The sequence below is a fragment of the Berryella intestinalis genome, from assembly GCF_000814825.1.
Lineage (GTDB): Bacteria > Actinomycetota > Coriobacteriia > Coriobacteriales > Eggerthellaceae > Berryella > Berryella intestinalis.
Genome location: NZ_CP009302.1, coordinates 288,358 through 345,514, shown reverse-complemented (window position 1 = coordinate 345,514; position 57,157 = coordinate 288,358). Strand labels below are relative to the sequence as shown.

The window sequence follows — 57,157 nt, the reverse complement described above, 5'->3', positions numbered from 1 at the left end:
TCGGGCCGCATTCTGGTAAACGGCAAAGACGTCAGGGAGCTTTCGATCAGGCAGCGGGCGCGCGAGATATCCTACATCCCCCAAACCCATGCGCCCGTGTACGACTACGAAGTGCTCGACGTGGTGCTCATGGCCACGGGAAGCAGCATGAAGGTGCTCTGGAACCCGGGTTGCGAGCAACGAAAGCGCGCCTACGAAGCGCTCGAGCGCGTCGGAATCGAACAGTTCGCCCACCGGCTGTACACGCGCCTCTCGGGCGGGGAACAGCAGCTCGTTCTCATCGCGCGAGCCCTGGCTCAGGATGCGAGAACCATCGTCATGGACGAACCGACCAGCGCCCTGGACTACGGCAACACGGTGCGCGTGCTTTCGCGAATCCGACAGCTCGCGCGCGAGGGACTCTCCATCGTGCAGTCCACGCACAACCCCGACCACGCGTTCCTCTACGCGGATAAGACGCTGGTCTTACGTTCGGGCGGCCTGGAAGCGTACGGAGACCCCCGCGAGGTCGTCACATCAGACCTGGTCAGCAGGATCTACGGAGTAGACGTCGAGGTGAGCTCCCTTTACGGCGACAAGGTGCGCGTATGCGTGCCTGTGCATGAGATAACCGCATGCGGCAGGGAAAACCGCGGATCGGAAAGGACGTAGGACGTATGCGCATCACAAGAAGAACGTTCATGAGAAAAGCGGTGGCGGTGCTCTGCTCTGCGACGCTCGGTCTCGGCGCGCTCGGCATGGCCGGTTGCGCGAAGGGATCGAGCGACACCCCGGCGGCGACGGAAACCCCTCAGACGGCATCCGACACACGGGTGTTCACCGACTCGCTGGGACGCGAGGTGGAGCTGCCCGCCCACATCACGAGAATCTGCCCGTCGGGCCACACCGCCCAGCAGGTTCTGCTCACCATGGCACCCGACCTCATGGTGGGCCTGTCCCAGAAGCTCAACGACGATCAGCTGAAGGTCTTCGGCGACCAATTCAAGGACTATCCGGTGTTCGGAGCCGTTCTGGGGGCAAAAGACGACTTCAACCGCGAAGCCGTTGCGGCCGCCGCACCCCAGGTCATCATCGATACAGGCGAAGTGAAGAAAGACTCCGTCGAACGCCTTGACGCCTTGCAGGAACAGCTGGGCATCCCCGTGGTGTTCGTGAAGGCCTACCTCGAAGATTACGGGGATACCTACAAGACGCTCGGCGAACTTCTGGGACGCGAGGACCGCGGCAACCAGCTGTCCGAATACTGCTCGAGCGTCTATAAAACCACTCAGGACGCCATGGCCGCGATACCCGAGTCCGAACGCGTGAGGGCTGCCTACCTTCTGGGCGAAAACGGGCTGAACGCCATTGCGAAAACATCGGGTCAGGCCCAAGTCGTCGACATGGTGTCCGACAACGTCGCGGTGGTGGACAATGCGTCGGGCAAGGGCAGCGGCAACGAGGTGAGCCTCGAGCAGATAGCCCTGTGGAACCCCGACCTGATCATCTTCCAAAAGGGCAGCGTCTACGACGCGGTTGGCAGCGATCCGGCCTGGGCCGGCATATCGGCCATCTCGAGCGGCAACTACTACGAAGTGCCGAACAGCCCTTGGTGCTGGATGAACAACCCGCCCACCGTCAACCAACTGCTGGGTATGCAGTGGTTCGCCCGTCTGCTCTACCCCAACGCGTTCGACGACAGCATCCAAGATGCTGCCAAGACGTACTACAAGACCATGTACGGATACGACCTCGGTGACGAAGAGCTCTCCGAGCTTCTGAAGAACTCGCTCCCCAAGGCAGCGAGGTAACGCGCGCAGCATCTTCGACGAGCGCCCCCGGCTTCGCCCCCGCTCGAAGTCGGGGGCACGGCGCGCTAACCTCGCGCGCCCAGACCCACCGACCTCGTGGCGATGCGGGCCGCGAGGTCGGGGCTGTGGGAGACGAACACGAGCCCCATGTCCTCCCGCGCAATCGCCTCGAGCAGGTAGCGCCATATCTCGGCCTGGGTGATAGCATCGAGCATGGTCGATATCTCGTCTGCGATCAGGTAGCGCGGATGCACGGCCACGGCGCGCGCGATGCAGAACCGCTGCAGCTCGCCGCCCGACAGCTCGTGGGGAAACCTGCGGAGCCATTCGCCCTTGATGCCCAGCGCGTCGAGCGCATCGGCAGGGACCTCGCCCGCTTCGCGCAGAGACCGCTCCATCCTCATGCGCGGATCAAGCGCGTGCTCGGGATGCTGCCCTATCAGCTGAACGGGGCAGGCGCCGCGCTTGGAAAACAGCTCCCCGTCCACCGCGACATACCCCGACGAAGGCCTCTCGTAACCTGCCAGCAGACGGCAGAGCGTCGTTTTCCCAGCGCCCGAGGGCGCATCCAGGGCCACGCGCTCCGAAGGCTCGACAGACAGGGAGAAATCCCGGTAGAGGACCGGCCCGCCCTCCGGATAGCCGAACGTGACGTTGCAAGCTTCGAGTGCCATCCCTACCGCCTCCCTTCCGCATCGCCCGTTGCAGCGGGCGCCGTCCACAGCGACCCCGCCGCCCGCGCTTCCCCCAAAACCGCGAAGTCATGCGAGGGAAGCGCATGCCACAGCGCGCGGGAAAACGGGTGGGCAAGGCATTCGGGGTCGTCGAAGCAGCCCACCGGCGCCTCTTCGACCACGGTCCCGTCTTTGAACACCGCCACGCGGTCGGCCGCCTTGAGAGCCAGCTCGATATCGTGGGTGATCAGAACGACGCCGCCGCCCGTATCGGCAAACGAGCGGAAATCCCCCAGCGCCTTCAGGGCCAGGGGCAGGTCAAGTCCGGGCGTGGGCTCGTCGGCGATGATCAGGCGCGGCTCGTCGATCAGCGCGCAGCACAGCAGCACGCGCCGCGCCATCCCCCCGGACAGCTCGAAGGGGTACAGATCGGCCACGCGCTCGTCCAGCCGATAGCGGGAGAACAGCTCTTTTCTGCGGGCGCGGCGCATGTCCGCATCGCCCGACGCGACCAACCCCTCGACCTGCCGACCCACCTTCATGAGCGGGTCGAGGAACGCCACGCTCTGCGGAACGAGCGATATCCCGTTTCCCCGAACGGCCGCAAGGGCGCGGGCGTCCATGCGACGCCCTTCGAACCATATGTCGCCCGACACGACGGCGTTCGGCTCGAACGACCCCAGAACGGCGTTTGCCAGCAGGGTCTTTCCCGATCCCGAAGCCCCGACGACCGCCACGATCTCGCCCCGATCGACCGACAGGCAGAGGTTGTCGATCACGCGCCTCTCGCGGCGCCGCGCGTGGAAAAACGACGGGGAATCCTCGTCGTACATGCGAAACCCGATGCTCAGCCCCTCGACACGCAGCAGGTCGCCCCCGTGCGCGCAGGGATCGGAGCTGCCCGATGCGGATCTCCCGCCCACGCGGCTGGGATCGCCGAGCCCGGTTTTGCAGCCTTCGCTTCCCATCTCTTCCCCTATTCCTGCGAACTGCGCGGATCGACCAGCCTGCGCAGGCTGGAGCCGGCCAGATCGAACAACATGACCACGGCGATGAGCGCGAGGCCGGGAAACACCGCCAGCCACCACATGCCCGCCGAAAGGTACGACATCGATTCGGACAGGACCACCCCGATGGCGGGCTGCTCGGGGGGCAGGCCGAACCCCAGGAACGTGATAGCCGCCTCATGCAGGATCGCATGGGGGAACAGCAGCACGAACCCGACGATGAGCTGGGGAAGCACGTAGGGAACCATATGGTGCGCGGCGATCTGCAGGCGGCTTGCCCCCAGCTTGCCGGCAGCGGCCACGAAATGCGACCGGCGCAGCTGCAGCATCTCGGCGCGCAGCACGCGCGTGAGGCTGGGCCAGTGGGTCACCGCAACCGCCACGATGATGCCGACCGCCCCTTTCCCCAACGCGAAGGAGATGAGGATCAGCAGCACGATATGGGGAATCCCCATCATCAGATCGACCAGCCACGCGACCGCGGCATCGGCCTTCGGCCCCCCGAAGGTCGCGACAAGCGACAGCGCAAGCGCGATGAGCGCCGAGAACGCGGCGGACAGCAACCCCACGGCGATGCTGGTGGAAAGCCCGGCGGCGACGCGCACCAGCATGTCGCGGCCCATCCAGTCGGTGCCGAACAGGTGCGACAGCGACGGCACGAGCCCCTTCTGGGAGAAATCGGTCGCGCAGGCGGCATCTTGGAGCTGGAAGCCCAGCCACGCCACGACCGCCAGCAGGGCGACCGACGCCGAGAAGGCCGCCAACGTGCGCACGCGGTTGCTGGAACGCGATGTGCGCGGGACATGGAGCAGCGCGGGTGCGCCGCTCCGGGAAGCGTCGAGGCTAGGCATCGGCGGTCACCCCCTCCCCGCGCCGTATGCGCGGATCGACCACTCCGTACAAGATGTTCGCGATCAGGTTTCCCCCGAACACGAGCAGCGCCGACACGAGGGAGATCCCCACCAGCAGCGCCACGTCGCCGCCCGTGGCCGCAACGACCGCGGCCTGGCCGAGGCCCGGGTACGAGAACACCTGCTCGACCAGCACCGATCCACCGAATATCTCGGCGACCGATGCGAACTGCAGCGTGATGGCCGGAAGGACGAGGTTCCGCAAACCGTGGGAGCGCAGCGCCCGGCCCTCGCTCGCCCCGCGCAGGCGGGCGAAGCGCATGTAGTCGCTTTCGAGCACGTCGATGGCCTTCTCGCGCGTGTGGAGCGCGATGTTGGCGACCCCGGTCACCGAGAGGGTGATCGCAGGAAGCGCTAGATGATGCAGTAAGTCGGCAAACGTCACGTCAGCCGCCGACACGCCGATGGGCATCGAGAATCCCAGCGGGAACCATCCCAAGCGCACGCTGAACACCACGAGGAACACCAAGCCCAGCCAAAACGAGGGCGTGGACGCCAAAACGTAGCAGTACCCCTTCACCAGCCTGTCGACGACGCCTCCCCGGCGCATCGCGGCGAGAACGCCCAGCGCGAAGCCCACCGCGCCGCTGACCGCCCAGGCAACCGCCATCAGCAAAAGCGTGTTACCCGCCCGCTGAGCGATCACGTCGAGCACCGGGGCGTTGAACCTCAGCGAGGTGCCCCAGTCCCCTTGGACGAACGCCGACGCCCAGGCCGCATAGCGCTCCCATAGCGGAATCCCGCCGCCCCACACCCGAGCGAGCTCGGCTTTCTTCTCGGGCGACATGCTCGCATAGGCGGCCTGACCGACGTTTGCCTGGACCGGATCTATGGGAGAGACGCTCACCAGCACGAACACGAGCACGCTGACGGCAACCATCAGCAGCGCGAACCTCGCCAGATTCCCTGCGACGAAACGGCTCAGCGCAGCGCCTCTCACGCGCCCTACCAGGTCCATCGATCGACGTTGTTCGCCAACGACCAACCGTGTCCGTGCGGATGGGGTTTCTGGGGCGCTATGTTAAGGCCGTCGCGCACGAAGTACAGATGGTCGATGTTTGCCATCCACACCCAGGCGGCCTCTCCTTGCGGAGCGAAGCCCTGCGACCCGTCCCACTGCGCGCGCTTCCAATACGCGAACGACTCTTCGACGCTGGGCTGCGCAAGGGCGGCGTCAAGGTAGGCGTCGCAGTCCTGGTTGGCATAGCCTGCGTAGTTGCCCTCGCTGGACGAGCGGTACAGTGTGTAGGTTTCGAGGGGGCTGTTGGTCCCCCATCCCCACAAGACGGGGTCGGAATACCCATGGGCGAAGATCTCGTCCCAGTCGGTTCCGCGCAGGCTCACCGCAATGCCCAGCTCGCGCATCTGGCTGGAGAACTCGTGGGCGAACGATTGACGCACGCTGTCGTTGGCCGGGTAGTACAGGTCGAACTCGGCGCGCACGCCGTCTTTCTCCAAAACGCCGTCGCTTGCCGCCGTCCATCCGCCCTCGGCGAGGATCGACTTAGCGCGTTCGACATCGGTGCCGCACTTCATATCGTCGGAAGCCCAGGGCATGCCGTCGCCGACGCTGTACGCAACCGATCCGTGTCCGTTGAGGATCTCGTCGACCAGCTTCTGGCGATCGAGCCCGTAGTTGATGGCGCGCCTGATGGAAAGGTCGCACGTCACCTTGTTTCCCACGGGGTAGACCACGCCATCTGCCCCGATCCGGGTTTCGCCGGGCGCCGCCATCGGCAGCGATATGCCGCGCGAATCAACCGACGCATAACCCGCAAGGGAATAGCCGGGCACCGTCGCCGAGGATAGCACCGCCGACGTGTAGGCTACGTCGGCCTGACCCGACTGCACCGCCGCCAGCGCCGCGTCCTCCGCCATGAAAAGCGCCACAACGCGCTCTATCGTCGGAGCGGCCCCGTAGTAGTCGGGATTGGATACCAGGATGGCCTGCTGGCCCCTGTCCCACTGCTCCAGCTTGTAGCGCCCCGAGCCGATCGGATTGGAACCGTAATCGGGACCGTAAGCGTGCTCGGGAACGATACCGATGTTCGCAACCAGATAGAGCAGGGCGTTGAACGGTTTCGAAAGCGAGAACACCGCGGTTTCGTCGTCGGGGGCCGACACGCCCGTGAGGAACGACAGATCCACTTCCGATGCCGGCGCGTTCATTATGGAGTTGAACGTGAAGGCGACGTCGCGAGCTGTCAGGGGCTCCCCATCGGTGAACTTCACATCGCTGCGAATCTTGAACGTCCACGTCAGACCGTCATCCGACACCGAATACGACGTGGCGAGATCGTTCTGGAACGCAAGGTGCTCGTCGGTTGAAACGAGCGTCGACTGGATCAGCGGCTCGTGCCCGTGACCGCCGTCGCCCCATCCCATAATCGGATCGAAGCCCGCCTCGGGTTCCGATCCGGTCGACATCGCGATCACCACCTGGTTCTTAACCGACGATCCACCCGATGGGGCCGGGCGGGAGGCCCCGCAGGAAGAAAGCAGGCCGCCCATCGACACGGCAGCCGCAACCGATGCCGACATCTTCACAAACCCTCGCCTCGTAAGCATGTGCACGCCGTCCTTTCTGGAGTGTTACCTTTCTTAATTTCGTATCACTTTAGCACAGGGGGATCGACGCGGCGCGGCGTTTTCCCCATGGGGAGCAAAACACGTCGGCGTGCGGCCCGATGCGGTCCGGCGGGCCATCGCGGAGTTGACCGTCCGTTTACATGGCAGGCGCCCGATGCGCTACAATGCAGATGCACGGGCGCTCGCCTTTCTGCTTCGGACGCCCGCCTTTCTGCGACATACCTTCTGCGAAACGCGTCGTCCGAGGAGTCGGGGCTGCGTCGCCCTTCCCATGCCGATCGACCGGAAGCGCCCGTTCGAGCCGAACCCGAAGCCCGGCGCGAACGGGGTGAATATCATGGCGCACTCCCCGATGCCGCCCTCGCGCGGCCGTCCGAAGCGAAACGAGGAACCCCTTGAAGATTCTCAACGTCATAGCCCAGAAACCCGACTTTACCGGAAGCGGCATATTCCTCGCCCATACCGTCGAGCAGGAGCTTGCGCTGGGTCACGATACCGCCGTGATCTGCGGTATCGAAGACGGGGAGGCAATCGAGACCCTGCCGGGGCAAACCGCGGTCGTCCCCGTGCGGTTCGGCACCGCCGAGCTGCCGTTCAACGTGTGCGGCATGTCGGATTCCATGCCCTACCCCTCCACCCGCTACCGCGACCTCGCGCCCGATGCGGTCGCCGCGTTCGAGTCGGCGTTTTCCCGCGCGCTATCGGGCGTGCTGGACTCCTTCGATCCCGACATCGTCGTCTGCCACCACCTGTACCTGCTGACCGGCATCGTGCGCGAAACCGTGGCGGATCGGCCCGTCGTGGCGTTTTGCCACTCCACCGACCTGCGCCAGATGGAACAGCACGGCCTCGAGCGCGACCGCATCGTCCGGGCCGTGCGCTCCCTCGACCGCATCTTCGCCCTCCATGCGCAGCAGCAATCCGAGATCGAGCGGATCTACGGCGTCGATCCCGAGCGGATCATCCAGACCGGCCCGGGATTCGATCGGGAAACCTTCAACCTCGGTGGAAAGCCCGTCGAGCGCGCGAGGGGATCACTGGTGTTCGTGGGCAAGGTATCCCGCGCGAAGGGAGCGCAGGCGCTGGTCGAGGCTTTGAACCTCGTCTCGGCCGAGCAGGTGCCCGCCGGGTTCTCGCTCGACCTCGTGGGAGGCCACGGAAGCGACGCGCAGGAGTTCCAGGCCATCTGCGATCGGGCGCGGGACTGCGCATGGCCCGTGACGCTGACCGGGCGCATACCCCTCGACGAGCTGGTGGAAAAGTACCGCTCGCGCGAGGTCTTCGTGCTGCCCTCGTTCTTCGACGGGCTGCCGTTATCGGCTATCGAGGCCTTGGCCTGCGGCTGCAAGGTGGTTCTCTCCGACCTGCCCGGCCTGCGGCCCTGGTTCGAGAAAAACCTCCCCGACGCCCCCATCGTATGGGTGGCGCCCCCGCGGATGAAGGCCGTAGACGAGCCTTTCGAAGAAGACCTGCCCGCGTTCGAGCGGCGCCTGGCCGATGCGATCATCGCATGCCTCGCGATGCCCCATAGGCCCGCGCGCGTCGACTCCCTTTCCTGGGAGGGGCTGACGAGGCGGTTCGTCGAAGAGTCGGCCGCCCTCGTTGCCGGAGGCGGAAACTAGCCTCATGGCACGCATCGCCCGAACAGCGCGCGAAGGACTCGGTGCTTCCCGCCCGAAGCGCCCGCCGCTTGCCGCATCGCCCCTCGCGTTCGCGTCCCTCGTCGCGGTCCTCACATCGATCGCCCTGTTCATAGCCTATCCGCTCGCGCGGCTGACGCAGCGCGGCTTCGTCGACGACCAGGGTGCGCCGGGCCTCGCCCTCGGCGTGCTTGCCGGCAACCTCGACCTCATCGCGAACAGCGCCTTCGTCGGGGCCCTGGTGGCGGTGGCGTCGACAGCGCTGGCGCTTGCCGTCGCCCTTGCCATCGCGTACGGGAACAGGCTGTTCTCGCGGGCGCTTCTGGGCATCTCCATGCTCTCGCTGATCTCCCCGCCCTTCGTCGCGTCGCTTGCCTACCTCGAGCTATTCGGGAAAAGCGGGCTTGTCACCTACGGCCTGCTGGGGCTGCGCATCGACCCGTACGGATGGGTCGGCGTCGTGCTCATGCAGACGCTGTTCTTCACCGCCATCAACGTGCTGCTGCTGGTAAGCGTCCTGCGCCGCCTCGACCGCCGCATGTTCGAGGCGGCCCGCGACCTGGGATCGACGAGCTCGACCGTGCTGCGGCGCATCGTCTTGCCCCTCCTGCGCCCCTCGATCCTGGTCTGCATGCTGCTCACCTTCGTGAGGTCGATCTCCGACTACGGAACGCCCGTGGTGATCGGCGGCAGCTTCGAAACCGTCGCCACCGAGATATACATGCAGATCATCGGCTACTCCGACCTGCAGGCCGCCGCAGCGCTCAACATCCTTCTGGCCGCCGTGGCGATCGTGGTGTTCGCCGCCTACGGGCGCCTCTCCAAGTCCTCCGACGGGTTGGTTTCGGGCAGCATGGACCTTTCCGCCGGAGTGGGGGACCGAACACGACCCGAAAGCCCGCTTCAGCTGAAAGGCGTCATCGGATGCGCGGCGGGCATCGTCGCGGGGCTGTTCCTCGCCTTCATGATCGCGCTCTACGCGACCATCGTGCGCGCGGCCTTCACCGCCGGAATCGGATGGAACGCGTCGTTCACCCTCTCCCACATAACCCACCTCGCCGACTACGACCTGGCCCCTCTGGGACGGAGCCTCGTCTTCGCGCTCATCGCGGCGCTGGCCGGCACCGTTATCGGAGCCCTGGTCGCCTACTTCGCCGACCGGCGCGCGATAACCTTCGGGAAGGGGCTGAAGTTCCTGGTCACCATGCCCTACATGCTGCCGGGAACCTGCCTGGGGCTCGGATACATCCTCGCGTTCAACGCCCCTCCCCTGAAGCTCACCGCAACGGCCGCCATCATCGTGCTGGTGCTGACCTTCAAGCAGCTCGCCATATCGACCAACGCCTTCTCGACGACGATGGCCCAGATCAGCCCCGAACTCGATATGGCCGCGCGCGACCTGGGCGCATCCGAGGCCCGCACGTTTGTCCAGGTGCTGCTGCCGAACCTGCGCACCGCGGCCGCCGTGGGCTTCGTCGACGCGTTCTCGTCGGCCATGTGCGCCTACGGCGCCGTGATCTTCCTCGTCTCCCCCAGCCACAAGGTGGCGATCTTCGAGCTGTTCGATGCGCTTGCCGGCGGCAAGTACGGGGAAGCGGCCGCCATATCGCTGGCCATTATCGCCCTCACCGTATTCGTCAACGTCGCGTTCGCGGCGCTCATGCTTTCAAGGAGGCGCACGAACCGTGCTTGAGATCTCTTCGCTGGTGAAAACGTTCGGGTCCCGCCGCGTCATCGACGACCTCTCGCTTTTCGTGGGGGAAGGCGAGCTGGTGTGCCTGCTCGGTTCGTCCGGATGCGGCAAGACCACGACCCTGAGGGCCATCGGCGGCTACCTGCTGCCCGACTCCGGATCGATCCGCGTCGAGGGGGCCGAGATCTCGTCTTTGCCGCCCGAGAAGCGCCCCGTATCGACGGTGTTCCAATCCTACGCCCTGTTCCCCCACATGACCGTCGAGGAGAACGTGGCGTACGGCCTGAAGGTGCGAAGGGAGCCCAGAAGCGAGGTGCGCCGCCGCACGGGCGAGATGCTCGAGCGCGTGGGCCTGTCCGAATGCGCCCGCGCGCGCATCGGCGAGATATCCGGAGGCCAGCAGCAGCGCGTCGCGCTGGCGCGCTCGCTGGTTCTAAGCCCCAAGGTGCTGCTTTTGGACGAACCCCTCTCGAACCTCGACGCGAACCTGCGCGTCCGGATGCGCGAGCAGATCAAGGACATCCAGCGCGGCTTCGGCGTCACCATGCTGTTCGTCACCCACGACCAGCAAGAGGCGCTCACGCTGGGCGACCGCATCGCCATCATACGCGACGGGCGCCTGTGCCAGGTGGGGCGGCCCGAGGATGTCTACGACCATCCGGCCGACCGGTTCTGCGCGAATTTCCTCGGACGGGTGAACACCCTCCGAACCGACCGGGGCGCGGTGTGCTTCCGCCCCGAAGACGCCGCCGTGCGCGACGGGGGCCGCTTCACGGGGTCGGTGACGCGCAGCGTGTTCCTCGGCTCCCACCGGGAGCTGCATATCCAGGTTGGGGGAGACGAAGTCGTCGTCTACGGCAGCGGGGAACGCAACCCCGCTGCCGGCGATGCGGTCTCTTTCGATATAGAGAAAACGTTGGAATGGAAGAAGTGATCAACATGGGAGAAACGAACGTATCGCGCCGCAGCTTCGTCATAGGGATGGCGGCCGCCGTGCCGGCCCTCGCCCTGGCCGGCTGCAGCTCCGACAAGAAGGAGGCGACCGAAGCCGCCTCCGAGAAGTCAACCGCGCTGAAGTCGACCTCGGGCAAGTCGATGAAGGTCATCTGCACAAGCGAGGCCTACTCGAAGCTGTTCGACAAATTCTCCGCCGAAACCGGAGCTCAGGCCGTCGAATATATCTCGATGTCGTCCGGCGAAGCGCTCTCGCGCCTGCGCGCCGAAGGCGGGACCCCGGCAGCCGACCTGTGGTTCGGGGGCGGCATCGACTCGTTCATGTCCGCCGCTTCCGACGGCCTGCTCGAAAAGGTCGAGTTCGACCGCGCGAGCGAGTTCGCGGCAGGGTTCAAAAGCGAGGAGAACCTGTGGTTCTCGAAGGGCTCGACCGTCGTCGGGTTCCTGGTGAACGAGGCCATGCTCTCCCAGATGGGCGCGAAGAAACCGCTCGCCTGGGCCGATCTGGTCGATCCTTCGTACCGCGACAACATCCTCATGTCCTCGCCGGCGGTTTCGGGCACGAACTACGCTGTGGTGAACGCGATCCTGCAGACCCTCGGGGACGAGAAGGGCTGGGCGTACTTCGCGAGCCTCAACGAGAACATCCCCTACTACACCCGCCGCGGCAGCGATCCTTCGACCCGCGTCGCCGCCGGCGAAGCGGCCATCGGCATCACCTACCTCGACCGCACCCTCGACGAGATCCTGCAGAACAAGGACCTGTCGCTGGTCTACCCCACTGACGGCATCCCCTACATCCCCGACGGGGTGGCCGCGTTCAAGGGCGGCGAGGACGTGGAGGACGCCAAGCTGTTCATCGAATGGCTGTTCTCCAGCGACGATAACCTGAAGTCCCTCACCGAGATCGACAAGAAGAGCACCGTCCTCATGAGCCTGCCCACCGTCAAGGGCATCGAGCTGGACTTCGACACCTCGCTGCTGATGGACGAGGATCTGGAGCTGTTCGGCTCGCAGCGCAAGAGCGTCCTGGCCAAATGGGAAGAGGTCACCTCGGGAAAGACCGTGCTGGAGAAGTAGCGCGCCGAGAAAGCCGCGGACCCGCAGACCCCGAGCGAGCCGCCCGCGTATCGGATGCGGGCCCCTACGCGAGCCTGCTCGCGCGCACGCAGGTCAGATGGCCTTTCTCGTCCTCGAACACGCACAGGCGCCCATCACGGCTGGCGTAGAGCTGTCGGAAGCGGGCGGCCTCGACGCGTTTCTTGTCGACCCGGGGCCGCTTGCGCCGCGCCATCAGTACCTCACATCCCAGAACACCAGTCCGCGGGCGGGAGCGCATTCGCCGGCGGCCGTGCGGTCGCGGGCTTCGAGGGCCCGCGCGATCCAACCGGGATCCCGCTGGCCCTTCCCCACCATGACGAGCGACCCCACCATCGTGCGCACCATGGAGTGCAGAAACGCGTTTCCCACCACGCGCACGACGGTCACGCGCTCGCCCATCTCGACCTCTTCGAACAGCGAGACTTCGCTCACGTACCGGCAGGTCGGCTTATCGATGGCGGACACCGCCTTGCAGAAGCTCTTGTAGTCGTGCTCGCCGATGAAGCAAGCGGCCGCCTCGCGCATGGCCCCGACATCGAGCGAACCGGACACGAACCAGGAGAAATCCCGCATGAACAGGGGCGGTGCGTCGCCTGTGCAGATGCGGTAACGGTATTCGCGCTCGACGGCGTCGAAGCGGGCGGAGAAACCGGGGGATCGGCGCTGCACCGCGTGCACGACGATGTCGTCGTGGGTGAGGGCGTTGAGCGAGCGGACGGTCCGACGGCCCGCAAGCGCTTGTGCCTCGGCGGCCGTCACGTCCACCGAGACCACCTGGTTGCGCGCGTGGACGCCGGCATCGGTGCGGCCCGCGCACACCACTTCGACCGAGCGGCGCAGCATGAGCGACAGGGCGTGCTCGAGCTCGCCCTGAACCGTCGGCTGGCCGGGCTGCCGCGCGAAACCGCGAAACGCCTGCCCCCGATACCCCAGGGAGATCGAGAACGTCGCCTCGGGGACCCCGCCGCCTCCCTGCGGTTCGGGATCCCCGGCGCCGATACGCCTGTCCGTGAGCTCTTCCATACCCTGCCTACCAGACCACTTGCCCGAACAGCTGCTGAAGCTCGGATTTCAGGAACACGCTGCTCGAATCCACCGTGATGGGCAACTCGGCGCGGAACTTGCGGCCGTCTTCCTGGGCCACGAACAGCACCACGAAGTCGTTGCCCGGATACTGGCTCAAAAGGCGGTTGAGCTGCTGGATCTTGGCCTGATCGAACAGGTGGCACGGCACGCGCAGCTCGAAATGCCCCGCACGCCCGGCCCCCGGTGCAGCCGACTCGTCGCCTTCGCCCAAGTCGAGTTCGTCGATATCGTACGCGATGATCTGGTCGCCCCGATCGCCGTGCTCGAACTTGCCCTTGATCTTGACGATCTTATCCTCCATGAGGGCGTCGGCGTTGTCGTCGTACTTGAAGCAGATGCACTCGACCGAACCCGTCACGTCCTCGAGGTTGAACGTCGCCATGCGCTTGCCCGTCTTGGTGAGCTTCGTCACCACGCCGTTCACCATGCCCGCGAACACGTCGGACTTGATGTCGCCCTTATGGTCGGCCAGATCGCCCAGACGGTGCTTGGTGATCTTCGCCACGGCCCGCTCGTACGGGCGCATGGGGTGGTCGGACACGTAGATGCCCAGGATGCCCTTCTCGTACGCGAGCTTCTGGCGCTTGGGCCACTCGACGCCGTCGGGCTCGGGGGTGTCGTCCTCGAACCCGGATTCGGGGTCGTCCCCGAACATGTCGAACATGCTGACCTGGCCCGCATCGCGGTCTTTCTGGGTTTTGGCGGCGCTGTCCAGCAGGGGCGTTTCGTCCACGAAGTACATCAGCTGCTTGCGCGTGTATCCCGTCGAGTCGAACGCACCGCCCTTGATCAGCGCTTCGAGCGTCTTGCGGTTGTAGCATTTCGCATCGACGCGGCGCACGAAGTCGTGCAGGGAGGTGAACTCGCCTTGCGCCTCGCGTTCGGCGATGATGAGCTCGGCCACGTTGCGCCCCACGCCGCGCACGCCCACCAGCCCGAAGCGGATGCCGTCCTCGACCGGGGTGAACTCGGCGTTGGACGAGTTGATGTCGGGCGGCAGCACGGGCGTGCCGTTGTGGTTGCAGCTGGCGATGTAGTGGATGAGCTTGTCGGTGTTGCCCATGTAGCTGGACAGCACCGCCGCCATGTACTCGTTGGGGTAGTGCGCCTTCATGTAGGCCGTGCGCATGACCAGGATGGCGTAGGCGGCCGAGTGGGACTTGTTGAAGGCGTACTTAGCGAACTTCTCCGCGTCGTCCCAGATCTTCTCGGCGATCTCCAGCGCGTAGCCGCGCTCGATCGCGCCCTGGTTCCAGTCGGCCTGGAGCTGGCGCATGATGTCGAGCTTCTTTTTGCCCATCGCTTTGCGCAGCTTGTCGGCCTTGCCGGCCGAAAAGCCGCTCATCTCCATGGACACCTGCATGATCTGCTCTTGGTAGACCATGGTGCCGTACGTCTCTTCCAGGATGCCGCGCAGCCGGTCGTCGTAGTAGTGCGGAGACACGCGCCCGGACGCGACCTTCACGTAGTCGTCCACCATGCCCGACTCCAGCGGGCCGGGGCGGTTCAGGGCGATGGAGGCTACGACGTCGGAGAAGCGCTTGGGGGGCAGGCGGCTGAACAGGCTGACGTACAGAGCGCCCTCGACCTGGAACAGGCCGTCCATGTTCGCATCCTGCATGATCTTGAAGGCCAGCGGGTCGTCGGTGGGGATCTCCTCGGGCACGACCTCGATGCCGCGCGAGGCCTTCACGTTGCGGCACGCCCGCGACAGAACGCCCAGCGTGCGCAGACCCAGGAAGTCCATCTTCAGAAGCCCCAGGTCGGGCGTGTAATGCCCGTCGTATTGGGTGATGATGCCTCCGCCTTTGGTGTCGCGCTTCATGGGAACGTGGTCGCTCATGGGGTCGCGGCAGATGATGGTGGCGCATGCATGGACGCCCTCGTTGCGCAGGTGCCCCTCGATGCCGAGCGCCGCGTCGATCACGGTGTGCACGTCTTCCTCGGCGGCGTAGGCGGCCTTGAGGTCGGGGTTCTTCTCCAGCGCATCGGCGATGGTGATGCCCAGCTCGTCGCCGATGAGCTTGGTGATGCGGTCGCCCACGCTGTAAGGGTAGTCCAGCACGCGCGCCGCGTCGCGCACGGCGTTTTTGGCCTGGAGCTTACCGAAGGTGATGACGCCCGACACGTGGTCTTCCCCGTACACCTCTTTGATGTGCTCGATCACCTCGCCGCGCCGTTCGTCCTCGAAGTCGACGTCGATATCGGGCATCTCCACGCGCTCGGGCGACAGGAAGCGCTCGAACAGCAGGCCGTTGCTCAAAGGGTCGAGGTCGGTGATCCCCATCGCGTACGCGACGATGGCGCCTGCGGCCGAACCGCGCCCCGGCCCCACGCCGATACCCTGGTTGCGAGCCCATTCGATGTATTCCTGCACGATGAGGAAGTACGCCGGGAAGCCCTGCTGGATGACGATGCCCATCTCGTAGTCGGCGCGTTCCTGCGCCTCGGCGGGGACGGGATCGCCATAACGTTTGACCAGGCCCTCCTGGACGCGCTTGCGGAACCAGCTCTCCTCGGTCTCGCCCTCGGGAAGCGGGAAGCGCGGCAGGATGGAGTCGCGTTCGAGCTCGACGTTGCACTTCTCGGCGATCTCGACCGTGGCGTCGCAGGCCTCGGGGAACTCGGAGAGCGCCTCGCGCATCTCCTCCTCGGTCTTCATGTAGAACTGGTCGTTGGGAAAGCGCATGCGGTCGGTCTCGTTCACCTTGCGGCCCGTGCCGATGCACAGCAAGACGTCGTGGGCCTCGGCGTCCTCGCGCAGAAGGTAGTGGAAATCGTTGGCCGCCACCGTCTTGAACCCGCAGGCCTGGGCGACCCTGTTCAGCTCCCGATTCAGCTGCACCTGCGACATGCCGCTGTCGGTGCGCACCTCGGGGCCCTGGTTCTGCAGCTCGATGTAGAAGTCCCCGGGCGCAAAGCAGCTCGCAAGCTTGTTCGCCCATGCGCAGGCGTCGTCGAACAGCCCCTTGTCCAGATGGCGCGCCACGATGCCCGCGATGCAGGCCGACGTCGCGATGACGCCCTCGCCGTACTTCTGCAGCATGGAAAACGTCGTGCGGGGCTTGTAGTAGAAGTTGTCGACGTGCGACTCGCTGACCAGCTTCAGCAGGTTGTGGTAACCCGTGTTGTTCTTCGCCAGCAAGATGAGGTGGAACAGGCGGGGCTTGCCGTCGCGGCGCAGCTCGTCGTCGTCGGTGAAGTACACCTCGCACCCGTAGATGGGCTTGACCTTCTTGCCCGTCTCCTTCCCGACGGCCGCGCAGGCGTCGCACAGCTCGGGGACGCCCGACATCACGCCGTGATCGGTGATGGCGACGGCGGGCATGTCCAGCTCGGCTGCGCGCTTCACCATGTCCTTGATCTTGGTCATGCCGTCGAGCAGGGAGTACTCGGTATGGTTGTGCAGATGGACGAACGCCATGTACGTGCCTCGAATCCGTGAGCGAGATGCTGTTCAAACACTGAAAAAAGCGCGGCCGGCTTGCTGAAAAGTCGGTACCGCGCCCTGTGGTTCCAGAAACCCAATCATAGCAGGAATCCCGCGCGCGAGGCACCGAACAAACCGTGGAGAATTGCTCGCGCCGCTTTTCCTGCAGACGAAAAACGCCCTCCCTGCAGCTGACAAGCGCCCCCTTTCCACAGGCGCCGGCTCGGCCCGCGCGGCTTCCCGCCGACGTTTCGGCGCGCCCGCCCGCGTCTCGAAAGATTTTACGGATTCCCCCTTTCGCCGCGGAAGCGGTTGGAGTATAACGAGTCGTCATATTTTTTCGGGAGATCGAGACGTTTCATGAACGAGATTGAAACCGATTCGCTGATAGAGGGATCCCCTCGTACCGACAAAATCAAACCCCGCACAACCCCATCCGACACCCCGCACCGCACCGCCGGCAAGGCGCGCACGGCTAGAAGCCGCAAGCCCAGCATCGGGCTGGCCCTCGTTGCCCTGGGCGTCGTGTACGGGGACATCGGGACGAGCCCGCTGTACGTCATGAAGGCCATCGTGAACGGCAACGGCGGGATCGAATCGCTGTCCCAGCAGACCGTGATCGGCGCGCTGTCCCTGATCATCTGGACCGTCACCCTCATCACCACGGTCAAGTACGTCTTGATCGCCCTGAACGCCGACAACAAGGGCGAAGGCGGCATATTCGCCCTGTACAGCCTGGTGAGGAAGCACTACCCGCAACTCGTCGGGCTGGCGATCGTCGGCGGGGCGGCCCTGCTGGCCGACGGCATCCTCACGCCCGCGGTCACCATCACCACCGCCGTGGAGGGCCTGCGCACCGTCGAGCCCATCGCGACGTTCTTCGAAGGCGGGCAGGCGCATGTGGCCATGGTGGCGATCGGGATCATCGCGGTTCTGTTCGGCGTGCAGAAAGCCGGCACCTCCGCCATCGGCAGCGTGTTCGGGATCGTCATGAGCTGCTGGTTCGCCTTCCTGGGCATCGCCGGGGCCATCCAGCTCGCCGGGTGCCCCTCGGTGCTCGCGGCCGTCAACCCCGTCCATGCGATCGCGTTCCTCTTCTCGTCTGACAACCATGCCGGGTTCATGGTCCTGGGCAGCGTCTTTCTCGCCACGACCGGCGCCGAGGCGCTCTACTCCGACATGGGCCATGTGGGCCGGGCGAACATCTACGCATCATGGCCCCTCGTCAAGGCCTGCCTGATCCTGTGCTACCTCGGTCAGGGGGCCTGGCTGGTGTCGAACATCGGCGACCCGCAGATCGCCGCCATCCCGGACATGAACCCCTTCTTCCAGATGCTCGACCCGTCGGTGCGGCCCCTCTCGGTCGGGCTGGCGACGGCCGCCGCCATCATCGCCAGCCAGGCGCTGATCACCGGATCGTTCACCCTCGCCTCCGAAGCCACGCGCCTCGACCTCATGCCGCACCTGCACCTCAAGTACCCCTCCCAGGAAAAGGGCCAGGTGTACATCCCCCGCATCAACCTGATGCTGGCCATCGGCTGCATCGCCGTCGTGCTGTTCTTCAGGTCGTCGAGCGCCATGGAAGCCGCCTACGGGCTGGCGATCACCGTGACCATGCTCATGACCACCGCCCTTATGGGCGTCTATCTGTGGAAGCATCGCGGGCGGCGCCTTCTGTCCGCGGCCTTCGTCGCGACGTTCGCCTCGCTTGAAACGGGATTCTTCCTGTCCAGCCTCTCGAAGTTCCCCCACGGCGGCTACGTCACGGTCCTCATCGCGTCCCTGCTGGCCTACGTGATGGTGGTATGGCAGCGCGGAACGTCCATCGAGCGCAGCCAGGCCGACCTGCTTCCCCTGGCGCGTTACAAAGCCCAGATCGGCAGGCTTTCGCAGGATACCCGCCTGCCCCTGGTCGCCGACAACCTCGTCTACATCTCCAAACCCGGGCGCATGGGCAAGGTCGACCGCGACGTGCTGTACTCCATCCTCGACAACCGGCCCAAGCGGGCGCGGGCCTACTGGCTGGTCGACATCGTGGTAAGCGACGACCCGTTCGAGCGCAGCTACGCCGTGGAGAGCTTCGGAACCGACTACCTGTTCCGCGTGCGCCTCAACCTGGGGTACAAATGCGGGCAGTTCGTCGACGAGTACCTCCACCAGATCATGGGCGACCTGATGGAAACCGGAGAGCTCCCCCTCCAGCAGCGCGCCTACTCGGTGTTTCGCAGGCCCAACCCCACGGGAAGCGTCAGGTTCTGCTTCCTGAGGAAGTACGCGACCCCCAACCGGACCATCAGCAAGCTCGACCGGTTCGTCATCAGCTCGAAATACGCCATCAGGCATGTCTGCGGAACCCCGATGCGCTGGTACGACCTGCAGGGAAGCTCGGTCGACATCGAGTACGTCCCCCTCTTCGGACCCGCGCACCGAGCCGAGAGGCTCTGCCGACGGCGCATCGACCGAAACCCGAAAGCCTCCTGCGGCGCCTAGCTGAGCGCCGCCCCGATCGCGCCGGCGAAGCGCGCCCGGGGCGCGGTGTGCACCGGGGCCCCCAGATGGGCCGACAGGCGCTCGACCACGTAGTCGTTCTCGCACAGGCCTCCGGTCAGGTAGTACTCGCTGCTGCGCAGCTGGCCCACCAGCGAGCTCACGCGCCCCACCACCGACTCGATGATCCCGTTGGCGATGTTTTCCAGCGGCTCTCCCCGACCGATCAGCGACACCACTTCGGAGTCGGCGAACACCGTGCACACGTTGGTGATCGGGGTGGGCTGCCCGGAGCGCGCGAGCTCGGACAGCGTGGGCTGGGACACGCCCATGCGGTCGGCCATGAGCTCGAGGAACTTGCCCGTGCCCGACGCGCACTTGTTGTTCATCACGAACTTCTTCACCTTGCCGTCGGCTATCTGGATGATCTTGGTGTCCTGGCCTCCCACGTCGATGACCGTGCCGTCCCGCTCGAACAGGTAGACCGCACCGCGCGCATGGCAGGTGATCTCGGTGAGGGCGCGCTGGGCGTACGGAACCGAGACGCGCCCGTAACCGGTGGCCACCACGTCGCTTCCCTCCGCCGCGTATCCGCGCGCCTCGAGCTCGCGCAGCACGCGCTCGGACGCGTCGACGCTGCTGAAACCCGTCGGGGTCAGGAACGCCTCGAGCAGTTCGGTGCCGTCCATAACCGCCACCTTCGTTGCGGTCGACCCGATGTCGATGCCGATGGAAGCCGTTCTCAACTGAGGTTCGTCAAGCTTTCTAGACGAGCCCGCGCGCGATCTCTTCAAGCGCCTCTACCCCCTTGTCGATCTCTTCCTCCGTGTTGAAATGCGAGAAGCTGAAACGAACCGCTCCCCGATCGGACGTCCCCAAAGCCTCGTGCATGAGGGGGGCGCAGTGGGCGCCCGCCCGCGTGCAGATGCCGAAATCCGCGTTCAGCCGATCGGCCACGAGGGCCGAGTCGGCCCGACCCACGTTCAATGCAACGATACCGCATCGCGGCGCATCGAGGGGGCCTCCGTAGATGCGGACGCCCTCGATCTGGCGAACGGCCTCCCCGAAACGGCGGGCGAGGCTCTGCACGCGCGCCCCGATGGCGGCGAGGCCCGTCTGCTCGATGTAGGCGACGCCCGCCGCGAGGCCCGCCAGACCATGCGCATTGAGGGTTCCCGCTTCGAGGCGCTCGGGCATGAACGACGGGTGGGAGCGATCGTAGCTGTGCGTGCCCGATCCCCCCACGCGATACGGCGGGATCTCCATCTCCGACGACAGGACGATGCCCCCTGTTCCCTGGGGGCCGAACAGGCTCTTGTGCCCCGTGAACACGACGGCGTCGAAACCGTCTCCCTGCAGGTCGACGGGAAACGCGCCGGCCGTCTGGGCGGCGTCGAGCACGAACAGCGCACCGTGGTCGCGGGCGATGCGCGCCATGCGGCGAACGTCGTACACGTCGCCGGTGACGTTGGATGCATGGGTGGCAACCACCAGGGACGTTTCCGGGCGGAACAGCCGCTCGTACGCTTCGAGGTCGAGCGAGCCGTCGGGCGCGATCGAGGCGATCGACAGCTCGGCGCCCGCGCGGTCGACCTTGCGGTACAGCGGTCTGAGAACCGAGTTGTGCGAGGCGGCCGTCGTGATCGCGTGGGCCCCCGGCGCAAGCAGCCCCTCGATGGCGGCGTTCAGCGCATCGGTGGCGTTGTAGCCGAACGCCACGCGGCCGGCGCCCTGAGCCCCCAGAAGGCGGGCGAGCGCCGCGCGGGCCTCGTACACCGCCAACGACGACGCGATCGAGGCCTCGTGGACGCCGCGCGCCGGACCGCCGAACGATCCGATGCCGCGGACGACCGCCTCGGCCACCGACGGGGGCTTCATCAGCGTGGTCGCCGCGTTGTCGAAATAGATCATCGGCTCGTCCCTTCGTCTTGCGGGCGGCGCTTCATGCGCACGGGCCCTCGTCACACTCTACCGCCTTCCCGGAAAAAGCGCACGGCTAGCAGTAGCGATCGCGGTACGGATCGATCTGCCGGGGGAGCGCCGCCACGCCCTCGAGCGGTATTCCCCGCTCGCGCGCGAGAAGCTCGACCGCGGCAGCGTCGTCGCTTCCCACCAGAAGCGCCACCCCGCAGCACGCGCGGGCCTGCCGCGGCGTCGGGGAGACGCGGGCCGGCAAACCGGCCGCGCGCGCCTCCCCGAAAAGCTCCATCGCGTCGTTGTTGCTGGAAAACAGCAGGTAGCAATCGATCGCGCATCCGGGGTGGTCGGCTCGCGCGCGTTCGATCAGCTCCCCGACCTCGATCATCCTAATCGCCCAGCATCTCGACGAACGCCCCGATGCGCGTGCGCAGCTGCTCGGAGTCGCCATCGGAGTAATCGGTCTCGATGTTGAGGACGGGGAACCCCGCCTCTTCGACGGCGCGTTCGAGCGCGGGGCCTTCCAGCTTGTACGTGGTGCAGAACGTGAGGTTCGTGTTGATGATCCCGTCGACCCGGTACTCCCGCGCGAGGCGGATGACGTCATCGATGCGCCCCGTGTTCGGAGTGAAGCATGCGCAGTTGTTCTTCATGTAGCGTTCGGACAGCGCGCGGAACTGGCCTTCCAGCGTCGTCTGCCCCTCGTCCACCAGGTTCTCGAAATAGCGCGTGCCCGTGCACATCTCCTCGCAGGCCACCACGGCGCCGCAGGTTTCGATGATGTGGTGCAGCTTCCAGTTCGGAACCGCCAGCGGCGTTCCCGTGATGAGGATGCGCTTCGAGCCGGCCGGCATGGCGCTCACTCCCTCGGCGATGCGCTGCTCCAGCTCGTCGGCCAGCTTGTTGCACATCTCGGCGCAGCGCACCGGATCGTCGAAAAACGCGATCTGCATCATCAGCAGCGCGTCGGTGCCGCTGATGGGGGCGACCGTCGATTTGCGCGCCTCGTAGACGCGGGCAAGGGCGCGGCGCTTGTCGTTGATCACCTTGATGGCGCAGCCGAGGTTTTCCGGCGTCAGCTCGTTTCCGGTGACCTCTTCCACCATCGCCGCGAACTCCTCGATCTCGCCCGCCCACTTGACGATGTCCTTCTCGCGCTTCATCTGCGGGACGTCCATGATGTACATGGGGGCGTCGTTCGCGAGGATCTCGTAGGCCTTCTTCTTGCCGTCGCACGTGGTTTCCCCCACGAACACGTCGGCGATGCGGAAAAACGGGCAGGTGCGGCCAAGGCGTGCGCCGACCGACGCCTTGATGAGGGGGCACACGTCGCTGGGAAGAACCTGTTCGCCATCGGGAACCCAGAACTGCGAGCCCCCGCAGAGCCCCGTGACGATGCCGTCGCACGCCACGACCACCTCGTCGGGAACGTACACGCAAAACGTGCCGAACACCTTTCGGCCCTTCTTCTGCGCCTCGACCAGCTCGGCGGGGCGGATGCCGTGGATGTCGGCGGTCACCATATCCCAATACGCCATCCCGGCCGGCCGGTTTTCCTGCGAGAGGAACACGTCGCCGAAGGCCGTGGGAAGCACCGAGCACAGGTTGTCGTGCGCTTCGAGGTCCATGCCCAGCTCGGTCCACATTTCGGTGCGATCAGTCATTGCAGCTCCTTTTATCATGCTGCGTGCCGCGCTGACCGTGCGGAATCGCCGATCGGCGCGCACGTCGGCTCGCCTGTGAATGAGGATGCAGAAACGAGGACCCCCAAAGGCCCACGCAGAATGCCGCGCCTGCAGACGGGCGACGACCGGCCTTTTTCCCTCTTCCGCAACTTTATCACGATTGCCGCCCGATTACCGCGATCGCCTCCCGATGCAAGCCCTCCTCTTCGGGACGATCCCGGTGCGCCCCGTTTCGATGCGCTATATTTACCTTGCGGGCCGCAGCGGTGGGCGCCGAGACGGCGCACCGGACGCAAAACCCGCGCAATCGGGTAAGCGCTGCGGCGCACCGGTTCGCAGCGCCGTGCGAACCGAGCGAAGGGAAGCCCGCTGCCAGCGAAGAGGAGCTCCATGGATTTCTACAAGATGGTGTTCGCCGAATACACGGGCATGGGCGCAGCCGTGGAGGTTCCCTCCGGCGCGACCCATATCGGCAAAGGCGCGTTCCAGCGCAACCGCTATGTGAAGGAGGTCGTCATCCCCGAAGGCGTGGTCGAGATCGAGGACGAGGCGTTCGACGCCTGCGTGAACCTCGAATCCGTCCGGCTTCCCTCGACGCTGAAGCGCATAGGGCGCCGCGCGTTCAAAGGCTGCTGGCGCATCACCGGCATCGAGCTTCCGCAAGGGCTTGAAATCATCGATGAACAGGCGTTTCTACGTTGCCGCGGGCTGAAGTCGATAGAGCTTCCCCCCAGCGTGGCATCCATCGGCAAAGAAGCGTTCAGGAACTGCGTGTGCGTGAGGTCCATCGCGTTTCCCGCGCGCATAGACACCATCGAAGCCGGCGTCATGCGCGACTGCGTGACGCTTGAGGACGTGTCGTTTCCCGCCGGGCTCGAGGTCATCGAGGACGACGCGTTCAACACCTGCCCCAGCCTGGTCGACGTGAGGCTGCCCGCGAACCTGGGCTGGATCGGGCAGCGGGCGTTTCGCGCATGCGGGGCGCTGAAGAGCATCAACATCCCCGAAGGGGTGCGCTCGCTTGAAGAGCGGGTGTTCTACGGATGCCGCGTCCTGCACGGCATCGAGCTGCACGACGGCATCGAGTACGTGGACGAAACCGCCTTCGACCCGGCTGCCGACCCTTTCGCCGACGCGCACGGGACAGACGGGGAAAAGCCCTCGGCCTAGCCTTGGCGCCCGCAGCGAAGCGGCCTATTCCGATGGGTGATTCCTCCAGGAAAACGCCTCGTCAAGCGACCAGGTCGCGCCGTCGTACAGGTTCACCGCATACGACGGGAGCAACCCCGCGAGAGCTGCGAGGGCGAAGTACGGCGCGCAGCCCGAGCCGAACAGCTCGACGCCCAGGAGAAACGCCGCAACAGGGCACCGCGCGCAGGCGGACAGGGCGGCGACCACGCCCACGGCCGCCGCGAACGCGGACGCCTCCCCGGTCATGGCGGACCATGCCGCCCCCACCAGCGCCCCGATGCAGAGAACCGGCATGATCTCGCCGCCCTTGATGCCGAACCCCAGGCACACGGCGGTCAGGCCGACCTTGAACGCGGCCTCGTAAAACGCGTGCGGGTCCCCCGCCAGAGCCGAGAGGATCTGCCACGACCCCGTCCCGCTGGCAACCGCCTCCCCGCTGATCGAGAAGACGACGAGCGTGAACCCGCTCGCACAGGCGGCGCCCACCGCGACGCGCGCCAGATCGCTGGGAAAAAGCGCGCTCGACGCGGTGTGGACCAGCTTGAGCGTCACGACGAACCCCAGGCCGGCGCAGCAGCACAGCACGCTGACCACGACCGTCTCCACCAGCGCCGCAGACGGCTCGGGAACGGCCAGGCGCATCTGCCACGGATTGCCGGCCCCGATCGATCCGGCAAGGACCCACGATGCGGCCACCGCAACCGCGATGCAGGCCGACCGCACGTCGATGACCTCGCGGATACGGGGGCGCACCACCTCCGCGACGAACGCGATGGCCGCAAACGGGGCGCACAGAAGGGCCGAGAAGGCCGCCGCCATCCCTGCGGCGACGAGAAACCTCATCGAGTCGCCCTCGAGGCCGAACAGGCGGGCGATGCCGGCGGCCAAGGACCCTCCCGACTGCAAAGCGGCCGCTTCCTTTCCCACCGAAGCGCCGCCTATCAGGGAAAGGGCGGTCGAGGCGATGATGGCCGGCGCCGTTTCGACCTTGAGGTCCCCTCCGTTTCTGACCGCGTTCACCACCGTGAGCGTCCCCGTGGAAAACGGAACCCCCAGCGCCCGATAGAGGCTGTACGAAGCGAACATGCAGGGAACCAGCAATCCCGCCGCGAGGGGATGGGCCGAGAAGAAGCGCTCGGACTCGTTCGCCGCGAAGGTGAGCAGGAGGGCGGCGGCTCCCGATACGGCGCCGACCAGCACCGAGCAAACCGCCCATTTGAGGGCGCGCAGCGTGCCGTATGTCCCTTCGCCTGCCAACAAGGCCCCTTTACGCCCGACGGCCCGCCGCACCGCGAGCTACGCGCAGTGCGGCGGGCCGCTTCTCGTTCCATATCGGCACCGACGCGGCAGGCCCGTCGGCCGCCGCGGTGCGTCGGCGCTTTAAGCCTGCTCGCGCTTGCCGTAGGTGAACCAGTAGGCGATGCCCACCAGGCCGCCGCCCACGACGTTGCCCAGCGTGACGATGGCCAGGTTGAGGGCCACGCCGCCCAGCGTGACCGCGCCCGGGGTTCCGACGCCCGCAACCGTGTTCAGCAAAAGCCCCATGGGCAGAAACGCCATGTTGGCAACGCAGTGCTCGAAGCCGGCGGCCACGAAGGCCGAGATGGGAAGCAGGATGCCGATGACCTTGTCCACCGTGGTGCGCGCGCCGAAGCCGATCCACACCGCCAGGCACACGAAGATGTTGCACATGATGCCCTTGAAGAACATGGTCTCGGGAGCCAGCGCGACCTTGCCGGCCGCCACGCCCACCATGGCCGTGCCCACGCCGCCGCTGTTCAGCATATAGACCTGGGCCATGTAGATGAGGAACACGGCCAGGAGGGATCCCACCAGGTTACCCACCCAGACGATACCCCAGTTCTTCAGCATCTGGCCCCACGAGATCTTCCCCGAAGCCTTGGCGGCGACCATCAGCGAGTTGCCGGTGAACAGCTCGCAGCCGCAGCACAGGACCAGAACGAGGCCCAGGCAGAAGCAGATGCCGCCCACCATGCGCTGCGCCGCGAACGGCATGGTCGAATCACCCAGGAACACGCAGAAGTACATGCCGCCGAACGCGATGAACGCTCCGGCGAGCATTGCGGCCACAAACGTTTTCGCCGGAGTCATCTTGGTCTTGCCCACAGCCAAAGTCTCGGCCTTCGCCTCGATCTCGGCCGGGCCGAGCGCATCCGGCTTCACCAGTTTGACGTCCTCAGAATTCATAACATCCCGTCCCTTCATCGTGTGTTGAAACGAACCCTCGCAACTCTCGAACGCTACGCCATGGACTCGAACCTGTCGAAGTTCCCCCCTTCCCGCACGCACTGCGCTATCGTCTCGACAGCGGATGCGACCTCGGGAGAAAGCGGGTCGAAGAACTCGGTCGAGCGCACCTGGACGCCCAGGAAGGTGATGTCGGAGCAGTATTCGGCCATCCGATTCAGAAGGAAGGTAACCGGGAGGCTGTGCGTGGTGAACAGGAACCTGTCGGCCACGTCGCCCACGGATATCTTCCTGATGGCTCCGACCTCGACGCCCATCTGGGCGGCGTCGACGAACAGCACGCGCGCGGGAGCGACCTCGCGGATGTAGTACAGGTCGTCTTCGGGAGTCTGCCCCCCATCGACGACCTCCCAACCCGCCACCGGGTCGTCCTGGAGCATCTTGGCGAGCATCGGACCGGCGGCATCGTCGCCGCGCAGCACGCTTCCCGCCGTGAACACGATGTTGCGCGGCGGCGCGCCCGCCGACGAGGCTTCGCCCCCGGGCCCCTCGCAGCGCACATCGCCGTCGTGCGGCGCTTCGCTCATCAACCCCTCCTAACCATGAGGTAGACGTTCGTTTCGTCCCTTACTTTAAGCAGCAGGTCGACCAGCCCGACCAGGTAGTCGAGCTCGCCGACTTCGAGCGGAAGGCTGGTCTTGCCCGGCGCATCGTACACGTCGATGGTCGAGAGCGCCGCGCGGGCGGCGGGAAGGAGCACGCCGATGTGCTCCTTCCCGATCTCGATCTCGCCGAATTTGAACACGCCCTCCAGTTTACGGCGAGCCTCCGCGTTTTCAAAGAGCGCCGCGATCTTGCGGTAGCTTTCGACGGGGACCGAAAGCGCCCGCTCGAAGCAATCCACCACGCCGGTATGGTGCCCGACGGACAAGGTGTAGTACAGCACGTCCTGGGCGTCGTCGGGGATCGCCTCCGCGCGGTCCACGAACTTCATGCGAAGCAGGTAGAACACGATGTGGTCCCCCGACGTCCCGATGGACTCCATGCGGTTTTCCCCGGCCTTGTAATCAGCAGTTGCCATTACGCGATGCTCACGATCCTTTTCTCCAGAATATCCTTCAGTTCGGCGAAGATCTCCACCTTGCGCGGGTCGCTCTCGGCATGGATCAGCCCGTTAACCGACGACAGCACGTCGCCCGACGCCGGATCGAGGGTGTCCATGAACTGGTTGACCAGATCGCGCCCGTACCGGTAGCCCGCCAGCTTGCGCGCCTCCTGCTCGAGCTCGACCTTCAGCTTGTAGGGCACGTCGCCGTGCAGGATGGGCGCCTGCTCGCCCTCCCCTTCGACCAGGTGGGTCTCGTGGAGCTTCTGACCCAACAGGCCCAGCGCGATGGCGAAGCCGTAGATGGTCTGCGCAGGCGAGGGCGGGCAGCCCGGGATGTAGACGTCCACCGGCAGGAGCTTGTCCGTGCCGCCCCACACGCAGTAGTTGTCGTGGAAGATCCCGCCCGTGCAGCCGCAGGCGCCGTAGGATACGACCAGCTTGGGATTGGGTGCGGCCTCGTAGGCGCGCAGGGCCGGCAGGCGCATCGCGCGCGTCACCGCACCCGTGTACACCAGGATGTCGGCGTGGCGCGGGCTGGCCATGTTCTTGATGCCGAAGCGCTCGGTGTCGAACACCGGCGTGATGGTGCCGAAGATCTCGATCTCGCACCCGTTGCACCCGCCGCAGTCGACGCGGTAGATGTAGACGGAGCGCTTGATCTTGCCCAGCAGAGCCGCCTTCGCCTCTTGGATCTTGGCGTCGAGCTCGATGGGCTCAAGCCGGGTCTGCAAGCGCTCGGGAAGCACCAGTTCACTCATTATCTGCCTCCTTCAGCACGGGCGGCGGCCAGGGCGCTCACCGCATCGGCGCGGCGCTTGCACTCGGGGCACACGCGCGCGACCTCGATGGACTCGTCGGCCTCGGTATTCCCCTCGAGGGTCGCCAACACACGGCAGGCGTAGTCGACCTGCTTGCGCGGAGCGAAGTAGCGCCCGCACTCCGAGCAGCGCTCGAGGGTGTAGGTCGCGTCCTCGGTGAGGTCGGCCTTGCTCATGACGGCAAGCTCGAACTCGTCTCCCAGCCTGATGGCCTCGACCGGGCAGGCTTCCTCGCATCGGCCGCAGAAGATGCAGCGGCCGTAGTCGATGGACCAGGTAATCGTACCAGCTTTCAAATCGGTCGCCATCTGGATGGCGTTGGGCGGGCAGGCCACGGCACAAGCGGCGCACGCGATGCAGCGCTCCAGGTCGTGCTCGGGCTTGCCGCGGAAATCGGGCACGGTCTCCAGGGGCGCGAAGGGGTACTTGACCGTCGCGTCCCCGGTTTTGAATGCGTTGCGCAGTGTTTTCAGCATATCCGATCACCTAATCTTTCAGCGGCGAATGGGTGCGCCTCAAGCAGTAGGACTCGAGCTGCGACTTGCTTACGGTTTTCTCGGTGCCCTTCTTCACGTCCACGAACGTCACGCGGTCGGTGCAGGAGTAGCACGGATCCATCGAACCCACGATCAGAGCCGCGTCGGAAACGGTGTTGCCGCGGAACATGTAGCGCAGGATGGGCCAGTTGCTGTACGTGGCCGCCTTGCAGCGCCAGCGGTAGCACTTCTGGTTGTCGCCGATCTGCGCCCAGTGGACGTCCTCGCCGCGCGGAGCCTCGGTGTAGCCGATGGCGAACTTGTGCGGCTCGTACTTCCAATCCTCGTTGAGGATGGCGCCCTTGGGCATGTTCTCAAGCCACCATTCGACCATCGCCACCGAGTCCATGAACTCCTCGATGCGCACGAGGGTGCGGCTCATGACGTCGCATCCGTCGTGGCTGCGGGCCTTGAACAGGCCCTGGATGTCCTTGTACCCGTCGAAGGGGTGGTCGAAGCGCACGTCGCGCGCGAACCCCGAACCGCGCACGCACGGCCCCACCGGGCTGAACGCGCGTGCGATCTTGGGATCGAGCTTGCCGACGCCCTTGGTGCGGTCCTCGAAGTTGGGCGTGCTCATCAGCTCGTCCAGAAGGGCCTTCACGTCGTCGCGCAGCTTGCGGATGACCCGCAGCGTCTCGGACCGGCGATCCTCCAGGATGTCGCGGCGCACGCCGCCGATGAGGTTCAGCCCGTAGGTCTTGCGGTGGCCCGTCAGCAGCTCGGCCAAGCGCATCGAATCCTCGCGCACGCGGAAGAAGTGCATGAACCCGGTGTCGAAGCCGCTGTAGTGGCACACGAGGCCCAGGTTCAGAAGGTGGGAGTGCATGCGCTCCACCTCGAGCGAGATGGCCCTGATGTACTGGGCGCGCAGGGGAACCGCGATGCCCTGGGCGTGCTCGACCGACTCGGCGTAGGCCACCGAATGGGCGTTGCCGCAGATGCCGCAGACGCGGTCGGCCAGGAACGTGACGGCGTCGTAGTTCATGCGCGACTCGGCCACCTTCTCCATGCCGCGATGGACGTAGAACAGACGGTAGTCGGCGTCGATGATGTGCTCGCCTTCGACGAACAGGCGGAAGTGCCCCGGCTCGTCGGACGTGACGTGCAGCGGGCCCATGGGCACGACGGTGGTCTCGCGATCGCCCGTCTCCGCGAGGAACTCGTAGTTCTCGACCTCGCTGGCGATCATCGGGCGCTGACGGTAGTCCATGGAGTCCTTGCGCAACGGGTACAGGTCGTCGGGCCAGTCGTCGGGCAGCACCAGACGGCGCTCGTCGGGCAGGCCGATGGGGCGCAGGCCGAACAGGTCGCGCACCTCGCGCTCGCTCCACACGCATGCCGGGACGCGCGGCGTCACCGACGGGAACTCGCAGGTGTCGGCGGGAACCTCGACGCGCACGACGCACCAGCAGCGATCCTCTTCCTCCATGGACAGGATGTAGTACAAAGCGTAATGGCCGTTCAGGGGCCTCTCGTCGTTGCCCACCATCATGGGCAGCCAGCCGCCGCGGCCGAAGTACAGGAACTCGACCACGTCGGGCAGGGAGTCCAGGGCGACCGTGATGGTCACCTGGTCCTCGCACTGCCATTCGGCCGACTTGAGGACCCCCGGGAACCTCTCGCGAACGGCCTGCACATGCGTCGTTCCGGGGCGCGCGGGTGTGGTTACGTTATCCATGATCGCCTCCTAGTTATGACGCACGGTGGAAGACCCGGGAGCCGAAGCGCCCTGGTCGGGATTGAGCAGCTGATCGAACAACGGCACGTCGTGGAGAACGGCGCCGTCGTCTTGCAAGACGATGGCCGTCGCATCCTCGATGCCGTTGAGCACCGGTTGGGGCATGGCCACGCCGAACCACAGGATCAGGCAGACCAGCACCACTTCGGGAACGAGGGCAAGCGGGCTGACATCGCCTTTCTCCATACCCTCGGGAGCCTTGCCGAACACCGCCTGCGTGACGACGTGGGCGCAGGCCGCCACCACGATGGTGAGCGCGACCACGAACAGCGCGATGATCGCCCAATGCCCGCCCTGGATACCGGAAACGATGCCGGTGATCTCGGAGACGAACATCGCGAAGGGCGGGAAGCCCGCCAGGGCGAAGAACCCGATGGCCATGAGGACGGCCGTCGCGGGCATGGTCTTCAGGATGCCGCTGATCTTGTTGAGGTCGCGCGTACCGTACTTCATGAGGACGTTGCCGGAGATGCAGAACAGAAGCGCCTTGGTGAAGCCGTGGGTGATGCAGTGCAGAAGCGCGGCGGCGATGCCGAGCGGACCGCCGAAGCCCAGGAACAGGGCCACGATGCCGACGTTTTCGCACGAGTGGTACGCGAGCTTGCGCTTGAGGTCGTCTTGCGAGAACACGGCGAGCGCGGCCATGAATACCGAGACGATGCCGATGATCAGCATGACCGTCTGGGGGAACCAGGGACCGACCGCCTGAACCGCCAGGATATAGAAGCGCATGATGATGAGCATCGCGCACTTCAGGAGGACGCCCGACAGAAGGCCCGACACGGGGCTGGGAGCCTCGGAGTGGGCGTCGGGAAGCCAGGTGTGCATGGGGAACAATCCGGCCTTGGTGCCGAAGCCGATGGCGGCGAACACGAACGCGATCTGCACCAGCGCTCCGTCGAGCTGCGCGGCGTAGGGCACGACGGAGGTCCACAGGACCGCCTCGTGCGCGTTTGCCATCACATCGGCGGCATTAGCGTAGATGAGCACCGTGCTGTACAGGCCGAACGCGACGCCGGCCGTGCAGACCACCACGTATTTCCACGCGGCCTCCAGCGAGAGCTTGGCGTCGTAGGCGCCCACCAAAAACACGGTGGACAGCGTCGTCGCCTCGATGCCCACCCACATCAGGATGATGTTGTTGGAGGCGGCGACCACCAGCATGGTGAACAGGAACAGGCTGAAGAACACGTAGAACTGCTTGACGCGGGCGGGGGTCATATGACCCGTCTCGACGTCGTGGCGGATGTAGGGTATCGAGTAGATGCCCGTCAGGCACCCGATCACGCCGATCAGCGCCACGAACACGCTTCCCAGCGCATCGAGGTGCAGCCACAGCCCCAGCGCATCCACGGAGTGCCCCGACGAGAACACCTGGGCGACCACGTACAGCGACAAAACCAGCACGGCGGCGATGGATGCGACGTGAATCGCCTCGTACACCGGGCGCGGAACGGCCTTGGACGGCAGAACCGCCATCAGAAGCGCGAAGAGCAGCGGGGCTGCGATCAGCGTCATCAAAAGCGATGCGTAATCCATAATCATCCCCCTAACCCTTCAGTTCCATGAGGTCTTCGGCATCCAACGTGCCGGCCACCTTGTGGATGCGGTAGGCCACGACCGCCATGATGATGACGGCGAGGAACGCATCGGTGGCCACGCCCACCTCGACCAGCTCGGGCGCGTTGGGCGCGAGCAGAGCCAGGGTCAGGTGCGAGCCGTTTTCCATCAGACAGTAGCCGAAGATCTGCTTGACGATGTTTCTCTGCGTGACGATGCAGGTCAGGCCGATGAAGAAGTGCGCAAGCGAGATAGCGAGCGCGGGCTTGACCTCGAGGGCGGTGGGAAGCGAAACCCCCTGGACCGCCGCGAAGCACACCGCGACCTCGACCGCGATGATGATCGGGAGAACCGACTTGTTCACGCGCGGCTCGAGCGCGGCCCCCGCATCCCCCACCTTGTTGGACAGGTAGAGGATGATACCGGGAACGACCAGCACCTTCGTGATGAATGCAGTGCCGGCCCAGGTAAACAGCTCGGTAGAGCCCGTCGTGGCCCCCAGGGTCACGAACGAGAGCACCAGCACGAGCGATTGGACGGCGTAGCAGTACGCCGCCGTCTTCGATTTCTTGGCGAGGACCACCATCATCGACGTGACGATCAGCAGACCCCCCAGAACGTTAACCAAGGTAAATCCAGTCATGGTGTCCACCCCCTAACCCAGCCATGCAGCGGCGATGAAGCTGGAAGCCATCACCATGACGATCAGCACGACGAACACGGCGACCATGGGCCGCGGCACCGCCTGGGACTTCGCCACGGTCTCGGACGGCTCGCCGAACAGGACCGATCCGGTCCACTTGAGGAACCAGGCGAAGCACCCGATCGTCTCGATGAGCGCGATGATGACGATCGCCATGAGGATCGGGTTGGAGCCCGCCGCCTCGATGCCGCCGCAGAAGATCACGTACTTGCTGAAGAACAGGTTCATGGGAGGGGCGCCCGCGATGGAAAGCGCCGCGATCCCGAACCCGACGCCCAGAAGCGGCTGCTTTTTCAGCACGCCTTTGAGCTTGGGAAGCATGCGCGTTCCCATGGTGTAGCTGAACGCACCGGCGATCAGGAAGAACAGGGTCTTGGTGAACGCATGGTTGAAGATGTGCATCACGCTGCCCTGCAGCGCCAGGTCGCTTCCGAAGATGTAGAACCCGAAGCCCAGGAAGATGTAGGCCAGCTGGGAGATGGTCGAGAACGCCAGCAGGCGCTTCATATCCTTCTGGGGAAGGTACATGAAGAAGGCGAACAGGCAGGTGAGGATACCGCCCACGACGACGACCCAACCGACCGACAGGGGCACGGTCCCCGCACCGATGAGGGCGCGCGCGAACACCGCGACGCCCACCTTGACCATCGAGGCGCCGTGCAGGTACGCGGAAACGGGCGTGGGAGCCTCCATGGCGGAGGGCAGCCACATGTAGAACGGCAGCTGCGCCGATTTGCCCCATGCCGCGATGAGGATGAGGATCAGGCAGGCCGTCTTCGCCGACTCGCCCAGACCGGCGATGGCCGAGGTCTCGAACGTGCCGGTGTTGAAGAACAGGATGCCGGCGGCCGCGTACAGGCCCAACGACGCGATATGCGTGAGGATGAGGGCCTTCATGGCGGACTTGCGGGCCGTCTCCGTGTCGTAGTAGCCGATGAGGGCCCACGAGCAAGCGCCCGTGACCTCGAAGAACACAAGCTGTCCCAGCACGGTGGACGAGTACACCAAGCCGGCCATCGCGCCGATGAACACGGTGAAGAACGCGTAGAACCGGCGGCGCGGCGCATCGGCGTGCTCGCGGTTGCCGGCGTTGAGGTAGCCCACCGAGTAGATGGAGATGAGCAGGCCGATGCCGACGAAACACGGAGCCAGAAGGACGCTTACCTTGTCGAACACGAAACCGAAAATGGCAACGTCGTTCAGCGCCAGGAAGTTCACGACCAGAGAGTCGCTACCCGAACCGGCGAGCTGGGACCACACGCCCAGCGTGAGCGCCGTGGCGATAGCCGCAGCCGAGATGCAGATGCCCTTCGCGAATCGCCTCGGGCTCACCACGATGATCAGCGCCGCAACGAACGGCACCAGCACCGAGGCAAGGGAGAGGAGGGAAAGGGCGTTCAATGTAGCCATCATATTCGCTTCCACCTCCCCTTAAATTCCCAGGACGCAGAACACGAGGGCCACGACGGAAACGCCGACGACCATCCATGTCTGCCGTCCCATGTACTTCCAGCGCACGCGGGACACCGAGTTCTCGATAAGCGAGCACACGATGCCGACGACGCCGGCTTTGGTTGAAAACGCGCAGGCGCCCAGCAAGACGGCGAGCGGAGCGAACTCCACCGCGCTTCCGAAGGGCGCGAATATCGCCAGGAACCAGGCGATGACGAGGATCTGCTTCATCGACATGGCGACCTTGAGCATGGCCAGGGAGGGACCGGAGTACTCCTGCAGCGGACCTTCCTGGATCTCCTGCTCGGCCTCGGCCGCGTCGTAGGGAAGCTTGCCCAGCTCGATGTAGCAGGCGATGGCGAACGCGACGCCGGCCACGATGACGGCGACCGGAGAGGACTGCATCAGAGAGCCGATGGCCTCCCCCATGCCGCCGATGTTGGTGGTGCCCGTGGCGAGCGCCGCCACGAACAGCGCGAGCATCATGGACGGCTCGACCAGCACGCCGATGATGAGTTCGCGGATGCCGCCGATGCCGCCATAGGCGCTGGAGCTGTCGACGGCGGCCAGCGCGAAGAAGAAGCGCGGGATGGCCAGCAGATAGATGATGGTGATGATGTCCCCGAGCGCGGGAACGGGGCACGCGCGCGTGAACATGGGGACCCCGCACGCAAGCACGAGCATGGTCGCGAAGTACAGCGGCGGCATAAGGCGCGAGACGAAGCTCGAATTCGCCGTGCGCAGATCTTCGCGCGTGAGCAGCTTGAAGATGTCGTAGTAGTCCTGGAAGATCGACGGACCGCGGCGCGTGTGTATCTTCGCGCGCAGCCAGCGGGCGATTCCCGAGAACAGCGGCGCTATCAGAACCAGAACGAGCGCCTGCAGTATTGCAACGATGATTTCAGCCATTTCGCACCTCCTTACTTGAATACCGCGAGAGCGAGGAGCGCTACCAGCGCGACCACGATGTACAAGATGTACGAACGGAAGTCGCCGCCCTCGATTCTCTGGACTTTCGCGCTCACCCAATCAACGAAGCGAGCAGCGGTATCGACTATGTAGCGGTCGCCCAGCGTCTCGGCGACCTTGGTGCCCTCGACCGTTTTGCCGAAAGCCGACACGAAGCGCGGCGCAAGCGAGGCGCAGGCCGTGCGGATGCGGTACAGGGGGCCGAGCACCATATCGACCTGGGACGCGAAGCTGGTTGCGATGACCGGCATGTGGGCGTTGGGCTGGTAGCCGCATGCCCACGGATCCTCGCGCACGCCGGCCTGCGAGGACGAGAGCGCCGAGCGAAGACCCCAGGCCAGGGCAACCGCGCCGATCAGCAGCACGGCGATGAGCGGGGTGGACACCACGCCCTCGGTGGTGGCGTTCACCATCGAGGCGCCGCTTACGACCGAAGCGGACGAGGCCTTCACCATCGCGGCGGCGGCGTTCTGCATGACGGGCGCGACCGCAGGGGCGCCCACGCCGAGGAACACGCAGATGGCGGCGATGAGGATCATGCCGAACCGCATGGGGCCGGGCACCTCTTTCGCCTCGGCGGCAACCGCGGAGCGCGGAGCCGACAGGAAGGTCACGCCGTAGGCCTTCACGAAGCAGGTCACGGCGAGCGCGCCGGTTATGGCCAGGGACACGGCGCCGAAGGCGGCGAACGCCTTCACCACCGCATCGCCCTCGAACGCAACGGTGATCATGGACTGGTAGGTGAACCACTCGGACACGAAGCCGTTCAGAGGCGGGATGGCCGAGATGGCCAGCGACCCGATGAGGAAGCACAGGGCCGTGACCGGCATGACGCGGGCCAGGCCGCCCATGGCCTCCATGTTGCGCGTCCCGGTGGAGTACAGGACCGAGCCGGCACCCAGGAACAGCAGGCCCTTGAACATCGCATGGTTGAGCAGATGGTAGAACCCGGCGAGGAAGCCCAGGACAGCGACGGGCGTGTTGCCCACGGCCAATCCGATGAACCCGGTGCCCACGCCCAGAAGGATGATGCCGATGTTCTCGACCGAATGGTAGGCCAGCAGACGCTTGATGTCGTGCTCGTTCAAAGCGTACACCACGCCCAGAACCGACGAGACCGCGCCGAACACCAGCACCAGAACGCCCCACCACAGCTCGACGTTGCAGGACTGCAGCATGTCGAGGCCGACCTTCACCATACCGAAGACGCCGATCTTGATCATGCCGCCGGACATGAGCGCCGACACGTTCGAGGGAGCCGCGGGGTGCGCCTGGGGCAGCCACGAGTGGAAGGGCACCATGCCGGCCTTGCAGCCGAAGCCGACGAAGCACAGCACGAACACCAGCGAGGCGATAGCCGGGCTGAACGCCGTGTGGCGGAAGGATTCGAACTCGAACGACCCCGTGATGCCGTACATCACGAAGAACGCGATCATGATGAGGAAGAATCCCACATGGGCCATGATCAGGTAGAGGAACCCTCCCTTGATGGAGCTCTCGTTCTGCTCGATGACCACGAGGAAATACGAGGTCAGCGACATCAGCTCGAAGAACACCAGGAACCAGAACGCGTTATCGACGCAGATCACGAAGCCCATCGATGCGACGAACAGGTTCATGAAGAAGCCCGCCGTGCCCAGGCCGTGACCCTTGTACTCGTCGAAGTAGTTCAGGCCGTAGATCCAGGCCGCCAGCGCGAGAAGCGAGATGACCAGCATCAAAAGGCCGGAAAGCGGGTTCAGCATGAGGCTGAAGTCCGCGAACGAGAACGGCGTCGCCACCGACGTGAGCTCGGCCGAGCCGGTAAGGGCCGAAAGCCCCGAGCCGGCGCCCGCCAAAGCGGACAGGATCCCGAAGAAGCAACCGAGGACCTTCGAGGTGCCCTCGGAGCGGAAGAAGGCCAACGAAAGGAGGGCTCCCGCACATGAGAGCGCTATCGAGAACAGGAACAGTCCCGTAGACGTCATTGCTGCGCCTCCTTCCTCAACTCGGACAGAGCCGCCTGCACGGCCCCTTGGTTAACCGCCGCTTCGATGCGGCGATCCTTGACTTGCTCGGAAAGCCCCTCGTCGACCACGTACGTAAGCGCGTTGGTCGGACAGGCCGGCACGCAGTGCGGGCCGCCTTCCGGATCGTACGAGCACAGATCGCACTTGACGGCGCAGGTATACACGCCGATCTCCCACTGAAGGAGCGGGCTGAGCGATTTGGGGAACGTCGGAGTGGACACCATCGTGCCGGCCACGCCGGCGATCGAGGTGCCCGAGGGGTGGATCGCGCCGAAGGGGCAGGCGATCCCGCACAGCTTGCAACCGATACACGTCTGCTCGTTGACCTGTATCGATCCGTTCTCCCTGGTGATTGCATTCACGGGGCAGATCTCCAAACACGGAGCGCCCTCGCAGTGGTGACACGTTACGGCTGCTGAGACGTCTCTGGTCATGACCATCGACAGACGCGGCTCGCCTTGAAGGCCGACTAGTTTGTGACCCTCGCTGCAAGCCGCACGACAGGTGCCGCAACCTATGCACCTATCGGGGTTTATAGCAATGAATCGGTTCACGTTTACTCCTCATCCCTTAAACCCGGCCCGCAAGGGTGGCGGGCCGGGTTTGTGCGGCGCCTAGGCCATGACGGCTTCGGCTTGGCGGGAGGAACGAGCTTGGCCAGGTTCGATGTCCTGAGCTGCGGCGGTGTTCGCCAGGTTGTCCTTCAGCTCGTCGTACATCTCCTGGAGCCTGCGCTCGGCCCATACCTGGTCCTCGATGGCTTCCACCTGGCAGGCGCTGAACTTGTCCTCGGGCGTATGCGAGCGCGGATCGGTCGCATGGAGCGTGAGGTTGTTGCACTTGCCGATCCACCATTGGTAGGTCATGTAGACCGTGCCCTTGTTGATGCGCTCGTCGAGGACCGCGCGGCTCATCGCCTCGCCGCGCCTCGAGTGGGCGCGCACCAGCTCGCCGTCGCCGATGCCGCGCGCGATCGCGTCGTCGGGATGGATGTGGATCTCGCCCGGCTCTTCGGCCAGCAGGGACAGGGCGCGGCAGTTGCCCGTCATCGAGCGGCAGGAGTAATGGCCGACCTCGCGCACCGTGCACAGGATGAGCGGGTACTCGTCGTCGGGAAGCTCGGTGGGAGGCTCCCACTCGTGCGCCATGAGCAGCGCATGCTGGTCGGGGGTGGTGAACTTGCCGCCCAGGAACATGTCGGGCGTGCCCGGGTGCTCGATCGTGGGGATCGGCCACTGGGCGTGCCCCACGCCGGCCATCTTCTCGTAGGTGGCGCCGTAAAACGTCGGGCACAGTTCGCGCACTTCGTTCCAGATCTCCTCGGTGTCGTTGTAGTGCATGGGGTATCCCATGCGCGTCGAGAGGTCCTGGAAGATCTCCCAGTCGTGGCGGCACTCGCCCTTGGGGGGAACGGCGGCCGTGAAGCGCTGGAAGGTGCGGTCGGACGCGGAGAACACGCCGTCGTGCTCGCCCCAGGACGTGCCCGGGAAGATGACGTCGGCGAGCATCGTGGTCTGCGTCATGAAGATGTCCTGGCAGATGAAGAGGTCGAGCATGCCCAGCTGACGCGCCAGGTCGATGGCGTCGGGCTCGGTCTGCAGGGGATCTTCGCCGAAGTTGTAGAACGCGCGGACCTTGCCCTCTTCGGCAAGATGGCCCACGTCGGTGAGCTTGTAGCCCTCGTGGTCGGAGAGCCGCTCGACGGGAACGTTCCAGGCCTTCGCGAACTTCTCGCGGGCCGCAGGATCGGTGACCTTCTGGTAGCCCGGATAGAGGTTCGGCAGCATGCCCATGTCGCACGAGCCCTGAACGTTGTTCTGGCCGCGCACGGGGGCCAGGCCGGCGTTGGGCTTGCCGATCTGCCCGGTGATGCAGGCGATCGCCGCGATGGTGTGGACCGTGGGGACGTTCTGCTTCTGCTGGGCGACGCCCATGCCCCATCCGATGATCGCGGTCTCGGCGGTGGCGTAGATGCGGGCGGCCTCGTGGATGCGCTCCGCGGGAATGCCGGTGATGTGCTCGACCGACTCGGGGGTGTAGTCTTTGATGGTCTCCCACCACTCGTCGAACCCATGCGTGTGCTCCGCGATGAATTCCTTGTTGTGGAGACCCTGATTAACGATGGAGTTCGCAAACGCGTTCAAGAACGCGATGTTGCAGCCGTTGTTAATCTGAAGGTGCATGTCGGCGATGCGGGCCGTTTCGATGACGCGCGGGTCGCAGACGATGATCTTGGCGCCCTTCTCCTTCGCCTTGACGATGCGGCGGGAGACGATGGGGTGCGATGCGCTCGGGTTGTACCCGAACAGCATGATGCATTTCGCTTCTTCCATGCCCGGGATGCTGACGCTCATGCAACCGGAACCAACTGTGTCCATCAGACCGATGACAGTGGGACCGTGTCAAGTACGGGCGCAGTTATCGATATTGTTCGTACCGATGCATGCGCGGGTGAACTTCTGCATCACGAAGTTCGCTTCGTTTCCGGGGCCACGGGAGGAACCCGTGAGCATAATCGAGTCGGGACCGTATTTCTCCTTGATCTCCAGAAGCTTCTTAGCCGTGAAGTCAAGCGCCTCGTCCCACGTCACGCGCTCGAGATCCGCGCCCTTGGTGCGGCGGATCATCGGGTGGTAGATACGCGGGGTCAAAATTTTGGTGTCGTTGATGAAGTCGAACCCGTGTAGGCCCTTCAGACAGAGCTCACCTTGGTTGGTGATTCCGTCGAGGCCCTCGGCAGCGACTACTTTTCCGCTGTCGTCAACGACGAGGTCAAGTTTGCAGCCGGCCCCGCAATACGGGCAGACCGCCATATGCCTCTCCATTTCCCCTCCTTCTTTCGTTGCATGCGAGCACCCTCTTCATCCGAGGGCGATCGCTCGATTCGGCCTTCGCGATCAGGTGCGGGGCCTCTCCCCCGCCGATGCGCCCCGGCCCTTCGGGCCGCACAAGCGCAAGCCTCCCCGATCAGCTTGCCTGCTTCTCCGCTTTGATCTGGCGTCGAGCAAGCTCGACCTTGTCCACCAAAACCAGCCCCTTGGTCGGGCACGCCGCGATGCACGCGGGACCCTCCGGGCGGTCGGCGCACAGGTCGCACTTGATCACCGTAGGCTTCTCGTGCTGCTCGATGACCAGGTCGCCCAGCTTGGTGGTGACGGTGCGCGTGACCACGTTGACCGCACCGTACGGACATGCCGCCACGCAGCCGCGGCAGCCTATGCAGGCGGCCTCGTTCACGGCGATGCGACCTCCGTCCCGGTACAGCGCGCGCGTCGGGCACACCTGGGCGCACGGCGCGTCGGCGCAGTGCTGGCAAACGATCGGTGCTGAGATTTTCATGGTCGAAACCAGATTCAACCGCGCAACCGCGATGTCGTCGAGCACATCGTGCTTGGACAGGCAGGCGGCCATGCACGTACGGCAACCAATGCAAACATCAGGATCGGCCATAACGCTTTTGATGCGTTGGGTAGGTGCTACGGAAACCACGATTCCCCCTTTCGTCTCTCTCGTCGCCTTGTAACCAGAGCCATTGACTCGATCCGATGCCCCCACGCATCGGAACTCCGCATGTTCCCCCTTTCATGAACTTATCGAGCAATGATGGATTCACGAATTCTTTACATATACGGAGTGAGCCTATTTTAAGCATTCGACGCCGGATTGTTTCCCCGATTTGAAAGAAGATTCTGTAGAGATTTTAAACGAAAGTGCATATCAGAAGCTGAAATTGGAAGGGTAAATCAGTCGATTCCGATCGATTTCAAAGCCGTGTTATGAACCGGTTTTTTATTGTTACAAAACTTAAACAGCTTTTTTGTACTATAATTGCATTACAGGTAATTACGCCGTTACATAAGAAAGAGCAGATCATGGGAAAAGATGCACTCATACAGGTGCGCATAGACGCCGAAAAAAAGAGGCAGGCCGAGGCTTTCTTCGAGGCGATGGGCATGTCGCTTTCCGACGGAGTGCGCATTTTCGTGTCGCACTGCGTTGCTCGGCAGCGCTTCCCCTTCGAAATCCAACCGTCGGTGAAGGAGACGAAGGGAAGAGGGTTCGGCATGCTGAAATCGTACGCGAGCGCGGCCCAGCGCGGCAGCGAGCGCGAGGCGTGGATCAATTCGCTCATATCCGCACCCGACGTTCTGATCGGAAACGTTGACGGAACCACCAATATCGGCGGCGACAAAGCCTACCGCATCGGATACTAGGAGCCCGCTCATGCATACCGTTATCGACGAATCGGTGATCCTGCGCTACCTGCTCGACGACGACAAGGTCGAATCGAAGCAGGCCTACGACGTCATCTCCACCGGGCAGGCCCAGACCTACCCCGAATCCATAGCGCGCGTGGCCATCACCCTGCGCGACGTCTACCGCGTCCCCCGCACGATGATCGGCACGGCGCTGCTGTACCTGCTCGAAGACGTGCATATCAACGACCAGGCCATCGTCGAGTATTCGGTGCGCCTGTTCGCTTCGACGGTGCTCGACTACAACGACTGCATGCTGCTCGCCCGCAACGCGGTCGCGGGCAACCCCATCGTCACCTTCGACAAACCCGTCCTCAAGCGCAGCTTCAAGATCTAGCGGTCGATGACACGACCGCGAGCGTGCTTCCTTGGCGCGGCTGCGCACGCGCCAGGCTTAAAGCAAACAACGAAGACGCCCCGCACCGCAATGCGGCACGGGGCGTCGTGGATGCGATTCTGCGCGGTGGCCGAAGGCTACTGCCCGACCGCCTTCAGCTGGGCTTCGCACCAAGCCAACGACTCGGAAACAAGGGTTCGAGACACCGATTCCCCGGCATCTCCGCCTTCGCGCTCGATCTCCGCGATCTGCGCTTTCAGCGCTTCCATCTCGCCCTTGACCTGATCGGCGTCGATCTCGTCGACGCTGCAGCCGAAACGGGGAAGAACGGACAGGTGGCTGTTCAGCACCTGCGTCGCCCCTCCCATGATCAGGAACTGCGCCTTTTCCTTGCCCTCGGGATCGAACCACAGCGTAAGGACGCCGGTGCGGTTCAGCCCGACGAAGCTCTCATGTCCGCTCAGCACACCGTAGTCGCCGTCGACACCGGGAATGCCGGCGTAATCCACCTCGCCCGAGTACAGCTCCTTGGTGGGAATGGCAACTACACAGCGAAACTTAGGCATTTGCTTCTTCCTTCATCTTCTCGTAAGCAGCGTGGACGTCCTCGATGGAGCCCTTCATACGGAAGCACTGCTCGGGAATCTCGTCGCACTCGCCGTCGAGGATGGCGGCGAAGGAGCGGACGGTGTCCTCGAGCTTCACGTACTGGCCGGGCAGACCGGTAAACTGCTCGGCGACGTGGAAGCACTGACCGAAGAACTGCTGGGCCTTGCGGGCGCGGTTAACGGTGAGCTTCTGATCCTCGGACAGCTCGTCCATGCCGAGGATGGCGATGATGTCCTGGAGGTCCTTGTAGTTCTGCAGCAGCTCCTGGATACCGACGGCCACGCGATAGTGCTCCTCGCCGACGATCTGGGGATCCAGAGCGCGGGAAGAGGACTCCAGCGGGTCGACGGCCGGGTAGATGCCCAGCTCGGCGATGGAGCGGGACAGAACCGTACGGGCGTCCAGGTGGGTGAACGTCGTGGCCGGAGCCGGGTCGGTGAGGTCGTCGGCGGGAACGTAGACGGCCTGAACCGACGTGATGGAGCCGGTCTTGGTGGACGTGATGCGCTCCTGCAGGTCGCCCATCTCGGTTGCCAGCGTGGGCTGGTAGCCAACGGCGGAGGGCATGCGGCCCAGAAGTGCGGACACCTCGGAACCCGCCTGCGTGAAGCGGAAGATGTTGTCGATGAACAGCAGAACGTCCTGACCCTGGTCGCGGAAGTACTCCGCTTCGGTCAGACCGGCCAGGCCGACGCGCAGACGCGCTCCGGGAGGCTCGTTCATCTGGCCGTACACCAGGCAGGTCTTGTTGACGACGCCCGACTCGCTCATCTCGAGGAACAGGTCGGTACCCTCGCGGGTGCGCTCGCCCACGCCGGTGAAGACCGACGTGCCGCCGTGCTCCTGGGCCAGGTTGTTGATGAGCTCCTGGATGATGACGGTCTTGCCGACGCCGGCGCCGCCGAACAGACCCGTCTTGCCGCCGCGGACGAACGGCTCGATGAGGTCGATGGCCTTGATGCCGGTCTCGAAGATCTCCGTCGTGGTGGAAAGCTCCTCGTAGGCGGGCGCGGGACGGTGGATGGGCATGAAGCCCTCGATGTCGGCGGGAATGGGCTTCTCGTCGACGGGCTCGCCCATGACGTTCCAGATGCGGCCGAGGGTCTGGGGGCCGACGGGCATCATGATGGGATGACCCGTGTCCTGGACCTCGAGCCCGCGAACGAGGCCGTCGGTCGAAGACATGGCGACGGAGCGAACGAGGTTGCCGGGCAAGTGAGTTTCGACTTCGAGCACGATGTGCGCGTCGCCGGCCTTCGTGGTCGCATCGACCGTGAGCGCGTTGTAGATCGCAGGGATCTGCTCCGGCGGGAATTCCACGTCGACGACGGGACCGACGATGCGCACGATGCGCCCGACGGCGCCCTTGCTGGCCTCGAGCTCCTCTCTGGTAAATAGATTCTGACTCATTTAATCCTCCAAAGCAGCGGCGCCGCCGACGATCTCGTTGATCTCGGTGGTGATGGCGCCCTGACGTTCACGGTTATACAGCCTGGTAAGCGTCTCGACCATCTCGTTGGCGTTATCGGTCGCCGACTTCATCGCAGTGCGGCGGGCGCCCTGCTCTGCGGCGGCCGAATCAACCAGCGCGAAATACATGGTCGTGTTCAAGAACGACTGCAGAAGGTAGGCCATGGCCGTCTCCGCGTCGGGCTCGAAATCGACGTCTCCCATATGCACGTCGTCCGCATGGTCGCGGAAGTCGTAGTAGATGTCCTCGTCCTTGGCTTTGATGCCCAGGACCTCGGAAAAGCGCTCTTCGGGAACGGGAAGCACCGTCTCGGTCACCAGTCGCTGCTCAGCGCTGTTCTTAGCGTGGTTGAACAGGACGATCACCTCGTCGAGGGAGCCCGCACGGTAGCCTTCGCTCACGTACCCGGCGATCTGGGCCGCCTGCTCGAAGGTGGGATCCGCGGAAAGGTTCGCGAACTTCAGCACGGGCTTGATGCCGCGGTACTCGAAGTATCCGGTCCCCTTCTTGCCGCAGGAAACGACCTCGACCTCGATGCCCTGCCGCTCCTTCTCGCGGATGAGCTTCTCGGCGGCGCGCAGGATGTTGCTGTTGAAGCCGCCGGCAAGCCCTCGATCGGACGTCACGACCACGATGGCGCTGCGCTTCACTTCCCCGCGCCTCTGAAGCAGGGGCTCGGAGGTGAGGGGCGCGTACTTCGCGGTGCTCATGAGGGCGTCGGACAGGGCGTTGGCCCAGGGCACCGACTGCTCCATGCGCACCGTCGCACGGCGGATCTTCGCAGCGGCGACCATTTCCATGGTGCGCGTGATCTGCTTCGTCGACGTGACGGAGTTGATGCGTCGTTCTATGTCGTGAAGGTTAGGCATATGCTCCCTGCCTTACACCGAAGGCGCGAACTGGGTCTTGAACGCCTCGATGGCGGCATTCAGACCGGCTTTGGTCTCGTCGGTGAACTTCTTTTCCTTCTCGATGTCGTCGATGAGCTCGGACTTGGATGCATGCAGGTACTCCAGCATCTCGGAGCGGAAGCGCACCGTGTCGCCCACCGGGATGTCGTCGAGGAAGCCCTGGCCGCCCGCATAGATGGCGATGGACTGGTCCATGAACGACATCGGCACGTAACGACCCTGCTTCAGAAGCTCGGTCATGTGCGCACCGCGGTTCAGCTGATCCTGCGTGGCCTTGTCCAGGTCGCTGCCGAACTGGGTGAACGCCTGCAGCTCGCGATACGCCGCCAGATCGAGGCGCAGCGTGCCGGCAACGGACTTCATGGCCTTGGTCTGCGCGGAGCCGCCGACGCGGGACACGGACAGACCGACGTTGACCGCCGGGCGCTGGCCCTGGAAGAACTGGTCGGTGGACAGGTAGATCTGGCCGTCGGTGATCGAGATCACGTTGGTGGGGATGTAGGCGGAGACGTCGCCGGCCTGGGTCTCGATGATCGGCAGGGCCGTCATGGAACCGCGGCCGTACTCGTCGGACATCTTGACGGCGCGCTCCAGCAGGCGGGAGTGCAGGTAGAAGATGTCGCCGGGATACGCCTCGCGTCCGGGCGGGCGGCGCAGGGTCAGCGACATCTGACGGTACGCAACGGCCTGCTTGGACAGGTCGTCGTACACCACCAGCACGTGGCGGCCCGGGTTCTCGGGGCCGGCGGGCTTGCCGTCCTCGCCGTTGTAGATGAAGTACTCGCCGATCGCGGCACCGGCCATCGGGGCGATGTACTGCAGCGGGGCGGAATCGGCGGCCGTGGCGGACACGACGATGGTGTAGTCCATGGCACCGAAGCGCTCGAGGTTCTCGACGACGCCGGCAACCGTGGCGGCTTTCTGACCGACTGCAACGTAGATGCAGATCATGTCTTTGCCCTTTTGGTTGATGATGGCGTCGATGGCGATGGCGGTCTTACCGGTCTGGCGGTCGCCGATGATGAGCTCGCGCTGGCCGCGTCCGATGGGCACCATCGCGTCGATGGCCAGAACGCCGGTCTGCATGGGCTCGTGAACGGGCTTGCGGCTGATGACGCCGGGAGCCTTGAACTCGACCGGGCGCATGCCCTCGGCCTCGATGGGGCCCTTGCCGTCGATCGGCATGCCCAGGGGGTTCACCACGCGGCCGAGCATGGCCTTGCCCGAGGGAACCTCCATGATGCGACCCGTGGTATGAACCTGGTCGTTTTCCTTGATTGCGGTGACGTCACCGAGAAGAACGGCGCCGACCTCGTCTTCCTCGAGGTTCTGGGCCAAACCGTACACGGTTTTGCCGCCCTCGCCGACGAACTCGAGGAGCTCGCCTGCCATGGCGCCTTTCAGGCCGTCAACGCGCGCGATGCCGTCGCCGACCTGGATGACGGTGCCGACCTCGCGGGAATCAACGCCTACCTCCAAATTCTCCAGCTGCTTGCGCAGGGTTTCGTCGATAGACTGTGCGGTGATTTCAGTCACTAGCATTCACCTCCGTCTTCTATGCTCGTTTGAGCGCTTCGCGAACGTTTTCGACCTTCGTTTGCACGCTTGCGTCGATGCGCTCGCCGTTGGCGCTCATTACAATGCCGCCCAGAATGGACTCGTCGATGCGCTCGTCAAGCACGACGCTCATGCCCAGTTCCGATTCGGCCTTCCGTTTAATTACCTCGCGAAGGCGATCGTCAAGCGCGACGGCGGTGGTGACGGACACCACGCACACCTTCAGCTTGCTGGCGATCAGGCCCTCGTACACATCCCACATGCGCGAAAGAAGCGCGGTTTCGCAGCGCTCGGCCATAACGCCCAGCACCTCGACCAAGGCGGGATTCGCATCCGCGAAGACGCCCTTGATCACGCTCGCACGCTGCTCGGGCGTGTAGGCGGAGTCCGCCAGGACGCTCCTGAGCTCGGCGTTCTCGCGGATCGCGGAGACGACCTTGGTCGCCTGGTCGCGCACCTCGAGCACGCCGTCTTGCCCGCCCGCGTTGAACGCGGCGTCGAACAGGATCTGCGCGTATGTGGCGATCTGCTCTTTTACGACAAGACGGTTAGTTGGCATTGAAGCTGCCCGCCTCGTTCACGTAGCGCTCGATGATACGGCGATGCTCGTCGTCAGACAGATCCTCGCCCACGAGGCGGGATGCGACGGACACCGAGATGTCGGCGATGGAGCCCTGAAGCTCGGCCATGGCGGCCTTCTTCTCGGCCTCGATGGCAACGCGCGCCTTCTCGATCATCGCAGAAGCCTCGCTCTGCGCCTGGTTGGTGATTTCGGCCTTTGCCGCCTCACCCGTCTGCTTGGCGTCAGCCACGATCTTAGCGGCCTGGGCCTTCGCTTCGGCAAGCTCCTTTTTGTACTCCTCGAGCACGCGCTCGGACTCGATGCGCGACTCTTCGGACTTCTTAAGGGCCTCGGCGATGGTCGCCTCGCGCTTCTCCAGCATGCCCTCGAACAGGGGCCAGCCGAACTTGCCGAGGATGACGACCAAGATCAGGAAGGCGATCAGCATGGGGATGAACTCCACCATGTCGGGCAGGATAACCGCCACGCCCTCCTTGGACTCCGCGAATGCGAGCGCAGGGAAAGCAAAAGCCATGCTCGTACCGGCCGCGACGCGGGCCAGGAGAGCGGATGCTCCGTTTGCTCTCTTATTCACTGAGTAACCTCCTTTAAAAGCCTTGTACGGCAAAACTGTTCCGATGAAGGCGAAGGCTACATGATGAACGCGAGAACGAAGCCCAGGAGCGCGAGGGCTTCCGCAAGGGCGGCACCAAGGATGAAGTTGGTGAACAGACGGCCGGCCATCTCGGGCTGACGGGCGGTGCCGACGCACAGGCCGTAGCAGGCGATGCCGATGCCGATGCCGGGGCCGATGGCCGCGAGGCCGTAACCTACGACTTTGAGGGCACTAATGACGAAAACAGTTTCCACGATTTCCTCCTTTTGCCGTCTCTGAACACCTATTCAAAGACACCGGTTTTACTATGCGCCAACGGCCGTGGAAGAGAGCCGATGAGACCTGGGTAAACGCACCGTTTCGGGGAAGGTGCCTCCCTGTTCGAGCGGCCTAGTGCTCGGACGTGGCCAGCTGGATGTAGACGGCCGACAGCACCGTGAAGACGTACGCCTGGAGAAACGCGACCAGCGTCTCGAGGGCGTACATGGCCACCAGCAAGGCCATCCAGAGAATGGAAACGCCGCCGACGAGGGGCATGGCTCCCTCGATGACGGACTGGATGAACGAGAACGCGAAGATGGAGAACACGCCGAGGGCCATATGCCCGGCGAACATGTTGCCGTAGAGTCGAACCGCGAGGGTCAGCGCGCGCAGCACGAGCGACAGAAACTCGAAGAACCAGATGACGGGAACCATGGGCGCGGGCAGCCCGGACGGGGCGATGGACTTGATGTAGCCCCAGCCGCCGTGGGCCTTGACGCCCCAGTAGTTGAAGTAGACGAACGCGATGAGGGAAAGCGCCCAGGTGATGCTGATGGACCCGGTGGGCGTCTTGCAGCCGGGGATGAGTCCGACCATGTTGGAGATCAGGATGAAGAAGAACATGGTGGCCAGAAACGGCACGTGCTTCTTGTAGCCGTGCCCGATGGTCCCCTCGCCCATGTCCCGGCGGACGAACTGGTAGCCGGTCTCGATCATGTTGACGAACCGGTTGTTCGGAACCAGGGTGAGGCGCTGGGCGGCGACCAGGACGACGATGAGGGTGAGGGCGCACGTGATGCACAGCCAAAGCACGTACTGGGTGATGCCGATGCCGGACCCGAAATTGGCGACGAACGCCGAGTCGAACGACTCCTTAAGCTCCGGTACGTGGTGATTGACCAAGTCTAGTGGATTCACGAAACTACCCTTTCCCCTACTTGCGAACAAGCTTGTATACGTTGAAAGCGACCGCCGATCCGATGAGGGCGAAGAACTCGGCCAGAACGAAGGGCAGCGCCGCATCGCGCGCAACCGCGATGCAAACGACGACCGCGACTGCCACAACCAAAAAAGAAACGAGCACCCCGAGCAGAAGCGCGCCGAGGAACCCGAAGTTGCTCGTGGGAGTAGCCTTTCGCGCGATGCGCTGGGCGCCCATGAGCGGGAGGAAACCCGCGACACCGGCCAGAGCGCCGAGTACGATAGCTACAACCATGTCTCTCTTTCTTTGTGCGCGGCGATTCGCGTACGTACATAAACCATCGATATGATAGCGGAACGATGCGTATTCGTTAAACGTTATCCGCTAATAGACCCCGCAAAGGCCCTAATCGTCGGTGAAGAACTGATTTTGCACACAAGGCGGGCTAGCACGGGTCCCCCTCGGGTCGGAAAACCCGGTGCGAAAGCCCCGCTTCGTCCAGAATGCCCAGCGACAGCTCATCGGGATAGGGGTTTTTGTACACGATCTCGACGATGCCCGCGTTCGCAAGCATCTTGGCGCAGGTGATGCAGGGCTGCGTGGTGATGTAGATCGAGCTGCCCGCGATGTCGATGCCGTAGCGGGCCGCCTGGATGATGGCGTTCTGCTCGGCATGCAGGCCGCGGCAGATCTCCTGCCGCTGACCCGAGGGCACGCCCATCTGCTCGCGCAGGCAGCCCGCCTGCGCGCAGTGGCGCATGCCCGAAGGAACCCCGTTGTACCCCGTGGTGAGGATGCGGTGGTCCTTCACGATGACCGCGCCCACCGCGCGGCGCAAACACGTCGTGCGCGAACTCACCTGGTCAGCGAGCTGCATGAAGTACTCGTCCCACGAAGGACGGCGCGCCTGCTGCGCCATGATGAGCCCCCTCGTCTCGAAAGCGCCCGGCCCTCTCCGACCGGACGCCCCGGTTCAGATCCCCTACTTCGTGCCGAAGATGCGGTCGCCCGCGTCGCCCAGACCCGGAACGATGTAGCAGGCCTCGTTCATGCCCTGATCGATCGCGCAGGTGAACACCTGGACCTCGGGGTCGGCCGCCAAAACGGCGCGGATACCCTCGGGAGCGGCGACGATGACCGCCAGCTTGAGGTTCTTCACGCCGCACTTGCGCAGGTAGTGCAGGGCGGCGATGGCCGACCCGCCCGTCGCCAGCATGGGATCGACCACCAGGACCTCGCGCGAGGCGATATCCTCGGGCATCTTGGCGTAGTACTCGTGGGGCTCGTGCGTGGTCTCGTCGCGGTACATGCCCAGATGGCCCACCTTGGCGGCCGGCATCAGCTCGAGCATGCCCTCGACCATCCCGAGGCCCGCGCGCAGGATGGGAACGATCGCGAGCTTCTTGCCCTGGACCATCTTGCAGGTCGCCTCGGTGATCGGGGTCTTCACCCGCACGTCTTCCAGGGGAAGGTCGCGCGTGGCCTCGTAGCCCTCGAACAGGGCCAGCTCGCGCACCAGCTCGCGGAACTGCTTGGACGACGTGCCCTCGTCGCGCAGGATGGCGAGCTTGTGCTGGACCATGGGGTGATCGACGACGGTTACGCGGGTACCGAACTCTTCGGTGAAGCTCATAGGTTCGACCTTTCGTGTGCGGGCTGGGCAGCCGTCCCAGGCGGTTTTTATCTATCCGAACGAGGATACAACAAAGGAGCCCGCCATATGCGGGCTCCTTGCAAGTTCTTCAAGAGATGCGACGCGGTTCCGAGTTCGGAGCGGTGGCCGATGCCCCGCCCCACCGGGTCGCCCCTTCTCGCCGGCGATTCGCCGAAACCTAGTACTCGATGCCCTCGTACAGGGGATGCGCGGCGATGAGCGCATCGACGCCCGCTTTGACCTCGGCGAGCTTGGCTTCGTTCCCGGCGTTGAACACCGCCTCGGCGATGAACTTCCCGATCTGGTAGAACTCGTCGGCATCGAAGCCGCGCGTCGTGCCCGCGGCGGTGCCCACGCGAATGCCCGACGTGACGAACGGGGAGAGCTGCTCGTTGGGGACGGTGTTCTTGTTCACCGTCAGGCCCACCGATTCCAGGAGCTTCTCGGCGTCCTTGCCGGTCACGCCCGCCGGGGTCAGGTCGACCAGGCACAGATGGTTGTCCGTGCCGCCCGTCACGAGGCGCAGGCCCCCTTCGGTCATGCCGCGGCCCATAGCCGCGCAGTTCTCGACCACGCGGGCGATGTAGTCGGAAAACGACGGCTGCAAAGCCTCGCCGAAGGCGACGGCCTTGGCGGCGATGACGTGCATGAGCGGGCCGCCCTGGGATCCGGGGAACACGGCGGAGTTGAGCTTTTTGGCCAGCTCCTCGCTGTTCGTGAGGATGAGGCCGCCGCGCGGGCCGCGCAGGGTCTTGTGCGTCGTGGTGGTGACCACGTCGGCATGCGGGACGGGGCTGGGATGCGCGCCCGTCGCCACCAGGCCGGCGATATGAGCCATATCGACCATGAACAGGGCGCCGACGCCGCGCGCGATCGCCGCGATGCGCTCGAAATCGATCACGCGGGGGTAGGCCGAGGCGCCCGCCACGATGAGCTGGGGCCTATGCTGCTCGGCCAAGCGCTGCATCTCGTCGTAGTCGATCTGCTCGTCGGCGGTGAGGCCGTAGGGGATAACGTTGTACAGCTTGCCCGAGAAGTTCGCCTTGGAGCCGTGGGTGAGGTGCCCCCCGTTGTCCAGGCTCATGCCCAAAACGGTGTCGCCGGGCTTGATGAGCGCCGCGTAGGCCGCGTAGTTCGCCTGGGCGCCCGAATGGGGCTGAACGTTGGCGAACTCGGCGCCGAACAGCTGCTTTGCGCGCTCGATGGCCAGGTTCTCGACGATATCGACCTTCTCGCATCCGCCGTAATAGCGCTTGCCCGGATAGCCCTCCGCGTACTTGTTGGTGAGAACCGTGCCCATAGCCTCCATGACAGCTGGTGAGACGATGTTCTCAGATGCGATCAGCTCGATCGTGCCGCGCTGGCGTGAAAGCTCCTGCCTCAACGCGTCGGCTACCTGAGGGTCCGTCTGTGGTACGTAATTCAGCGTCATGAATGCCTCCTTGACTCGGTACCTGCCACTTCCTACGCTGTGGCCGCGTATATAAACGTCTACCCTAGCGCAACATCGGAGAAAACGCCGAGGAAAAAGCCCACTGGTTGAAAGCGCGGGCCAGCGGAACCCCTCTCGAAAGAACCCTAGTCCAGCGCCATGATCTTCTCGACGCGGCCGGTATGGCGGCCGCCGCCGAAGGGCGTGGAGAGGAACGCCTCGACGATGGCGAGGTTGGTTTCGGTATCGACGAAACGGCCCGACAGCGCGATGACGTTGGCGTCGTTATGCTCGCGCGCCAGCTGGGCGAACTCGACTGAAACCACGTTGGCGGCGCGGATACCCGCGCACTTGTTCGCCGCGATGGCCATCCCGATGCCCGTCCCGCACACCAAAACGCCGCGGTCGGCCCGCCCCGACTGGACGTCCTGGGCGACCAGCGCGGCGAAATCGGGGTAGTCCACCCGGTCCTCGTTGTCGGGGCCGCGATCGATCACCTCGTGGCCCAATGCGGCAAGATGCCGCTTCACGAGCTCTTTTCCCTCAAATCCCGCATGGTCGCCGGCGATGCTGACCTTCATGCGCGCCCCTTCCCAACGAAAGCGAACCGTCTGTCGGCCCCATGGTACGCATCGGCGCGGATCGGCTTCGCACCGATGGCGCGAAATCCACCAAAACCGCGGTTTGCGGGCCGCATCGCAATCGCAGTCGGGCGCCTTGGCCGCTTAGCGCTCGCGGGGGGCGACCGTCATCGTGCGCTCGACCGCGCGGTGCCAGCGGGCCAGAAGCGACGCCTGGGTCCGGTCGTCCATGTCGGGCATGAACACCGAGTCGGCGCGGCGCAGGTCGTGCAGCTGTCCGGGCGACGCCCAGAAACCCGTGGTCAGACCTGCCAGGTAGGCCGCGCCCAAAACCGTGGTCTCGGTGTTTTGCGGGCGGCGCAGCGGGGTGCGCAGGATGTCGCTTTGGAACTGCAGCAGGAAGTCGTTGGAGGCGGCCCCTCCGTCGACGTTGAGCGTGCGCAGCTGGATGCCCGAGTCTGCCTGCATGGCGTCTACCAGGTCGTACACCTGATAGGCCAGGGCCTCCACGCCAGCCCGCACGATGTGGGCGGCCTTCGTCCCGCGCGTCAGCCCGAAGATGGCCCCGCGCGCATCGGCGTCCCAGTACGGGGCGCCCAAGCCCGTGAACGCCGGCACCACGACCACGCCGTCGGTCCCCTCGACGCTGCGCGCCACCGCCTCGGCGTCCGCCGACGATTCGATGAGCCCCAGCTCGTCGCACAGCCATTGGATGAGGGCCCCGCCCACAAACACGCTGCCCTCCAGCACGTATTCGGGCGCGGCCACCCCGGGAGCGCTCGCCGCAACCGATGTGACCAGGCCGTGCGTCGACGAGCACGCCTCGCATCCGGTGTGCATGAGCAGAAAGCAGCCGGTTCCGTAGGTGTTCTTCGCCTGCCCCGTCTCGAAGCAGCACTGCCCGAACAGGGCCGACTGCTGGTCGCCCGCCACCCCGCAGATGGGAACGCCGGACACCACGCCGTCTTTGGCGGTCTTCCCGAACACGCTGGCCGAGGGCTTCACCTCGGGAAGCATCGACATCGGGACCCCGAACAGGTCGCACAGCCACGGATCCCAGCTCATGGAATGGATGTCGAACAGCATGGTCCTGCTGGCGTTCGTGACGTCGGTGGCATGGACCGCGCCGTTGGTGAGCGTCCAGATGAGCCACGAGTCGATGGTGCCGAACGCGAGGCGCCCCGCCTCGGCCCGCTCGCGCGCGCCCTCCACGTTGTCGAGGATCCACTTGATCTTGCTGGCCGAGAAGTACGCGTCGGGTATCAGCCCCGTCTTCGCGCGCACCTCCCGAGCAACCACCGGATCGCCGCAGATCACATCGACGATCTGTGCCGTTCGCCGACACTGCCACACGATCGCGTTGTACACGGGCTCGCCCGTTTCGCGGTCCCATACCACCGTGGTCTCGCGCTGGTTCGTGATGCCGATGCTGTCGATGTCGGCCGCCCCCAAACCGCGGGAAACCAGAAGCTCCGTCAAGGCTCCCAGCTGCGCGGACAGGATGTCGCGGGGGTTGTGCTCGACCCATCCGGGCCGCGGGTAGTGCTGGGCGAAGGCGTTCTGGGCCACCCCGCATATGCGCCCCCGGGCATCCACCAGCATCGCGCGGGCCGACGTGGTCCCCTCGTCGAGCGCCACTACGTAGTTAGCCATCGATCCTCTCCTCGAGAAAGTCCAGCACGTCGGCGAACAGCCGCGCGCGCACGTGGTCGTTGTGGGGTTCGTGCCGCGCGCCGGCGTACAGCTTCACGCGCACGTCGCGCACGCCGGCATCCGCCAGCAGAGCCGCAGCGCGCCTCACGCCCCGACCGCGTTCCCCCACCGGGTCCTCGTCGCCCGACACGAAAAGGACGGGCAGGTCGGAGGGGATGCGACGGGCGGTTTCAGGGGAGACGGCGCTCGCGACGAACTGGGAGAGCACCGCGTATCCCCCCGCCGAGAACATGAAGCCGCACAGAGGATCTGCCAGGTAGGCATCGACCTCGCGCTCGTCGGCGGATATCCAGTCGAGGGGCGTGCGCGCGTTTTTCACCGAACGGCTGTAACCCCCCACGCCCAGGCGATCGAGCAGCGCGCTGCGATGCGCCGGGCCCCTGGCCGCGATGATCGCACGCGCCGCCGCGCCGCCGAAGGCCGCGAGGGCCGCCGGGGGGTTGCCCGTGCCCGACAGCACCGCCCCCGCCACGCCTTCGGGGTGTTCGGCCAGGTAGGTGCGGACGATGAAGCTCCCCATGGAATGGCCGTACAGAAAGTAGGGCGCCTCCGGGAAGCGCTGGGAAACGGAACGGCGCACCTCGTGCACGTCGTCGAGGATGGCGCGGTATCCGCAGTCGGGCGGGATGTGGCCCCTCTCGTCGGCAGACGGCGCCGTGCGCCCGTGCCCCAGCATGTCCATGCCGCACACCGCGAAGCCCCGATCCACCAGGAACCTGGCGAGGGGCTCGTAGCGCTCGATGTATTCGGCCATGCCGTGGACAAGGTGGACCACGCCGCGAACCGGCCGGGAGGGCGGAGCCCACAGAAGCGCGTTCACCCGGCAACCGCCGCCATGCGACGCGAACGCCAACGATTCGGACGCCGGGCCCTCGCCCGTGCGGCCCTCCGAGGCGCCGCGCTCCCGTCCCTTCGCGCCGCCGGGTTCGACAGCTTCTCCGAATAAGGCTGCGAACAGATCGGATTCTGCGATCGAACCCTCGCGCAGCACCACAGGCGCCTCGCCCGTGCAGTCGACGACCGTGGAGGCGCGCCCGCACGGGTCGACCGACGGATCGTCCAAGACGGCCCCCGCCTTCGCCGCCACCTCGGCGTCCACGTTCTCGAGCGTCGGCGTGTCGGGGGCTCCCGACACGTTCGCCGACGTGGTGGCGAGCGGCGATTCGGTAGCCTCGATCAGCGCGCGGGCCGTCGCCGCGGCGGGCATGCGCAGGCCGATCGTGCCCTGCGCGCTGCGATACGCCTCGGGAACCTCGTCCGACGCCTTCACCACCAGCGTGAGGGCGCCGGGCCAGAAGCGTTCGGCGGCCGCGCGCGCGAACGCCGGCACGTCTTTCCCGAAACGCGTCAGGTCTTCGGCGGAACCGACCAGCCAGGCGACGGGCTTGCCCTCGTCGCGGCGCTTCAGGTCGTAGAGGACGCGGGGGCTGGGCGAGAACGCCACCGCCACTCCCAGGCCGCATACCGTATCGGTGGGGAAGATGACGGCCCGACCCTCGTGCAGGGCCCTCACCGCCTGGGGAAAGCTTCCGATATCCATCGACGCTCCTATCCTTGGGCGCCCCGGCCGAACGACACGGGAAGGCGCTCGATATCGATTCCGTACCGGTCCGAGCGATGGCGGGCGAGCGCCTGGGCGACGCGCACGCCGTCCACCGCCGCGCTCATGATGCCGCCCGCGTACCCCGGCCCCTCGCCCGCCGGATACACGCCGCTTTCCGCCTCGGACCCGCGAAACGACGCCTGGAAGCGCTCGTCGCGCACGATGCGCACCGGGCTGGAGCTGCGCGTCTCCACCCCGGTCATCACCGCGTCGGGGCTTGCGAACCCGCCCAGCTTGCGATCGAGCAGCGGAAGCGCTTCGGCCAGGGCGCGCGTCGCGAACGGAGGCAGGCACCCGTGCAGATCGCACCACACCACGCCGCGCGCGTACGAGGGCTCCACCGTGCGCGAAGGGGCGCACGCGTGCGAAGGATCATGCGAGCAGGCCAGGAAATCGCCCACCGTCTGGGCGGGAGCCTGGTAGGCATCCCCGCCGGCCGCGCGCGCGAGATCGAACGCCGCGCGCTCCACGCGCCGCTGCAGATCGACGCCCGCCAGCACGTCCCCCTCGCCGAAATCATCGGGGGACACCGACACCAGAAGGGCGCTGTTGGCGTTAGCCTCGTCGCGGGCGAACCGGCTCATGCCGTTGACCACCACGCCCCCTTCCTCGCTCGCGGCGCACACCACCGTGCCTCCGGGGCACATGCAGAAGGTGTAGACGCTGCGCCCGCTGGGAAGGTGCGCGACCAGCTTGTAGTCGGCGGCGCCCAGCGCAGGATGCGCGCAGGCCCTCCCGTACTGGGAGAAGTCGACGGCATGTTGCGGATGCTCGATGCGCACGCCGATGGAGAACGCCTTGCGCTCCATGCGCGCGCCCGAATCGCGCACCAGCCGGAAAGTGTCGCGGGCCGAGTGCCCGCACGCGAGGATCAGCTGGTCGGCGGCGATCACCTCGGTCGATCCGGTTGCCGCGTCCTCGACTGCGACGCTGCGCAGCGAACCGTCCTCGATGCGCCAGTCCGACAGGCGCGCATCGAAGCGCACCTCCCCGCCCAGCGAGACGATGCGCTCGCGCAATCGGCGCACGACCGATGCCAGCTTATCGGTTCCCACATGGGGCTTCGCTTGCCACCAGATCTCCTCGGGAGCGCCCGCGTCGATGAGCCAGCGCAGTATATGGCGGGCGATCGGGCTCTTCGTTCCCGTGGTGAGCTTCCCGTCGGAAAATGTCCCCGCTCCCCCTTCCCCGAACTGGATGTTCGTCCCCGTATCGAGGGGGCCGCCCGCGTCGAACGCGTCAACCGCCGCCCTGCGCCGCTCGATGCTCGAGCCGCGCTCGATCACCAGAGGCCGCAGGCCCGCCTCGGCCAGGTACAGCGCCGCGAACATGCCCGCAGGACCGAACCCCACCACGATCGGGCGGGGCGCGCCACCGGCCCCGTCAGGACGATCCATGCCCGAAGCGCCGCCG

The 57,157-nt window shown here is 65.2% G+C and carries 53 protein-coding genes and 1 pseudogene (2 of these 54 running past the window's edge); 10 read left to right on the top strand and 44 right to left on the bottom strand.

Features of this window, described 5'->3' with window-relative positions; translation table 11 throughout:
• Window positions 1–651, top strand: the 3' portion of a protein-coding gene (locus JI75_RS01460; RefSeq protein ID WP_039688187.1) for an ABC transporter ATP-binding protein. 165 nt of this gene lie to the left of the window's left edge; the window shows 651 of its 816 coding nt (coding positions 166–816); the start codon falls outside the window, past its left edge; it ends in the stop codon at window positions 649–651.
• A gap of 29 nt (window positions 652–680) precedes the next feature.
• Window positions 681–1,790: an ABC transporter substrate-binding protein gene (locus JI75_RS01455; RefSeq protein ID WP_039688185.1), complete on the top strand. Its 1,110-nt coding sequence runs from the start codon at window positions 681–683 to the stop codon at window positions 1,788–1,790.
• 65 nt (window positions 1,791–1,855) lie between these two features.
• On the opposite strand, the gene JI75_RS01450 is transcribed toward JI75_RS01455, so the two are convergent.
• Genes JI75_RS01450 through JI75_RS01430 form a run of 5 tightly spaced genes read right to left on the bottom strand, consistent with a single transcriptional unit; the run spans window position 1,856 to window position 6,950 of the window.
• The gene (locus JI75_RS01450; protein WP_039688183.1) at window positions 1,856–2,464 is read right to left on the bottom strand and encodes an ABC transporter ATP-binding protein; all 609 of its coding nucleotides are present in this window, start codon (window positions 2,462–2,464) and stop codon (window positions 1,856–1,858) included.
• A gap of 2 nt (window positions 2,465–2,466) precedes the next feature.
• Window positions 2,467–3,432, bottom strand: coding sequence for an ATP-binding cassette domain-containing protein (locus JI75_RS01445; protein ID WP_082019697.1), 966 nt, complete (start codon window positions 3,430–3,432; stop codon window positions 2,467–2,469).
• Window positions 3,433–3,440: 8 nt separating this feature from the next.
• Window positions 3,441–4,322, bottom strand: a complete 882-nt coding sequence (locus JI75_RS01440) for an ABC transporter permease (RefSeq protein ID WP_039688181.1) — start codon at window positions 4,320–4,322, stop codon at window positions 3,441–3,443.
• On the bottom strand, window positions 4,315–5,340 hold the full coding sequence (locus JI75_RS01435; protein ID WP_240993193.1) for an ABC transporter permease: 1,026 nt from the start codon (window positions 5,338–5,340) through the stop codon (window positions 4,315–4,317). Before JI75_RS01435 ends, JI75_RS01440 begins: the two co-directional genes overlap by 8 nt.
• Window positions 5,328–6,950, bottom strand: a complete 1,623-nt coding sequence (locus JI75_RS01430; protein ID WP_039688179.1) for an ABC transporter substrate-binding protein — start codon at window positions 6,948–6,950, stop codon at window positions 5,328–5,330. The genes JI75_RS01435 and JI75_RS01430 overlap by 13 nt, the downstream gene beginning before the upstream one ends.
• Window positions 6,951–7,366: 416 nt before the next feature.
• On the opposite strand from JI75_RS01430, the gene JI75_RS01425 reads away from it, so the two are divergent.
• The 4 genes from JI75_RS01425 to JI75_RS01410 are packed head-to-tail and all read left to right on the top strand — an operon-like array spanning window position 7,367 to window position 12,338.
• Entirely contained in the window at window positions 7,367–8,593 is a 1,227-nt protein-coding gene (locus tag JI75_RS01425) for a glycosyltransferase family 4 protein (RefSeq protein ID WP_039688177.1), read from the top strand.
• A gap of 4 nt (window positions 8,594–8,597) precedes the next feature.
• Window positions 8,598–10,304, top strand: coding sequence for an ABC transporter permease (locus JI75_RS01420; protein WP_052241498.1), 1,707 nt, complete (start codon window positions 8,598–8,600; stop codon window positions 10,302–10,304).
• Entirely contained in the window at window positions 10,297–11,238 is a 942-nt protein-coding gene (locus tag JI75_RS01415) for an ABC transporter ATP-binding protein (RefSeq protein WP_039688175.1), read from the top strand. Before JI75_RS01420 ends, JI75_RS01415 begins: the two co-directional genes overlap by 8 nt.
• Window positions 11,239–11,243: 5 nt before the next feature.
• Window positions 11,244–12,338: an extracellular solute-binding protein gene (locus JI75_RS01410; RefSeq protein ID WP_039690284.1), complete on the top strand. Its 1,095-nt coding sequence runs from the start codon at window positions 11,244–11,246 to the stop codon at window positions 12,336–12,338.
• 64 nt (window positions 12,339–12,402) lie between these two features.
• On the opposite strand, the gene JI75_RS09125 is transcribed toward JI75_RS01410, so the two are convergent.
• The 3 genes from JI75_RS09125 to dnaE are packed head-to-tail and all read right to left on the bottom strand — an operon-like array spanning window position 12,403 to window position 16,869.
• The gene (locus tag JI75_RS09125; RefSeq protein ID WP_158407604.1) at window positions 12,403–12,552 is read right to left on the bottom strand and encodes a hypothetical protein; all 150 of its coding nucleotides are present in this window, start codon (window positions 12,550–12,552) and stop codon (window positions 12,403–12,405) included.
• Window positions 12,552–13,382, bottom strand: a complete 831-nt coding sequence (gene truA, locus JI75_RS01405; protein WP_082019694.1) for a tRNA pseudouridine(38-40) synthase TruA — start codon at window positions 13,380–13,382, stop codon at window positions 12,552–12,554. Before truA ends, JI75_RS09125 begins: the two co-directional genes overlap by 1 nt.
• A 7-nt stretch (window positions 13,383–13,389) precedes the next feature.
• Entirely contained in the window at window positions 13,390–16,869 is a 3,480-nt protein-coding gene (gene dnaE / locus JI75_RS01400) for a DNA polymerase III subunit alpha (RefSeq protein WP_039688173.1), read from the bottom strand.
• 366 nt (window positions 16,870–17,235) lie between these two features.
• Between dnaE and JI75_RS01395 the strand changes: the two genes are divergently transcribed.
• Complete coding sequence (locus tag JI75_RS01395; protein ID WP_082019693.1) at window positions 17,236–19,365, top strand: KUP/HAK/KT family potassium transporter; 2,130 nt, start codon at window positions 17,236–17,238, stop codon at window positions 19,363–19,365.
• On the opposite strand, the gene JI75_RS01390 is transcribed toward JI75_RS01395, so the two are convergent.
• The 4 genes from JI75_RS01390 to JI75_RS01375 all read right to left on the bottom strand — a co-directional run bounded on the left by JI75_RS01390 (window position 19,362) and on the right by JI75_RS01375 (window position 22,943).
• A complete protein-coding gene (locus tag JI75_RS01390; protein ID WP_240993192.1) occupies window positions 19,362–20,156 on the bottom strand; it encodes an acyl-CoA dehydratase activase in 795 nt (264 codons plus the stop codon). The genes JI75_RS01395 and JI75_RS01390 overlap by 4 nt on opposite strands.
• Window positions 20,128–21,273 (bottom strand): aminotransferase class V-fold PLP-dependent enzyme, encoded by a 1,146-nt coding sequence (locus JI75_RS01385; RefSeq protein ID WP_039688169.1) that lies wholly within the window; start codon window positions 21,271–21,273, stop codon window positions 20,128–20,130. The genes JI75_RS01390 and JI75_RS01385 overlap by 29 nt, the downstream gene beginning before the upstream one ends.
• A gap of 85 nt (window positions 21,274–21,358) precedes the next feature.
• Window positions 21,359–21,667: a putative Se/S carrier protein gene (locus JI75_RS01380; RefSeq protein ID WP_052241497.1), complete on the bottom strand. Its 309-nt coding sequence runs from the start codon at window positions 21,665–21,667 to the stop codon at window positions 21,359–21,361.
• A 1-nt stretch (window position 21,668) separates the two neighbouring features.
• The gene (locus JI75_RS01375) at window positions 21,669–22,943 is read right to left on the bottom strand and encodes a double-cubane-cluster-containing anaerobic reductase (RefSeq protein ID WP_039688166.1); all 1,275 of its coding nucleotides are present in this window, start codon (window positions 22,941–22,943) and stop codon (window positions 21,669–21,671) included.
• Window positions 22,944–23,354: 411 nt separating this feature from the next.
• Here JI75_RS01375 and JI75_RS01370 point away from each other — a divergent pair, with 411 nt between their 5' ends.
• Window positions 23,355–24,134, top strand: a complete 780-nt coding sequence (locus tag JI75_RS01370; RefSeq protein ID WP_039688164.1) for a leucine-rich repeat domain-containing protein — start codon at window positions 23,355–23,357, stop codon at window positions 24,132–24,134.
• Between the two features lie 24 nt (window positions 24,135–24,158).
• Here the strand turns inward: JI75_RS01370 and JI75_RS01365 are convergent, their stop codons facing one another.
• The 16 genes and pseudogenes from JI75_RS01365 to JI75_RS01290 form a co-directional block, all read right to left on the bottom strand.
• Entirely contained in the window at window positions 24,159–25,412 is a 1,254-nt protein-coding gene (locus tag JI75_RS01365) for a chloride channel protein (protein WP_039688162.1), read from the bottom strand.
• Window positions 25,413–25,535: 123 nt separating this feature from the next.
• On the bottom strand, window positions 25,536–26,363 hold the full coding sequence (locus JI75_RS01360) for a formate/nitrite transporter family protein (protein ID WP_039688160.1): 828 nt from the start codon (window positions 26,361–26,363) through the stop codon (window positions 25,536–25,538).
• Between the two features lie 53 nt (window positions 26,364–26,416).
• Complete coding sequence (locus tag JI75_RS01355; RefSeq protein ID WP_052241496.1) at window positions 26,417–26,950, bottom strand: hydrogenase 3 maturation endopeptidase HyCI; 534 nt, start codon at window positions 26,948–26,950, stop codon at window positions 26,417–26,419.
• On the bottom strand, window positions 26,950–27,444 hold the full coding sequence (locus JI75_RS01350) for a formate hydrogenlyase maturation HycH family protein (protein WP_052241495.1): 495 nt from the start codon (window positions 27,442–27,444) through the stop codon (window positions 26,950–26,952). The genes JI75_RS01355 and JI75_RS01350 overlap by 1 nt, the downstream gene beginning before the upstream one ends.
• Complete coding sequence (locus JI75_RS01345) at window positions 27,444–28,229, bottom strand: NADH-quinone oxidoreductase subunit B family protein (protein WP_039688158.1); 786 nt, start codon at window positions 28,227–28,229, stop codon at window positions 27,444–27,446. Before JI75_RS01345 ends, JI75_RS01350 begins: the two co-directional genes overlap by 1 nt.
• A complete protein-coding gene (locus JI75_RS01340) occupies window positions 28,229–28,765 on the bottom strand; it encodes a formate hydrogenlyase complex iron-sulfur subunit (protein ID WP_039688156.1) in 537 nt (178 codons plus the stop codon). Before JI75_RS01340 ends, JI75_RS01345 begins: the two co-directional genes overlap by 1 nt.
• A 10-nt stretch (window positions 28,766–28,775) precedes the next feature.
• On the bottom strand, window positions 28,776–30,506 hold the full coding sequence (locus JI75_RS01335) for a hydrogenase large subunit (protein WP_039688154.1): 1,731 nt from the start codon (window positions 30,504–30,506) through the stop codon (window positions 28,776–28,778).
• 9 nt (window positions 30,507–30,515) lie between these two features.
• A complete protein-coding gene (locus tag JI75_RS01330; RefSeq protein ID WP_039690270.1) occupies window positions 30,516–32,105 on the bottom strand; it encodes a hydrogenase 4 subunit F in 1,590 nt (529 codons plus the stop codon).
• Between the two features lie 10 nt (window positions 32,106–32,115).
• Window positions 32,116–32,769: a hydrogenase 4 membrane subunit gene (gene hyfE / locus JI75_RS01325; protein ID WP_039688152.1), complete on the bottom strand. Its 654-nt coding sequence runs from the start codon at window positions 32,767–32,769 to the stop codon at window positions 32,116–32,118.
• A gap of 12 nt (window positions 32,770–32,781) precedes the next feature.
• A complete protein-coding gene (locus tag JI75_RS01320) occupies window positions 32,782–34,242 on the bottom strand; it encodes a hydrogenase 4 subunit D (RefSeq protein WP_082019692.1) in 1,461 nt (486 codons plus the stop codon).
• An 18-nt stretch (window positions 34,243–34,260) separates the two neighbouring features.
• Window positions 34,261–35,190 (bottom strand): respiratory chain complex I subunit 1 family protein, encoded by a 930-nt coding sequence (locus JI75_RS01315; RefSeq protein WP_039688150.1) that lies wholly within the window; start codon window positions 35,188–35,190, stop codon window positions 34,261–34,263.
• Between the two features lie 11 nt (window positions 35,191–35,201).
• Window positions 35,202–37,217, bottom strand: coding sequence for a hydrogenase 4 subunit B (hyfB, locus tag JI75_RS01310; RefSeq protein ID WP_039688148.1), 2,016 nt, complete (start codon window positions 37,215–37,217; stop codon window positions 35,202–35,204).
• Window positions 37,214–37,699, bottom strand: a complete 486-nt coding sequence (locus tag JI75_RS01305) for a 4Fe-4S dicluster domain-containing protein (RefSeq protein ID WP_338058752.1) — start codon at window positions 37,697–37,699, stop codon at window positions 37,214–37,216. Before JI75_RS01305 ends, hyfB begins: the two co-directional genes overlap by 4 nt.
• A gap of 69 nt (window positions 37,700–37,768) precedes the next feature.
• Window positions 37,769–37,813 (bottom strand): annotated as a pseudogene (locus JI75_RS09410) (hypothetical protein); the annotation flags it as partial.
• A gap of 60 nt (window positions 37,814–37,873) precedes the next feature.
• Window positions 37,874–40,084 carry a formate dehydrogenase subunit alpha gene (gene fdhF, locus JI75_RS01300; protein WP_082019690.1) on the bottom strand — a complete coding sequence of 737 codons (2,211 nt, stop codon included), beginning with the start codon at window positions 40,082–40,084 and terminating at the stop codon, window positions 37,874–37,876.
• A gap of 142 nt (window positions 40,085–40,226) precedes the next feature.
• Entirely contained in the window at window positions 40,227–40,598 is a 372-nt protein-coding gene (locus JI75_RS01290; protein ID WP_240993191.1) for a 4Fe-4S dicluster domain-containing protein, read from the bottom strand.
• A 533-nt stretch (window positions 40,599–41,131) separates the two neighbouring features.
• Here JI75_RS01290 and JI75_RS01285 point away from each other — a divergent pair.
• Both JI75_RS01285 and JI75_RS01280 read left to right on the top strand, forming a co-directional pair.
• Window positions 41,132–41,473 (top strand): type II toxin-antitoxin system RelB/DinJ family antitoxin, encoded by a 342-nt coding sequence (locus JI75_RS01285; protein WP_039688137.1) that lies wholly within the window; start codon window positions 41,132–41,134, stop codon window positions 41,471–41,473.
• 10 nt (window positions 41,474–41,483) lie between these two features.
• Entirely contained in the window at window positions 41,484–41,852 is a 369-nt protein-coding gene (locus tag JI75_RS01280) for a PIN domain-containing protein (protein ID WP_039688135.1), read from the top strand.
• A 137-nt stretch (window positions 41,853–41,989) separates the two neighbouring features.
• Here JI75_RS01280 and JI75_RS08665 read toward each other — a convergent pair whose 3' ends face one another.
• From JI75_RS08665 to JI75_RS01200, 16 genes are all read right to left on the bottom strand, one after another.
• A complete protein-coding gene (locus JI75_RS08665) occupies window positions 41,990–42,418 on the bottom strand; it encodes a F0F1 ATP synthase subunit delta/epsilon (protein WP_052241494.1) in 429 nt (142 codons plus the stop codon).
• Complete coding sequence (gene atpD, locus JI75_RS01270) at window positions 42,411–43,871, bottom strand: F0F1 ATP synthase subunit beta (RefSeq protein ID WP_039688133.1); 1,461 nt, start codon at window positions 43,869–43,871, stop codon at window positions 42,411–42,413. Before atpD ends, JI75_RS08665 begins: the two co-directional genes overlap by 8 nt.
• Window positions 43,872–44,801 carry an ATP synthase F1 subunit gamma gene (atpG, locus tag JI75_RS01265; protein ID WP_039688131.1) on the bottom strand — a complete coding sequence of 310 codons (930 nt, stop codon included), beginning with the start codon at window positions 44,799–44,801 and terminating at the stop codon, window positions 43,872–43,874.
• A 12-nt stretch (window positions 44,802–44,813) separates the two neighbouring features.
• Window positions 44,814–46,385 (bottom strand): F0F1 ATP synthase subunit alpha, encoded by a 1,572-nt coding sequence (atpA, locus tag JI75_RS01260; protein ID WP_173405175.1) that lies wholly within the window; start codon window positions 46,383–46,385, stop codon window positions 44,814–44,816.
• A 13-nt stretch (window positions 46,386–46,398) separates the two neighbouring features.
• Window positions 46,399–46,959 carry an ATP synthase F1 subunit delta gene (atpH, locus tag JI75_RS01255; RefSeq protein WP_240993190.1) on the bottom strand — a complete coding sequence of 187 codons (561 nt, stop codon included), beginning with the start codon at window positions 46,957–46,959 and terminating at the stop codon, window positions 46,399–46,401.
• Window positions 46,949–47,497 (bottom strand): F0F1 ATP synthase subunit B, encoded by a 549-nt coding sequence (atpF, locus tag JI75_RS01250; protein WP_052241728.1) that lies wholly within the window; start codon window positions 47,495–47,497, stop codon window positions 46,949–46,951. The genes atpH and atpF overlap by 11 nt, the downstream gene beginning before the upstream one ends.
• Before the next feature lie 116 nt (window positions 47,498–47,613).
• Window positions 47,614–47,832: an ATP synthase F0 subunit C gene (gene atpE, locus JI75_RS01245; protein WP_082019687.1), complete on the bottom strand. Its 219-nt coding sequence runs from the start codon at window positions 47,830–47,832 to the stop codon at window positions 47,614–47,616.
• A 136-nt stretch (window positions 47,833–47,968) separates the two neighbouring features.
• On the bottom strand, window positions 47,969–48,757 hold the full coding sequence (gene atpB, locus JI75_RS01240; RefSeq protein WP_039688124.1) for a F0F1 ATP synthase subunit A: 789 nt from the start codon (window positions 48,755–48,757) through the stop codon (window positions 47,969–47,971).
• A 16-nt stretch (window positions 48,758–48,773) separates the two neighbouring features.
• Window positions 48,774–49,055: a hypothetical protein gene (locus tag JI75_RS01235; RefSeq protein ID WP_039688122.1), complete on the bottom strand. Its 282-nt coding sequence runs from the start codon at window positions 49,053–49,055 to the stop codon at window positions 48,774–48,776.
• Window positions 49,056–49,206: 151 nt separating this feature from the next.
• Window positions 49,207–49,680 carry a deoxycytidylate deaminase gene (locus JI75_RS01230; RefSeq protein WP_039688120.1) on the bottom strand — a complete coding sequence of 158 codons (474 nt, stop codon included), beginning with the start codon at window positions 49,678–49,680 and terminating at the stop codon, window positions 49,207–49,209.
• 63 nt (window positions 49,681–49,743) lie between these two features.
• A complete protein-coding gene (upp, locus tag JI75_RS01225) occupies window positions 49,744–50,394 on the bottom strand; it encodes a uracil phosphoribosyltransferase (RefSeq protein ID WP_039688118.1) in 651 nt (216 codons plus the stop codon).
• A 199-nt stretch (window positions 50,395–50,593) separates the two neighbouring features.
• The gene (gene glyA, locus JI75_RS01220) at window positions 50,594–51,847 is read right to left on the bottom strand and encodes a serine hydroxymethyltransferase (RefSeq protein ID WP_039688116.1); all 1,254 of its coding nucleotides are present in this window, start codon (window positions 51,845–51,847) and stop codon (window positions 50,594–50,596) included.
• A 146-nt stretch (window positions 51,848–51,993) separates the two neighbouring features.
• Entirely contained in the window at window positions 51,994–52,428 is a 435-nt protein-coding gene (gene rpiB, locus JI75_RS01215; RefSeq protein ID WP_039688114.1) for a ribose 5-phosphate isomerase B, read from the bottom strand.
• A gap of 144 nt (window positions 52,429–52,572) precedes the next feature.
• Window positions 52,573–54,081: a glycerol kinase GlpK gene (gene glpK, locus JI75_RS01210; protein WP_039688112.1), complete on the bottom strand. Its 1,509-nt coding sequence runs from the start codon at window positions 54,079–54,081 to the stop codon at window positions 52,573–52,575.
• The gene (locus JI75_RS08660; protein WP_052241493.1) at window positions 54,074–55,681 is read right to left on the bottom strand and encodes an L-threonylcarbamoyladenylate synthase; all 1,608 of its coding nucleotides are present in this window, start codon (window positions 55,679–55,681) and stop codon (window positions 54,074–54,076) included. Before JI75_RS08660 ends, glpK begins: the two co-directional genes overlap by 8 nt.
• 8 nt (window positions 55,682–55,689) lie before the next feature.
• Window positions 55,690–57,157, bottom strand: partial view of an NAD(P)/FAD-dependent oxidoreductase gene (locus JI75_RS01200; protein ID WP_052241492.1) — the 3' portion only. The gene runs 323 nt beyond the window's last position; the window shows 1,468 of its 1,791 coding nt (coding positions 324–1,791); its start codon lies off the right edge, out of view; it ends in the stop codon at window positions 55,690–55,692.

Coding starts and splice junctions, on each gene's coding strand:
- JI75_RS01455 (WP_039688185.1), top strand. CDS start 681: ATGAGAAAAGCGGTGGCGGTGCTCTGCTCTGCGACGCTCGGTCTCGGC.
- JI75_RS01450 (WP_039688183.1), bottom strand. CDS start 2,464: ATGGCACTCGAAGCTTGCAACGTCACGTTCGGCTATCCGGAGGGCGGG.
- JI75_RS01445 (WP_082019697.1), bottom strand. CDS start 3,432: ATGGGAAGCGAAGGCTGCAAAACCGGGCTCGGCGATCCCAGCCGCGTG.
- JI75_RS01440 (WP_039688181.1), bottom strand. CDS start 4,322: ATGCCTAGCCTCGACGCTTCCCGGAGCGGCGCACCCGCGCTGCTCCAT.
- JI75_RS01435 (WP_240993193.1), bottom strand. CDS start 5,340: ATGGACCTGGTAGGGCGCGTGAGAGGCGCTGCGCTGAGCCGTTTCGTC.
- JI75_RS01430 (WP_039688179.1), bottom strand. CDS start 6,950: ATGCTTACGAGGCGAGGGTTTGTGAAGATGTCGGCATCGGTTGCGGCT.
- JI75_RS01420 (WP_052241498.1), top strand. CDS start 8,598: ATGGCACGCATCGCCCGAACAGCGCGCGAAGGACTCGGTGCTTCCCGC.
- JI75_RS01410 (WP_039690284.1), top strand. CDS start 11,244: ATGGGAGAAACGAACGTATCGCGCCGCAGCTTCGTCATAGGGATGGCG.
- JI75_RS09125 (WP_158407604.1), bottom strand. CDS start 12,552: ATGGCGCGGCGCAAGCGGCCCCGGGTCGACAAGAAACGCGTCGAGGCC.
- truA (WP_082019694.1), bottom strand. CDS start 13,382: ATGGAAGAGCTCACGGACAGGCGTATCGGCGCCGGGGATCCCGAACCG.
- dnaE (WP_039688173.1), bottom strand. CDS start 16,869: ATGGCGTTCGTCCATCTGCACAACCATACCGAGTACTCCCTGCTCGAC.
- JI75_RS01395 (WP_082019693.1), top strand. CDS start 17,236: ATGAACGAGATTGAAACCGATTCGCTGATAGAGGGATCCCCTCGTACC.
- JI75_RS01385 (WP_039688169.1), bottom strand. CDS start 21,273: ATGATCTATTTCGACAACGCGGCGACCACGCTGATGAAGCCCCCGTCG.
- JI75_RS01380 (WP_052241497.1), bottom strand. CDS start 21,667: ATGATCGAGGTCGGGGAGCTGATCGAACGCGCGCGAGCCGACCACCCC.
- JI75_RS01375 (WP_039688166.1), bottom strand. CDS start 22,943: ATGACTGATCGCACCGAAATGTGGACCGAGCTGGGCATGGACCTCGAA.
- JI75_RS01370 (WP_039688164.1), top strand. CDS start 23,355: ATGGATTTCTACAAGATGGTGTTCGCCGAATACACGGGCATGGGCGCA.
- JI75_RS01360 (WP_039688160.1), bottom strand. CDS start 26,363: ATGAATTCTGAGGACGTCAAACTGGTGAAGCCGGATGCGCTCGGCCCG.
- JI75_RS01355 (WP_052241496.1), bottom strand. CDS start 26,950: ATGAGCGAAGCGCCGCACGACGGCGATGTGCGCTGCGAGGGGCCCGGG.
- JI75_RS01350 (WP_052241495.1), bottom strand. CDS start 27,444: ATGGCAACTGCTGATTACAAGGCCGGGGAAAACCGCATGGAGTCCATC.
- JI75_RS01345 (WP_039688158.1), bottom strand. CDS start 28,229: ATGAGTGAACTGGTGCTTCCCGAGCGCTTGCAGACCCGGCTTGAGCCC.
- JI75_RS01340 (WP_039688156.1), bottom strand. CDS start 28,765: ATGCTGAAAACACTGCGCAACGCATTCAAAACCGGGGACGCGACGGTC.
- JI75_RS01335 (WP_039688154.1), bottom strand. CDS start 30,506: ATGGATAACGTAACCACACCCGCGCGCCCCGGAACGACGCATGTGCAG.
- JI75_RS01330 (WP_039690270.1), bottom strand. CDS start 32,105: ATGGATTACGCATCGCTTTTGATGACGCTGATCGCAGCCCCGCTGCTC.
- hyfE (WP_039688152.1), bottom strand. CDS start 32,769: ATGACTGGATTTACCTTGGTTAACGTTCTGGGGGGTCTGCTGATCGTC.
- JI75_RS01320 (WP_082019692.1), bottom strand. CDS start 34,242: ATGATGGCTACATTGAACGCCCTTTCCCTCCTCTCCCTTGCCTCGGTG.
- JI75_RS01315 (WP_039688150.1), bottom strand. CDS start 35,190: ATGGCTGAAATCATCGTTGCAATACTGCAGGCGCTCGTTCTGGTTCTG.
- hyfB (WP_039688148.1), bottom strand. CDS start 37,217: ATGACGTCTACGGGACTGTTCCTGTTCTCGATAGCGCTCTCATGTGCG.
- JI75_RS01305 (WP_338058752.1), bottom strand. CDS start 37,699: ATGGTCATGACCAGAGACGTCTCAGCAGCCGTAACGTGTCACCACTGC.
- JI75_RS01290 (WP_240993191.1), bottom strand. CDS start 40,598: ATGAAAATCTCAGCACCGATCGTTTGCCAGCACTGCGCCGACGCGCCG.
- JI75_RS01285 (WP_039688137.1), top strand. CDS start 41,132: ATGGGAAAAGATGCACTCATACAGGTGCGCATAGACGCCGAAAAAAAG.
- JI75_RS01280 (WP_039688135.1), top strand. CDS start 41,484: ATGCATACCGTTATCGACGAATCGGTGATCCTGCGCTACCTGCTCGAC.
- JI75_RS08665 (WP_052241494.1), bottom strand. CDS start 42,418: ATGCCTAAGTTTCGCTGTGTAGTTGCCATTCCCACCAAGGAGCTGTAC.
- atpD (WP_039688133.1), bottom strand. CDS start 43,871: ATGAGTCAGAATCTATTTACCAGAGAGGAGCTCGAGGCCAGCAAGGGC.
- atpG (WP_039688131.1), bottom strand. CDS start 44,801: ATGCCTAACCTTCACGACATAGAACGACGCATCAACTCCGTCACGTCG.
- atpA (WP_173405175.1), bottom strand. CDS start 46,385: ATGCTAGTGACTGAAATCACCGCACAGTCTATCGACGAAACCCTGCGC.
- atpH (WP_240993190.1), bottom strand. CDS start 46,959: ATGCCAACTAACCGTCTTGTCGTAAAAGAGCAGATCGCCACATACGCG.
- atpF (WP_052241728.1), bottom strand. CDS start 47,497: ATGGCTTTTGCTTTCCCTGCGCTCGCATTCGCGGAGTCCAAGGAGGGC.
- JI75_RS01235 (WP_039688122.1), bottom strand. CDS start 49,055: ATGGTTGTAGCTATCGTACTCGGCGCTCTGGCCGGTGTCGCGGGTTTC.
- JI75_RS01230 (WP_039688120.1), bottom strand. CDS start 49,680: ATGGCGCAGCAGGCGCGCCGTCCTTCGTGGGACGAGTACTTCATGCAG.
- upp (WP_039688118.1), bottom strand. CDS start 50,394: ATGAGCTTCACCGAAGAGTTCGGTACCCGCGTAACCGTCGTCGATCAC.
- glyA (WP_039688116.1), bottom strand. CDS start 51,847: ATGACGCTGAATTACGTACCACAGACGGACCCTCAGGTAGCCGACGCG.
- rpiB (WP_039688114.1), bottom strand. CDS start 52,428: ATGAAGGTCAGCATCGCCGGCGACCATGCGGGATTTGAGGGAAAAGAG.
- glpK (WP_039688112.1), bottom strand. CDS start 54,081: ATGGCTAACTACGTAGTGGCGCTCGACGAGGGGACCACGTCGGCCCGC.
- JI75_RS08660 (WP_052241493.1), bottom strand. CDS start 55,681: ATGGATATCGGAAGCTTTCCCCAGGCGGTGAGGGCCCTGCACGAGGGT.